The 55,144-nt window shown below is 68.9% G+C and carries 59 protein-coding genes and 1 pseudogene (1 of these 60 cut by a window edge); 28 read left to right on the forward strand and 32 right to left on the reverse strand.

Features of this window, described 5'->3' with window-relative positions; genetic code table 11:
- Positions 1–694 precede the first annotated feature (694 nt).
- The 3 genes from C2865_RS38470 to C2865_RS38480 all read left to right on the forward strand — a co-directional run bounded on the left by C2865_RS38470 (position 695) and on the right by C2865_RS38480 (position 2,576).
- Entirely contained in the window at positions 695–889 is a 195-nt protein-coding gene (locus C2865_RS38470) for a hypothetical protein (RefSeq protein WP_106403727.1), read from the forward strand.
- Positions 890–1,233: 344 nt separating this feature from the next.
- Complete coding sequence (locus C2865_RS39820) at positions 1,234–1,785, forward strand: hypothetical protein (protein WP_157964094.1); 552 nt, start codon at positions 1,234–1,236, stop codon at positions 1,783–1,785.
- Between the two features lie 107 nt (positions 1,786–1,892).
- Entirely contained in the window at positions 1,893–2,576 is a 684-nt protein-coding gene (locus C2865_RS38480) for a helix-turn-helix domain-containing protein (RefSeq protein WP_106403729.1), read from the forward strand.
- Here the strand turns inward: C2865_RS38480 and C2865_RS38485 are convergent.
- Positions 2,573–3,556 (reverse strand): hypothetical protein, encoded by a 984-nt coding sequence (locus C2865_RS38485; protein ID WP_106403730.1) that lies wholly within the window; start codon positions 3,554–3,556, stop codon positions 2,573–2,575. The genes C2865_RS38480 and C2865_RS38485 overlap by 4 nt on opposite strands.
- A gap of 385 nt (positions 3,557–3,941) precedes the next feature.
- Here C2865_RS38485 and C2865_RS39825 point away from each other — a divergent pair, with 385 nt between their 5' ends.
- Positions 3,942–4,166, forward strand: a complete 225-nt coding sequence (locus C2865_RS39825) for a hypothetical protein (protein WP_157964095.1) — start codon at positions 3,942–3,944, stop codon at positions 4,164–4,166.
- Between the two features lie 1,079 nt (positions 4,167–5,245).
- On the opposite strand, the gene C2865_RS38495 is transcribed toward C2865_RS39825, so the two are convergent.
- Together C2865_RS38495 and C2865_RS42020 are read right to left on the reverse strand one after the other, a co-directional pair.
- Positions 5,246–6,352: a ParB/RepB/Spo0J family partition protein gene (locus C2865_RS38495; RefSeq protein WP_106403732.1), complete on the reverse strand. Its 1,107-nt coding sequence runs from the start codon at positions 6,350–6,352 to the stop codon at positions 5,246–5,248.
- Positions 6,352–7,020 carry a ParA family protein gene (locus tag C2865_RS42020; RefSeq protein ID WP_110554907.1) on the reverse strand — a complete coding sequence of 223 codons (669 nt, stop codon included), beginning with the start codon at positions 7,018–7,020 and terminating at the stop codon, positions 6,352–6,354. Before C2865_RS42020 ends, C2865_RS38495 begins: the two co-directional genes overlap by 1 nt.
- Before the next feature lie 291 nt (positions 7,021–7,311).
- Here C2865_RS42020 and aroA point away from each other — a divergent pair, with 291 nt between their 5' ends.
- A complete protein-coding gene (aroA, locus tag C2865_RS38505; protein WP_106403783.1) occupies positions 7,312–8,634 on the forward strand; it encodes a 3-phosphoshikimate 1-carboxyvinyltransferase in 1,323 nt (440 codons plus the stop codon).
- Between the two features lie 62 nt (positions 8,635–8,696).
- Here aroA and C2865_RS38510 read toward each other — a convergent pair whose 3' ends face one another.
- The 5 genes from C2865_RS38510 to C2865_RS38525 form a co-directional block, all read right to left on the reverse strand.
- Positions 8,697–9,374, reverse strand: a complete 678-nt coding sequence (locus tag C2865_RS38510; protein WP_106403733.1) for a sulfotransferase family protein — start codon at positions 9,372–9,374, stop codon at positions 8,697–8,699.
- A 10-nt stretch (positions 9,375–9,384) separates the two neighbouring features.
- Entirely contained in the window at positions 9,385–10,413 is a 1,029-nt protein-coding gene (locus C2865_RS38515; protein WP_106403734.1) for an oxidoreductase, read from the reverse strand.
- Positions 10,414–10,483: 70 nt separating this feature from the next.
- A complete protein-coding gene (locus tag C2865_RS38520; protein ID WP_157964096.1) occupies positions 10,484–11,737 on the reverse strand; it encodes a DegT/DnrJ/EryC1/StrS family aminotransferase in 1,254 nt (417 codons plus the stop codon).
- Between the two features lie 133 nt (positions 11,738–11,870).
- Entirely contained in the window at positions 11,871–12,206 is a 336-nt protein-coding gene (locus tag C2865_RS39830) for a hypothetical protein (protein ID WP_157964097.1), read from the reverse strand.
- Complete coding sequence (locus C2865_RS38525; RefSeq protein ID WP_106403736.1) at positions 12,206–12,463, reverse strand: hypothetical protein; 258 nt, start codon at positions 12,461–12,463, stop codon at positions 12,206–12,208. Before C2865_RS38525 ends, C2865_RS39830 begins: the two co-directional genes overlap by 1 nt.
- Before the next feature lie 222 nt (positions 12,464–12,685).
- Here C2865_RS38525 and C2865_RS38530 point away from each other — a divergent pair, with 222 nt between their 5' ends.
- The 5 genes from C2865_RS38530 (at position 12,686) to C2865_RS38550 (ending at position 16,152) form a co-directional block, all read left to right on the forward strand.
- Entirely contained in the window at positions 12,686–14,077 is a 1,392-nt protein-coding gene (locus C2865_RS38530; protein ID WP_106403737.1) for a helix-turn-helix domain-containing protein, read from the forward strand.
- A 12-nt stretch (positions 14,078–14,089) separates the two neighbouring features.
- On the forward strand, positions 14,090–14,386 hold the full coding sequence (locus tag C2865_RS38535; RefSeq protein ID WP_106403738.1) for a 4a-hydroxytetrahydrobiopterin dehydratase: 297 nt from the start codon (positions 14,090–14,092) through the stop codon (positions 14,384–14,386).
- 186 nt (positions 14,387–14,572) lie between these two features.
- A complete protein-coding gene (locus C2865_RS38540; protein WP_106403739.1) occupies positions 14,573–14,950 on the forward strand; it encodes a hypothetical protein in 378 nt (125 codons plus the stop codon).
- A 217-nt stretch (positions 14,951–15,167) separates the two neighbouring features.
- Positions 15,168–15,518, forward strand: coding sequence for a hypothetical protein (locus C2865_RS38545; RefSeq protein WP_157964098.1), 351 nt, complete (start codon positions 15,168–15,170; stop codon positions 15,516–15,518).
- Between the two features lie 55 nt (positions 15,519–15,573).
- The gene (locus tag C2865_RS38550) at positions 15,574–16,152 is read left to right on the forward strand and encodes a P-loop nucleotide/nucleoside kinase family protein (protein ID WP_198653897.1); all 579 of its coding nucleotides are present in this window, start codon (positions 15,574–15,576) and stop codon (positions 16,150–16,152) included.
- A 431-nt stretch (positions 16,153–16,583) separates the two neighbouring features.
- Here the strand turns inward: C2865_RS38550 and C2865_RS38555 are convergent, their stop codons facing one another.
- Positions 16,584–17,807, reverse strand: coding sequence for a recombinase family protein (locus C2865_RS38555; RefSeq protein ID WP_157964099.1), 1,224 nt, complete (start codon positions 17,805–17,807; stop codon positions 16,584–16,586).
- Positions 17,808–18,047: 240 nt separating this feature from the next.
- Here C2865_RS38555 and C2865_RS41770 point away from each other — a divergent pair.
- Positions 18,048–18,248, forward strand: a pseudogene (locus tag C2865_RS41770) (IS110 family transposase); the annotation flags it as partial.
- Positions 18,249–18,262: 14 nt separating this feature from the next.
- On the opposite strand, the gene C2865_RS41235 reads toward C2865_RS41770, so the two are convergent.
- Positions 18,263–18,727: a hypothetical protein gene (locus C2865_RS41235; protein ID WP_232836054.1), complete on the reverse strand. Its 465-nt coding sequence runs from the start codon at positions 18,725–18,727 to the stop codon at positions 18,263–18,265.
- Here C2865_RS41235 and C2865_RS40400 point away from each other — a divergent pair.
- The 13 genes from C2865_RS40400 (at position 18,675) to C2865_RS38625 (ending at position 30,505) form a co-directional block, all read left to right on the forward strand.
- Positions 18,675–19,121 carry a transposase gene (locus C2865_RS40400; RefSeq protein WP_198653899.1) on the forward strand — a complete coding sequence of 149 codons (447 nt, stop codon included), beginning with the start codon at positions 18,675–18,677 and terminating at the stop codon, positions 19,119–19,121. The two genes, C2865_RS41235 and C2865_RS40400, sit on opposite strands and share 53 nt — an antisense overlap.
- A 304-nt stretch (positions 19,122–19,425) precedes the next feature.
- Positions 19,426–20,094: a hypothetical protein gene (locus C2865_RS38565; RefSeq protein WP_157964100.1), complete on the forward strand. Its 669-nt coding sequence runs from the start codon at positions 19,426–19,428 to the stop codon at positions 20,092–20,094.
- A 45-nt stretch (positions 20,095–20,139) separates the two neighbouring features.
- Complete coding sequence (locus tag C2865_RS38570) at positions 20,140–20,430, forward strand: hypothetical protein (RefSeq protein WP_157964101.1); 291 nt, start codon at positions 20,140–20,142, stop codon at positions 20,428–20,430.
- 52 nt (positions 20,431–20,482) lie between these two features.
- Complete coding sequence (locus C2865_RS38575) at positions 20,483–20,689, forward strand: hypothetical protein (protein ID WP_106403744.1); 207 nt, start codon at positions 20,483–20,485, stop codon at positions 20,687–20,689.
- A gap of 46 nt (positions 20,690–20,735) precedes the next feature.
- The gene (locus tag C2865_RS38580; RefSeq protein WP_106403745.1) at positions 20,736–22,616 is read left to right on the forward strand and encodes a S8 family peptidase; all 1,881 of its coding nucleotides are present in this window, start codon (positions 20,736–20,738) and stop codon (positions 22,614–22,616) included.
- 142 nt (positions 22,617–22,758) lie between these two features.
- The gene (locus tag C2865_RS38585) at positions 22,759–23,847 is read left to right on the forward strand and encodes a phage tail tip lysozyme (RefSeq protein WP_198653900.1); all 1,089 of its coding nucleotides are present in this window, start codon (positions 22,759–22,761) and stop codon (positions 23,845–23,847) included.
- A gap of 360 nt (positions 23,848–24,207) precedes the next feature.
- The gene (locus tag C2865_RS41240) at positions 24,208–25,503 is read left to right on the forward strand and encodes a pentapeptide repeat-containing protein (protein ID WP_232836055.1); all 1,296 of its coding nucleotides are present in this window, start codon (positions 24,208–24,210) and stop codon (positions 25,501–25,503) included.
- A gap of 791 nt (positions 25,504–26,294) precedes the next feature.
- Positions 26,295–26,846 (forward strand): hypothetical protein, encoded by a 552-nt coding sequence (locus tag C2865_RS38600; RefSeq protein ID WP_106403748.1) that lies wholly within the window; start codon positions 26,295–26,297, stop codon positions 26,844–26,846.
- Positions 26,847–27,042: 196 nt separating this feature from the next.
- Positions 27,043–27,462: a hypothetical protein gene (locus C2865_RS38605; protein WP_106403749.1), complete on the forward strand. Its 420-nt coding sequence runs from the start codon at positions 27,043–27,045 to the stop codon at positions 27,460–27,462.
- A 551-nt stretch (positions 27,463–28,013) separates the two neighbouring features.
- Positions 28,014–28,223, forward strand: coding sequence for a hypothetical protein (locus C2865_RS38610; protein ID WP_157964102.1), 210 nt, complete (start codon positions 28,014–28,016; stop codon positions 28,221–28,223).
- Positions 28,224–28,267: 44 nt separating this feature from the next.
- Entirely contained in the window at positions 28,268–28,750 is a 483-nt protein-coding gene (locus C2865_RS38615; protein WP_157964103.1) for an RNA polymerase sigma factor, read from the forward strand.
- A 173-nt stretch (positions 28,751–28,923) separates the two neighbouring features.
- The gene (locus tag C2865_RS41245) at positions 28,924–29,106 is read left to right on the forward strand and encodes a helix-turn-helix domain-containing protein (protein WP_456297950.1); all 183 of its coding nucleotides are present in this window, start codon (positions 28,924–28,926) and stop codon (positions 29,104–29,106) included.
- Between the two features lie 367 nt (positions 29,107–29,473).
- Positions 29,474–30,505: a pentapeptide repeat-containing protein gene (locus tag C2865_RS38625; RefSeq protein WP_157964104.1), complete on the forward strand. Its 1,032-nt coding sequence runs from the start codon at positions 29,474–29,476 to the stop codon at positions 30,503–30,505.
- Between the two features lie 42 nt (positions 30,506–30,547).
- On the opposite strand, the gene C2865_RS40405 is transcribed toward C2865_RS38625, so the two are convergent.
- Entirely contained in the window at positions 30,548–30,781 is a 234-nt protein-coding gene (locus C2865_RS40405) for a pentapeptide repeat-containing protein (protein WP_198653901.1), read from the reverse strand.
- Between the two features lie 240 nt (positions 30,782–31,021).
- Positions 31,022–31,537 carry a GNAT family N-acetyltransferase gene (locus C2865_RS38635; RefSeq protein ID WP_106403754.1) on the reverse strand — a complete coding sequence of 172 codons (516 nt, stop codon included), beginning with the start codon at positions 31,535–31,537 and terminating at the stop codon, positions 31,022–31,024.
- Between the two features lie 181 nt (positions 31,538–31,718).
- Between C2865_RS38635 and C2865_RS38640 the strand changes: the two genes are divergently transcribed.
- Together C2865_RS38640 and C2865_RS39835 are read left to right on the forward strand one after the other, a co-directional pair.
- Positions 31,719–31,901 (forward strand): hypothetical protein, encoded by a 183-nt coding sequence (locus tag C2865_RS38640; protein ID WP_106403755.1) that lies wholly within the window; start codon positions 31,719–31,721, stop codon positions 31,899–31,901.
- 84 nt (positions 31,902–31,985) lie between these two features.
- On the forward strand, positions 31,986–32,150 hold the full coding sequence (locus tag C2865_RS39835) for a hypothetical protein (protein WP_157964105.1): 165 nt from the start codon (positions 31,986–31,988) through the stop codon (positions 32,148–32,150).
- A gap of 124 nt (positions 32,151–32,274) precedes the next feature.
- On the opposite strand, the gene C2865_RS38645 is transcribed toward C2865_RS39835, so the two are convergent.
- The 16 genes from C2865_RS38645 to C2865_RS38720 form a co-directional block, all read right to left on the reverse strand.
- Positions 32,275–34,428 carry a MarR family transcriptional regulator gene (locus C2865_RS38645; protein WP_198653902.1) on the reverse strand — a complete coding sequence of 718 codons (2,154 nt, stop codon included), beginning with the start codon at positions 34,426–34,428 and terminating at the stop codon, positions 32,275–32,277.
- A gap of 1,261 nt (positions 34,429–35,689) precedes the next feature.
- Positions 35,690–36,037 (reverse strand): MazG-like family protein, encoded by a 348-nt coding sequence (locus tag C2865_RS38650; protein WP_106403757.1) that lies wholly within the window; start codon positions 36,035–36,037, stop codon positions 35,690–35,692.
- Positions 36,038–36,180: 143 nt separating this feature from the next.
- Entirely contained in the window at positions 36,181–37,638 is a 1,458-nt protein-coding gene (locus tag C2865_RS38655; protein ID WP_106403758.1) for a transfer protein, read from the reverse strand.
- 14 nt (positions 37,639–37,652) lie between these two features.
- The gene (locus C2865_RS38660; RefSeq protein WP_106403759.1) at positions 37,653–38,552 is read right to left on the reverse strand and encodes a hypothetical protein; all 900 of its coding nucleotides are present in this window, start codon (positions 38,550–38,552) and stop codon (positions 37,653–37,655) included.
- Between the two features lie 26 nt (positions 38,553–38,578).
- Positions 38,579–39,013: a hypothetical protein gene (locus tag C2865_RS38665; RefSeq protein ID WP_106403760.1), complete on the reverse strand. Its 435-nt coding sequence runs from the start codon at positions 39,011–39,013 to the stop codon at positions 38,579–38,581.
- Between the two features lie 9 nt (positions 39,014–39,022).
- Positions 39,023–40,831 carry a hypothetical protein gene (locus tag C2865_RS38670; RefSeq protein WP_106403761.1) on the reverse strand — a complete coding sequence of 603 codons (1,809 nt, stop codon included), beginning with the start codon at positions 40,829–40,831 and terminating at the stop codon, positions 39,023–39,025.
- Positions 40,828–41,085: a hypothetical protein gene (locus tag C2865_RS38675; RefSeq protein WP_157964106.1), complete on the reverse strand. Its 258-nt coding sequence runs from the start codon at positions 41,083–41,085 to the stop codon at positions 40,828–40,830. The genes C2865_RS38670 and C2865_RS38675 overlap by 4 nt, the downstream gene beginning before the upstream one ends.
- Complete coding sequence (locus C2865_RS38680; protein ID WP_106403763.1) at positions 41,082–41,558, reverse strand: hypothetical protein; 477 nt, start codon at positions 41,556–41,558, stop codon at positions 41,082–41,084. Before C2865_RS38680 ends, C2865_RS38675 begins: the two co-directional genes overlap by 4 nt.
- Before the next feature lie 142 nt (positions 41,559–41,700).
- Positions 41,701–42,072 (reverse strand): hypothetical protein, encoded by a 372-nt coding sequence (locus C2865_RS38685; protein WP_157964107.1) that lies wholly within the window; start codon positions 42,070–42,072, stop codon positions 41,701–41,703.
- Between the two features lie 5 nt (positions 42,073–42,077).
- The gene (locus tag C2865_RS38690; RefSeq protein ID WP_106403765.1) at positions 42,078–42,944 is read right to left on the reverse strand and encodes a hypothetical protein; all 867 of its coding nucleotides are present in this window, start codon (positions 42,942–42,944) and stop codon (positions 42,078–42,080) included.
- On the reverse strand, positions 42,941–43,240 hold the full coding sequence (locus tag C2865_RS38695; RefSeq protein WP_106403766.1) for a DUF4031 domain-containing protein: 300 nt from the start codon (positions 43,238–43,240) through the stop codon (positions 42,941–42,943). Before C2865_RS38695 ends, C2865_RS38690 begins: the two co-directional genes overlap by 4 nt.
- Positions 43,237–43,695, reverse strand: coding sequence for an ATP-binding protein (locus C2865_RS38700; RefSeq protein WP_106403767.1), 459 nt, complete (start codon positions 43,693–43,695; stop codon positions 43,237–43,239). Before C2865_RS38700 ends, C2865_RS38695 begins: the two co-directional genes overlap by 4 nt.
- On the reverse strand, positions 43,692–44,282 hold the full coding sequence (locus C2865_RS38705; RefSeq protein WP_106403768.1) for a Pycsar system effector family protein: 591 nt from the start codon (positions 44,280–44,282) through the stop codon (positions 43,692–43,694). The genes C2865_RS38700 and C2865_RS38705 overlap by 4 nt, the downstream gene beginning before the upstream one ends.
- Entirely contained in the window at positions 44,279–44,707 is a 429-nt protein-coding gene (locus C2865_RS38710; RefSeq protein ID WP_106403769.1) for a hypothetical protein, read from the reverse strand. Before C2865_RS38710 ends, C2865_RS38705 begins: the two co-directional genes overlap by 4 nt.
- Positions 44,704–45,570 (reverse strand): hypothetical protein, encoded by an 867-nt coding sequence (locus C2865_RS38715; protein WP_106403770.1) that lies wholly within the window; start codon positions 45,568–45,570, stop codon positions 44,704–44,706. Before C2865_RS38715 ends, C2865_RS38710 begins: the two co-directional genes overlap by 4 nt.
- Positions 45,567–45,788, reverse strand: a complete 222-nt coding sequence (locus C2865_RS38720; RefSeq protein ID WP_269802776.1) for a BldC family transcriptional regulator — start codon at positions 45,786–45,788, stop codon at positions 45,567–45,569. Before C2865_RS38720 ends, C2865_RS38715 begins: the two co-directional genes overlap by 4 nt.
- A 313-nt stretch (positions 45,789–46,101) precedes the next feature.
- On the opposite strand from C2865_RS38720, the gene C2865_RS38725 reads away from it, so the two are divergent.
- Positions 46,102–46,866 carry a GntR family transcriptional regulator gene (locus C2865_RS38725; RefSeq protein ID WP_106403771.1) on the forward strand — a complete coding sequence of 255 codons (765 nt, stop codon included), beginning with the start codon at positions 46,102–46,104 and terminating at the stop codon, positions 46,864–46,866.
- A gap of 3 nt (positions 46,867–46,869) precedes the next feature.
- On the forward strand, positions 46,870–47,658 hold the full coding sequence (locus tag C2865_RS38730) for a hypothetical protein (RefSeq protein WP_106403772.1): 789 nt from the start codon (positions 46,870–46,872) through the stop codon (positions 47,656–47,658).
- 140 nt (positions 47,659–47,798) lie between these two features.
- Here the strand turns inward: C2865_RS38730 and C2865_RS38735 are convergent, their stop codons facing one another.
- The 4 genes from C2865_RS38735 to C2865_RS38750 form a co-directional block, all read right to left on the reverse strand.
- Positions 47,799–48,647 carry a helix-turn-helix domain-containing protein gene (locus C2865_RS38735; protein ID WP_106403773.1) on the reverse strand — a complete coding sequence of 283 codons (849 nt, stop codon included), beginning with the start codon at positions 48,645–48,647 and terminating at the stop codon, positions 47,799–47,801.
- Entirely contained in the window at positions 48,644–49,180 is a 537-nt protein-coding gene (locus C2865_RS38740; protein WP_106403774.1) for a DUF6879 family protein, read from the reverse strand. Before C2865_RS38740 ends, C2865_RS38735 begins: the two co-directional genes overlap by 4 nt.
- A complete protein-coding gene (locus C2865_RS38745) occupies positions 49,180–49,395 on the reverse strand; it encodes a hypothetical protein (protein ID WP_106403775.1) in 216 nt (71 codons plus the stop codon). Before C2865_RS38745 ends, C2865_RS38740 begins: the two co-directional genes overlap by 1 nt.
- 1,689 nt (positions 49,396–51,084) lie before the next feature.
- Positions 51,085–55,144, reverse strand: partial view of an AAA family ATPase gene (locus C2865_RS38750; protein ID WP_198653903.1) — the 3' portion only. The gene runs 83 nt beyond the window's last position; 4,060 of the gene's 4,143 nt are visible here — the last part of the coding sequence; its start codon lies beyond the right edge, outside the window; its stop codon occupies positions 51,085–51,087.

Here is a 55,144-nt window from a genome sequence, read left to right on the forward strand (position 1 = left end):
CGCCGCGTTCCTCACCCTCGCCGCCGCCCTGATCTGCTACAAGAGACTCTCCCGAATCACCACATAAGACGTGCTCTTATGTGAAACCCAGGGGGGCTCGCAGCAGCGCCTCGGGACGCCGACACCAGCACTGCTCAACCTTGCGGAAGGCTGCTCAAAGATTACGGAAGACGGGCGGCCCGGGTCGGAGGACGTGCGACGCGCGCACGCCATCCCGGCCCGGGCCGGCGTCAGGCGACCGGATACCGGCTGCAACCAGCTGGCCGCCCTCTTCGTGTCCTGGCTCTTCGATCCGGGTTCCCAACCGAGTGAAGGAGTTGGACACGATCCCGATGCTCTTTCCATCGGTGTACGACTCACCATCGGATTTTTTAATCCCGAAAGCAAGCCCAACGGACACCATCAGACAGCATCTGACGCGATTTTACAGCACCTGACAGACCGCAACGGCATTTAACAATGGCCAACAATGGTTCGCGCTTCGCGGCCGGTCGCCATGTTTCCGCTGTTCACAAGGTCCTCCTGTCCAGTGCCGTCAAAGGCCTGCGAACCGGTGGACAGGTCTCGGAACGTAATACACAATTAGCTCTCGGCGAATCTTCTCGTGCCTGCCCGGACTGCAAACCGGGACCGCCGGGACGAGAAGGGACGCACAAAAGAATACGGGTTCCCAACCGAGTGAAGGAGAGGCGCTATGAAGCGTCTGCTGCACCTCGGGGACGACTGGCCTGCGTCGGTCGTCCTCATCGTCTTCATGTCCGTGCTCGTGCTGCTGGGCGTGGGCGCCGACGCCGAGCAGGTCAACGTCGTCCTGAACGCCGGGACGCTCATGGTCACCGTCCTGGTCGCCCGCGACGTCCGTGGGCCCGGCCACGGCCTCCTGGCCTGAGGCGGGCGAGCACCATGGCCGCTTTCGAGATCAATGACGATTTCCTCGGAGACTTCCGCGCAGTGACGCGGAGGGTCCTGGGCCGCTACACGTTCGACCAGATCAGCCGCATGAGCGCGGGCCACCTCAGCCCTGACGAAGCTCGCCAGTTTCTAGCTGGAACTCTCTTCCCGTCCAAGGTCAAACTCGAGCTTCTCAGCGCGCAGCTCCCGCACGTGGACGCTGTGGATCTCCTGACCGCTCGCGAGGCTATCCAACAGTTTGTCGACTCAACGAGAAAGGAACCCAGCAAGTCTCTCCGTCCCGTTGCTGGTGCCCGGCCCGGCACCGTCCGTCCGGCTGGGATGAAGGTGGCGGGGGACCTCAACATCAGCGGCGCCACCCCCGAAGTCCTGCGCGCCTTTACCGGCGCGGAGGTCACCGGCAACTTCAACGTGAGCGCCGCCGACGGTGAGGAGACGACTCGACCGAGACCGTCCGGTGCCACCGCGCCGCCGCTGAACGCTGGCCCGGCGAGACACACGGCCGTCATGCCCGACCCCTTCACCGCGCACACGGAAGAGGAGTTCATGGCGGTGCTGCGGGACCTGTGGAGGTACACCGACCGCCCCTCCAGCCGTGACCTGGCCAAGTGGTCCGAAGACCCCCATACGAAGGCCCCCGCGTTCTCGCACACCCTCGCCGCAGGGCTGGTGTCCGAGAACCCATCGAAGTGGCCGACGGTCCGGCTCCGCTACATCCAGGGCTTCGTCCGCGCCTGCGGTGGTGACACTGCCCTCATCGCCCGCTGGACCGCGGCCTGGCGGCACGTCTTCGAGGGCTTCCCCCTCCCCGCCCCCACCGAGTCGGCCCTGCCCCCCGGCGTGACCCCCATCAACCGGAACTCCATCCACTAGTTGTAATGATCATGAACGTTGTTGACACGGGTTGAGGGTGCTTGATCAACAGTGAAGACCTCCGAGGTGGTGGAGCTGTCTAGGTCCACACCACCTCGGAGGTCTTCGTGTCCCACCGTAACGCCAGGTTGACGGTCCACGGGCGGCGTCTGCTCATCGAGCGTGTCGCCTCGGGCCGCCCGGTGGCCCATGTGGCCGCGGAGATGGGCATCTCCCGCCAGACCGCCCACAAATGGGTGGCCCGCTGGCGCGCCGAGGGACCGGCAGGCCTGCACGACCGCCCCAGCCGGCCCCACGCCACCCCGCACCGCACCCCGGCCGAGGTGGAAGAGCAGGTCTGCCGTCTGCGCACCGGCCGCAAGCTCGGCTCGGCCCGCATCGGCCCGATCCTGGGCCTGCCCGCCTCGACCGTCCACCGGATCCTGTGCCGGCACGGCCTCAACCGGCTGTCCTTCATGGACCGTCCCACCGGCCAGGTGATCCGCCGCTACCCCGGAGAACTGGTGCACGTGGACGTCAAGAAACTCGGCCGCATCCCCGACGGCGGAGGATGGCACGGTCACGGCCGCGACAGCGGCTGCCGTGACCGGCGCCGCGTCATCAGATTCGACTACGTCCACTCGGCCGTCGACGACCACACCCGCATCGCCTACAGCGAGATCCACGCGGACGAGAAAGCCACCACCTGCGCCGCCTTCCTGCACACCTACAACCACCACCGGTGCCACACTGCCCTCGGCGGCGCGGCACCCATCACCCGCGTCAACAACCCTGCAAGTCAATACAACTAGTCGTCTTCTGGCTCGTTGAGGAGGGCGTGGTGCAGCCGTTCCCACCGGGGGAGTGCCTCGGGGTAGGAGGCATGGGCGGCGATGCGAAGCCAGCGCAGTGCTTCCTGAGGTTCGCCCTGTGCTTCTTTCAGCAGCCCCAGCCGGTAGGCGGCGCCAGCGTGCCCTGCGGTGGCTGCAGCTTGGTAATAGACGGCGGGAGCTCTGCTGGTCGTTCCTGTGGGGGCCAGTGGGTCTTCCTCGAGGGTGCCTACGGGGAGCGCGAGTTCGTAGGCGTAGGCAGAGGCCAGTTCGCGTCGCTGTTCGGAGTCGGCATCGCGAAGGGACAGGGCCATCGCGTCTTCGCTGATGGCTGCCAGTTCCACCCAGATCAAGGCGGTCTCCACCTGGCCGATGCACAGCAGCAGGATGCCCAAGCGGCAGGCGGCCTCGGCATCTTCGTGTGTGGCGGCACGGAACAGCTCCTCCCCATGGTCTCCGAACCATTCCTGGTAGGGGTGAGCGGCCTCATCAGCAAAGAGGGAACTCGCCTCGGATGAGCCCGTCGCCATCCTCGACTGCTTCTCGGCGTCTGTTCCGGTACCGGAAGATGCGGAGTCAGTGATCTTGTACTCGGCCTGGCGTGTGGCCGCAGTGGATGCGGTCTCGGCGATGGGTGCCGTCAGGGGCTGCTCGTCGCAGCTTCCGTCTTTGAGGCTGCGTTTGGTGGCCTGGTAGCGCAGACTCCACATCTCGATCGTCCCGACCGTCTTGTCCGGGTCCAGATGCGTTTCCTTGGCCGTGATCCTCAGCGCGGCAATGAAGGTGGCAACCCAGTCCCATGCCGGCAGCGTCAGCCGCCGACCGCTGAGGTTGTCATGCAGCGTGCTTCTCGCCAGGTGGATGTCCCCGGGCAGGGTTTTGGAGATCTTCAGCAGACGACTGGGCCGCGGTGGTCCTACCGCCGCGTGGGCACGCTGAAGCTGCCGCGTGAAGGCGGCCACAGCAGGAGGCGGATCCCGTCGTGATGCTTGATGCATGGCTTGCCCGTTTTCTGTGGGTTGTCCAGCAGGACAGGTCGATCCCCATCAGCATCACAGGGCCCAGAGCCCGGCAACACCGCATCTGCTCACCCTGGCCCCGTAAACGTGTTAAACGCATTTCACCTAATTGACTCCCACTTGTCACCATTACTCGCCGGTACCGGACTCACTCGGACGCATCCGAACCTACCCGGACGCACCCGGACGGATCCGGACCACAAACCGGCTCCTCTATAAGCACCGCCCATCAGTCCGAAACTGTCCGGGTGGGTTCGCTGTCGTCCGGATGCGTACGAAATCAGCCGTGCTCCTGACACGCCGCCGCCCCTGCACGACAGTGATCAGCATGACGACAACGCTCTCAACTGCCCCCTGCCGGGCAGCTCCCCCCTGGGGCATCGAGCCCACCTCTCGCATCGATGCCAGCAACGAGGAAGGCCTGCTGTTGCTTCTCTTGATCACCCGATGGGAAATGCTCACTCAACGCCGCCACCCCGACCACGACGAGATCGAGGCGCTCATCGATTTTTGGGCAGATCCGCAGATGGAGCCTGCTTCAGGCGATGACTGACCCGCGCTCGGACGTCCCGGCCAGAAACCGCACCCAGCCTCGCCATGCTCCCTAACAGGCCCTACGGCACCAGAAGAGTCATTCAGTGTGTCGCTTGACACTGAGTCTCACACAAACGGACTCCTTCCGGTCGGTTCATGTATCTGGCGGAATATCCGCAGCTAGATAGCCCGACACAACGGAAATGACGCATTCAGCCGCCTCCCGCTCCGGCGTGATCCTGGTAGCGTCGACTGTTAAGTCTCTAACGGCTTGTTCACGGGCGTTGAGAGGTCTTCACGTGGGTCGCTCAACGCGATCCCGGCGAAAGCCCCCGGCTTCCGCCGGCCGACCTCGCCCTCTGGGCGAACGTGAACACCAGGGAGACCAGATGGCCTTGCCAAGCTCTGCCCCGCAGGAACAGCCCCCCAAGGAAAGGACTGATCCGCCAGCGGACCAAGAGCCGCCATCGGCACCGAAGCGCCGCTACACCCAGTGGCTGGCAAAGCTCGTCCTCGCCCTCTTGTGCGCCGTCACCGGCGGCATCGCAAAGGCCGTGGCCGAAGAACTCCTTCGGAGCTGGCAGGAGTAAGGCCCCAGGACGGAACCCGATGACGGGACCAGCCTGAGGCCTTCCAGCGGAAGCCTCGCACCTACATGGCCTGAGAAACCGGGTGCGGGGCTCTCCGTTTCCCTCACACGATCCATACCCGCCGCCAAGAGGCGACAAGGGACGAAATGTGTCAAGCAAACGACACTTATCTAACCCAACTATGCCTCGACCGTAGGGTCGAGGGCCCCCTACTGTCAAAGCCCCTCACGGCCCAGCTACCGCTCCGCAAGCAAGGGAACCCCTGCTCAGCGCGGTTTTAAAGCCTTGTTCCATCCACGGAAGTAACCTTCTCGCTACAGGGCCAGACCTAACCAGCCCTGGCAACACCAGGCGCACCACGAAAATCCATCTGCTTCTGACTTTCCGGACAAGGCAGATGGAGTGATCCAGGGCTGGCCGTGGACTGGTCAGCCGAGCCACCGAGTGCTGAACGCGACGCCCGCCCGCAAACGATGCGATGCGGACGGGCGGTAGAGGTGAGGTCTGCTCAGACGGCAGGCGTGGTGAGGTGGTGAACGAGCACAGCCACGTCATCCGGACTGAGCCGGTCCCGGATCAGCGCAGCAAGCGCAGAAGGTGACTCCCACGGCACAACTGTGTCTGCAGACGGAAGTACAGGACTTGTGGTTTCGCGTCGAGTGGTCGCAGACCGGTTTACCGCGGTAAACCGATCGTCCTCCAGCTTCGAAGCGGTAGCGTCCGTCGGCTGGTTTACCGCGGTAATCTGGCCGCCGCCCGGCTCTGGCTCCGTGATACCGACAGCTTCGTTTGGCCGGTTCACCTCAGTAGTCCGGTCGGATTGCGGCTGAGTGGTCATCGGCACGCTGGTGGGACTGCCGGTAGGGCGTTGACTCGCCGCCTCGACCGAGGAAGCAGCCACAGCTGCTCGTTCTTCTTGACGGCGTGCGCTTCGTTCTTGTGCTTCGGCTGCTTCTCGTTCACGCGTGGTCTTCCAAGCCATCTCTTGGTCCTCGGGAGGATGGCTGGCAATGGAGCGCGCGATCCGGACGGGCAGGTCGCCGACGCGGACCTTCTCCTGCAGCTCTGAGGTGAGGCGCAGGAGAGCTCGACGCTGGGACACCCAGGTCTTGTGGCGGCGGAACCGTTCGGCAGCTTCGTTAGCGCTGCCGCACTCGGCCACCATGGCCTCGACAGCGTGGGCTTCTTCGATGGGATCAAAGTTCCTGCGGTCGAGGTTCTCGCTGACCACAGCGTCGATGAACCTGGCGCGGTTGTCGGCAACGTCTTCGCGGATCAGGACATCTAGGAAGTCCAAGCCGACGTGGCGGGCTGAGCGGTAGCGGCGCTCGCCGTTGGCGAGGACGTAGGTGGCCTCACCAATGATGGGCTCGTGCTCAGGCCAGAGCTTGAGGTAGGCGGTACGGCTGACCGCGACGACCGGCTGGAGCTGGCGGACGCGCAGGCTTTCGCCGAGTTCGGTCAGCTCTTCCTCGGTGCCGAAGTTCTTGCGCGGGTTCAGCGGGGTGGGGACGATCTGGTCTGGCTTCAGGCGGACCAAGGTCGGGGTGCTGTGCCCAGGGACATCTTCGATGGGTTTGCCGGCCAGCGAGGCGAGGCTGGTCCTACGGCCCATCAGGCGGCACCTCCGTAGCCGAGTTCGAGCGCGAGGCGGAAGAAGTCTTCGCGTGCCTCCATGGCGACGCGGTTCTTCGAGTACTGGGTGACCACGATCCCTTCGGCGCTGGCTCGGGTGTGGACTTTGTAGCGGCGAATGACGGCCTGGGTGCGGGGCCAGCCCTGCGCGTCGATATAGGCGAGGGTCTCTTCCAGGTCGGCGCGGCCGTCTCGCGGATCCCAGGCGTTCACCACGACTTTGAACGGCAATCCGCGAGGGGTGAGGACCCGGGAGACGGTACGGGCGGTCGCATCGAACGCCAAAGGCTCAGGCGGCATAGGGACGACGACGTCGTCGGCGACGTCCAGGCAGGCAGCGAGGATGTGCTCGTTCTCCAGGCTGCCAGGGGTGTCGACGAAGACGTGGAGGTAGCCGCCTGGGGCATGGCCAAGTGCGTTCTGGACGACCGCAGCGAGGTTGACGGTGGTAGTGGTCTTGCCTACACCGCCCTTCTGATTGGCCACGACGTGGATGCGCGCGCCGATGTTCTTGAGATTCGCGATGCCATCGATGTCGTCGTGGGCTTGCGTGAAGTCGAAGGGCAGGGCTTCGTCGCCGACTCGGTCGGCCCACCAGACTGCCGACCCTTGAGGGTCTGTGGACACGACAAGGACACGTGATTCCATGAGCTCCGTTTGCTTCCCGTGATGAGCGGTACTTCGGGCAAGGAGCATCATCCCAGCACAACAGTCGCTTCAGAGGCCAGGACACTCAGGGGGCCTAGTGGTTTACCGCGGTAAACCACTACGAGCGATTCCTTCTTCGTCGACGGACGATGTATCTGGTGGCGTTCAGAATCCTCTGAGTCGGAGGCTGTGGGCGGGGTAGGGTCATGTTCAGTGTGATCATTACCGACTGTGCGTCGTTGATCACCCCGTCTCAGGCCAGTGCCCTCCTTCATCTTTGGGGATGCCGACATGACCTATGCAGTTTCTGATCTCGATGCTGTGTCCTGTATCCGGGTGGAAGGGGGCGGTGCGGCCCGGGGCGCCCTGCGGGTGCCGGGCGATAAGTCGATCTCTCATCGGGCGCTACTGCTCGCGGCGCTCGCCCACGGCACCAGCATTCTGGAGGGACTGTCTCGCGGACAGGATGTGACCTGTACCCGTCACGCGGTCGAGCGGTTCGGGGTCGAGGTCGTCGAGGACGGGCAGGGCCGGCTGCTGGTGACCGGTCCGCTGCGTCATGAGCCCGATGACGTCCTGGACCACGGCAACGCCGGGACGGGGATCCGGCTGACCGCGGGGGTGTGCGCCGGGATCGATGGCCTGTCGGTGCTGACGGGGGATGAGTACCTGCGGCGGCGTCCGATGGATCGGATCGCGGTCCCGTTGCGGGAGATGGGCGCTCGCGTCGACGGCCGGGAGGGTGGCCGTCTGGCGCCGCTGGTGGTGCGCGGCGGCGGTTTGCACGCCATCACCTACGCGCCCGCCCAGGCCTCGGCCCAGGTCAAAAGCGCGATCCTCCTCGCCGGCCTGTCGGCTGAAGGTCGCACGGTGGTGGAGGAGGTCCACCCGACGCGCAGGCACACCGAGGAGATGCTGGAGCAGTTCGGCGGCCGCGTCGCCGTGCAGGACACGCGGGTGAGCGTGGAGCGCAGCGACCTGGCCGCCACGACTGTGCACGTTCCCGGAGACCCGTCGCAGGCTGCTTTCTGGGCGGTGGCCGCCGCGATCAGCGACGGTGGCGAGGTCACCGTGCATGACCTGTACCCGGGGTTCGGCCGCTCGGACTTCGTCGGGGTGCTCCAGCGGATGGGCGCCGATGTCGACTTCGACCAGGCCGGCGGGACGTTGACGGTCCGCGCCTCTCGGCTGCAGGCGGTGGAGCTGGGTGCGGAGGACATCCCGGGGATCGTCGATGAGGTGCCGGTGCTGGCGATCGCCGCGGCGCTCGCGCACGGCACCACCGTCATCTCCGGGGCTGCGGAGTTGCGAGCCAAGGAGTCCGACCGTATCTCCTACACGTGCGCGATGCTGCGGGCGTTCGGCGTCAAGGTCAGCGAGCTGGAGGACGGCATGGTCATCGAAGGCGGCGGCCAGCTGCACGCCGCCCGGGTCGACAGCCACGGGGATCACCGTCTGGCGATGGCCGCGGCCGTCGCCGCATCGTGTGCGACCAGCGGCACCACCACCATCAACCGGTGGGAGTCCGTCGCCACCAGCTACCCCGCCTTCGCCGCTGACCTGATGCGCCTGACCGGCGTCTCCGTCACCGCCGATGCGGAGCAGCAAGCCTGACTTCAGTCCGAGCGAAGAGGCGGGCGGGCAGGGACTTCGGTCCCGGCCCGCCCGCTTTGCGTTCACCAGCGGTACTCCAGGAGATCGAATTCCCGGGTGTAGGCCTCTTCGACGGCTTGGCGGGCGGCGGCGTCCAGGACGTCCCGGTAGTGCAGGCCTGGTGGGCGGAAGTGGGCCTTGGCGTGCGGGAGCCGCAGCGGCGGCAGCCCTACCAGCTCGCACAGGTCGGCGAGTTGTTCCTCGAGGTGCTCGTGGCGCAGCAGGTGGTCGACCATCACGCGGCCGTCGTGGTCGGTGTAGAGGGGCCAGTTCAGGGCGTCGGCGAACTCGCCGGTGGCGATGAACTCCTCCATCGAGGGCCGCAGGTGGGGGTTGCGGTGGCGGTGGAAGTAGAGGCTGGCCACCTTCTCGAACGGGTTGCGCTCCACCGCGACGCTCACGTACCGCTCCCAGGGGGCGCCGAGTTCGGCGCGCAGGTGGCGGGCGGGCATGTGGTTGTAGAACCGGACCCGGCCGCACACTCCCGGCGGGGCGGGCGCGGGGCCCGCGTGCAGGCCGGGGTGCAGGTGGTTTTGTGGCGGACGTCCGCCTTCGGTTCGCCGCAGTTCCTCATCTCGCGGGGACAGGGAGGTGATGATGTCGTCGGGTCCGGCTAGGGCGGACAGGGCGATCTCCAGGGAGGTCGAGGCGGTCTTGCGGGTGCGGACCACGATGAGCCCCGGCCCGTCCAGCACGATCACCCGGCGCTCCTCACAGCTCGGGGGCCAGGTGGCCGTCGGCGGTGCCGACGGTGGTCAGCGCCCGCCGGTAGGAGGCGGGCGCCAGGTCGGGGGCGTGGCGGGCTGCCAGCATCGGGTCGGCCAGGAGCTGGCGGCCCATGAGGACGAGGTCGCAGGCTCCCTCGCGGATCAGGGCTGCGCCCTGCCCCAGGTTGGTGATCTTGCCTACGGCGGCGGTGGGCATCCCTCCTCGCCGGCGGATGGTGCGGGCGTAGGCCGCCTGCCAGGCCGGGCCTGCGGGGCGGGGTTCGGGGCGGGTGATGCCGCCGGAGGTGCAGTCGAGCAGGTCGACGCCGTCGGCGGCCAGCAGCGGCGCCAACCGCACTGCTTCCTTCAGCCCCCATCCGCCGGGAAGGTGGTCGGTCGCGGAGATCCGCACGAGCAGCGGCAGGTCCGCGGGCAGGGCGCGGCGCACGGCTCGGGCGGTGCGGCGCAGCAGCCGAACCCGGTTGTCGAAGTCGCCGCCGTAGGCGTCGGTGCGCTGGTTGGCCAGCGGGGAGAGGAAGGAGTGCAGGAGACGGCCGTGCCCGGCGTGCAGCTCCACCGCGCGGAATCCGGCACGGGCGGCGCGGGCGGCCGCGGCGGCGAACTGGTCCACCACGTCGCGGAGCTGCTCGGTGCTCATCTGGCGCGGGGTGCGGTAGCCGTCGGCGAACGCGATCACAGAGGGGCCCAGCGGCTGCCATCCGCCGTCGGCGTCGGCGAGCGGCTGGTCGCCGCCTGGTCCCCAGGGGCGGGTGCGGGAGGCTTTGCGGCCCGCGTGCGACAGCTGCAACGCCGCAGTCGCACCCTGCCCATTGATCGCCTCGGCCACGCGGGCCAGGCCCTGCTCCTGCTCGACGTTCCACAGTCCCAGGTCGTGGGGGGTGGCCAGGGCATCGGGGGAGACGGCGGTCGCTTCCACGATCACCAGGCCCAGCGCGGTGGAGTGCGTGGTGTAGTGCGGCAGGTGCCAAGCCGGGTCGATCAGGTGACCGGGCAGCGCTCGGTAGGTGCTCATGGGAGGCGGCCCAGCCGGTGGCGGATCACGACTCCGCGCAAGGTCAAGGGCACAGCGAGGGCGGAAAGCGTCATCTGTCTCTCCTTCGCTCAATGAGTTCGGCGGCACGTGTCAGAGCCACCTCGTACGGGTCGGGGCCGAAGAGCGGCTCGTACGGGTCGGGGCCGAAGAGCGGCTCGTACAGGTCGCGGGTGTCGACCTCCACCAGAGCGTCCAGCAGCCGGCGCGTCCCGTCGAAGCCATCGGGATCGTGGTGGAGAGCGGCGGGCAGGCCCAGCAACGCGCCGAGGTCGGGGTCGGTGAACAGCGGCAGCTCGTGCAACGGCCGGGCAGGCAGGGCGGCGCGGATACCGCACGCGCGCAGAACGTCCACGAGCACGGTCACGGCGTCGGCAGAACGCGCCCGCCAGTGCATCTTGTACAGGGCTCCGGCGGTGCGGCCGGGCGGGTCGGCCAGCGGGGCCAGGTTGGGCAGCAGCGCGGCCATCAGCGCGTCGACGGCCCGCTCTCGCTCGTTCTTGACGGCCACGATGTCGGGCAAGCTTCGCAGGTGATCGGCGGCCAGGACCGCGGCGACGGGGTGGGGGCGGCGGTTGTGCCCGGCGCCGGTGACGGCCAGCGCCCGCAGCCGGGGATCGGCCAGGCCGTTCAGGGCGCGGCGCTTGGGCTGGGCCAACACCCGCGCCCGCTCCCACACCGCCGGGTCGGCGGCGCTCAGCAGGCCGGCCTTGCCGCCGGAGACCGTCTTCCACGTGCCGCACGACCAGATCGCCGCATCGCCAACGGTTCCGACCGGCTGTTCCTTCCAGCGGGTCCCGTGGGCGTGCGAGCAATCTTCGATCAGGGCCAAGCCGTGGCGGTCGACGAAGGCGCGGGCGGCCTGTAGGGGGACGGGCCGTCCCCAGGTGTGGGTGATGACCAGCGCGGCGGTGCGGCCGGTGACACGGGAGGCCGCGTCCTGCAGGTCGATGCCGCCGGTCGTCGGGTCGGCGTCGCACAGCACCGGGATGAGGCCGGTGGGCAGCATCGCGGTCACCGTGGAGCGGAACGAATGGGAAGCGGCCAGGACGTGCGCACCTTCCTCCAGGCGCAGCGCCTGGTAGGCGGTCTCCAACGCGCTCGTCCCCGAATCACACAACAGCATCGGCCGACCTGGTGCGAGTGTCTGGCCGGCCAGCTGCTCACAGGCGTCGATCTGCGGGTGAGTAGCCGCCGCACCGGCCAGGTCTCCGCTCTCCAGCAGCTGGTGGACTTCCTCTAGTGCGGCCGTGGACCACCAGGGCCACAACCGGGGTGGGGTCGGGAGAGTCTGCGTGTTCTGCATCCGCGTACCTCCTGGGGGTGGATCCGGTGGACCCGTATCAGTGCAGAGCAGGCCCGGCGAACAGAGAAAGGGTGTTGTCCGGAGGCTGGTCGAGCGCGGCGGCCGCCAGGATCGGTCAGGCCGCCGCGCCCGGTCATGAACGCACGGCCAGGACCTGGCGTGCGAGGAAAGGTCCTTGGCCGTCGCCGGGCCGCGCCCCGGCAGGGGCGACGGCCAAGGAGTTCGTGGGGTACAGCGCCTCATCGACGGCGCGCATGCGGTCGGCCAGCTTGTCGGGATCGGTGTCTTCGTCGACGTCCACGGGCGCGCGGTGGAGCGGGAAGGCCGAGAAGCTGCCCCGGTGCGGGCTGTAGAGCACGACCCAGCAGGGGAAGTCGCCGTCCATCCGCGCGGCGATCGCACGGTTGGCCCGGTCCGCCTCCCGCGCATCAACGAGCCGCTGGCTCAGGGTCCTGTCGCGCCGGAGCATCACAGGCCCTCCGCCGCGATCGCTTCGACGACGGCCATCGCCGCCGCCTGCTTCTCCAGCTCGGCTTCCAGGGCCGTGCTGGTCGGTGCGTGCACGTTCGGGTAGACGCCGTAGTAGCCGGCGCCCTTGGCCACTCGCGGCGGGGCTTTCACGCGGGAGGCGTACAGATGCCCCTCGTCAGAGGTCCACAGCCGCCAGTCGCTCCCGTAGACCTCGGCGAGCCGGGCCAGCTCCACCTCTGTGACGCTCGGGGCCATCGCTACCTCGCTGTAAGCCAGACCGATACGGGCAGTGACCGAACAGTGGCTGGGATTCTCACTCGTCGCAATGTCGGCCAGCTGTGACAGACGCCGTCCGTCCAGCGGTTCCATGACGGCCCGCCGCCCTTGTCACAGGAGGCGATGACGAGGCGCGGACAAGCCCTGCTCGGGGCCGAAGTTTCGTGGCTACTGTGGAAAGCAGTCCACTGAGGAGCCGACGTGAAACCCCAGCAGACCGCCCGCAGTCTCCGCGAGCAAGCCGCGCGGGAGTCCTGGAGCCCTGAGGCGCTTGTCGACGCCATCGCTGAGCGCACCGGGGTGAGCCGCCTTCGCGCCTTCCGCCTCGCCGCAGACCTGACCCTGGATGAGGTCGCCCGGCAGATCACCGCGCTGCGCGGCTCCACGGTGAGCAAGCAGCAGCTGTCCCAGTGGGAGACCGGCAGGGCCCAGCCCCGTGAGCATCTGCGTGATGTGCTCTGCCAGTTCTACGGCACCCGTCCCGACCGCCTGGGCTTCGGCAGCGACTACAGCGCCAGCGAGCGGTCCGCGCTCGCAGCTCAGGCCCGCGCCGCCTCCACCCTCACCGGACGTGCCGACGCCCCTGACCAGATCGACGCCGGCACCGCACGCGACCTCGACGAAGTCCGCGCCCGGCTCAGCCGCTTCCTCCAAAGCGAGTTGTCCGAGACGGCGGTGGAGTACCTCGAAGCCCGGGTGCGCAACTACGACGCCGCCTTCATCACCGGGGCCAGCAGCGAAGTCATGGGCGACGTCGCCATGGACCTGCGCTCCGCGGACGAGCTCCTGGAGCGTACCCGTACCCCGGCCACGGCCGCACGGCTGCTCACCGTGATCTCCTACCTGTCGGGGATGCTCGGCATTTTGATGCTTCATCTGGGCAACCAGCGCAAAGCCGATGAGTGGTTCCTCTACAGCCAGCTGTCAGCCGACCAGACCGAGACGCGGGATCTGCGCGCCTGGGCCACCGCCCGCCGCGCCCTCCTGCCGCTGTACTACGGCAACGCCGCCGACGCCGTCCGGCACGCCGACCGCGCCCTGGCCCTCGCGGGCAAGGCGCCTTCCGCGGCGGCCGTGCGGGCGCTCACCGTCCGCGCCCGGGCCAAAGCCGCCCACCCCGGCTCCCGCGCCGCCGTCCTGGCCGACCTCGACAAGGCCGCCGAGATGCACGAGGCTCTGCCGATGGAAGCCACCACCGACGGCATCCTCGGAATCACCCGCCTGCAGCTCAACGCCTACCTGGGCGAGACCTACACCGACGTCGGCGACACCCAGCGCGGCATGCTCCACCACAGCGAAGTCCTCGACCGGTTCGCCGGACACGCCGCCGACGGCTGCCTGCAGCCTGACGGCTGCCTCGACTACGCCCTCGCCTGGTTCTCCCAAGCCAAAGCCCACGCCCTGGACGGCGACCATGACGAGGCCGCGACCGTTATCAGCACCGCGGTGATGACCGTCCCCCTGAAATGCCGCACCACCATGGTCCTCAAGACCGCCAGCGCTGCGGCCAGGGCGATCCCCATGGGCGCGCGCACGACGACCGAGTTCGCCAAGATGCGTGATGTGCTCGCCTTCCACGCATCAACGAGTTGAGGAGCAAACACCATGGCAGCGCTCACCGAAGACCAGATCACCGCCCGCCTCGCCGAACTCCCGCAGTGGAGGCGTGACGGCGACACCATCACTCGGACCGTCCAGGCCCCCACGTTCCTCGCCGGGATCGACATCGTCGCCGCGGCCGCCAAGGCCGCCGAAGACGCCAACCACCACCCCGACATCGACATCCGCTGGCGCAACGTCACCTTCACTCTCACCACCCACGACGCCGGCAACGCCCTGACCGCCCTCGACTTCGACCTCGCCGAACAGATCGACCAAGCTGCGGCCCAACACGGCGCCTGACCAACACGCCAGGCCTCGGGCTAAGACGCTCGATTCACCGCATCCGGCAACCGCTCCACGGCGACCAGTGCACCTCGCCGGCGAAGTACCTGACCCCGGCCGTGTCCTACTGCGGTCGGGGCAAAATCGTCTTTGAGACCTTCTCGGCGATAGCCCGATCGGGCAGGCGCCTCCCAGGATGGGCCGATGATCGATCCCCGGTACGCCTTTCCGTTTCTCATCGCGATCCTCCCGCCGGCAGTGTTCGGCGGCATCTTCATCGGCGCAGTAGAGGCCCAGCACCACAACTGGGTGATGGGGATCCTGGCCGCCCTCTCGACGGGCCTCTTCGTCACCGTCATGCCCGTCCAGCTCGTGATGTTCGACCCCGTCCTGACAGAACGCCCGCGCCGCCTGATCTGGATCGTCCTGGTGCTGGCCACGGGGGCGATGTACCTGGCAGGGACGGTCATGCTCGAGAATGCCGCCTGGCCGGTGCAGTGGGGGCTGCCGCTGGTGTGCCTGCTGCCCCTATATCTCACTCGGGCTGCCGTCCGCGCAGCCCGTACCCGCCAGGAGAGCTAACCGCCCGCCTGCTGCGGGCCAGACGAGCTCACGCCGCTTCGCCTCGGCAGCGCGGACACGGCTCTGATCTCATGTTCGGCTCAAGACTCGGTGATCAGACGAGGTCGGACGCTACGGTGACGCCAAGGCCCTTGCTCCTGCCGGAGGAACCGTGGCGAAGATAAAGATCACTCTGAATTGCTGCCTGTGCGGCCGACGTATCCCGCACTCGTGCGACGTGTACCCCTTGGACGCCGAATGGCAGCGCCGCTACCCAGCCATGACCGGGATGCTGGCCTGCGACTGCGCGCTGCGCATCGACTGGCTGTGTCAGCGTCCCGGTGGCGGGTTCGTCGACGGTCACATCCCCGCCGACTGCCACGGGTCCGACATGGACGCCTGGAGCCATATCGGCGTCCCTCACACCCACACCGCGGCCGTGACCGCTTTCCCCGACTCCGCCCTGGCCCAGGGCGCGGAGGACTACCTGCGCAGCCTCGCGGCGAACCCACGCCTCACCAGCCCGAACGTCATCCAGATCCGGGAGGCCGTGCGCCGCTGGGACGAACACCGACCGACACAGCCGTAGATAACCGGGCATCCCGAACCTGCCTTTCACGACGGACGGACCGACCATGCGTGAAGTGCCACAATGCGCTGGGACCACAAGCTCGCCGACGCTGATCGTGGTCAGCGGCCCGCCCGGAAGCGGCAAGACCACCCTGGCCCGGAAGATTGCCGCGCAGATCGGCTGCCCCCTGATCATCCGCGACGAGATCAAACAGGGCCTCGTCATGGCGAGGCCCGGCTACAAGCCCGGCGGCGACGACCCGCTCAACCTGACCGCACTTTCAACGTTCACCGACGTGCTCACCACGCTCCTGAAGTCCGGGACGACCACCGTCGCCGAGGCTGCCTTCCAAGACCGGCTGTGGCGGCCGCTCCTGGAAGGCCTGGCGCCGATGGCCGACATCCGGATCATCCGCTGCGAGCTGTCCACCGACACCGCCCACGCCCGGGTCGCCGAGCGCGCCGCCACCGACGTCCACCGGGCCGCCCACGGCGACGCCGGTCTGCTGGAAGCCATCGCGTCCGGCAACAGCCCGATCGCGTCCTTCGTACCGATCGCAATGGACCTGCCGACCCTGATCGTGGACACATCCGACGACTACCGGCCTGGCCTCTCCGACATCATCGCGTTCGCCACAAGATCTACACGTTGACGGTTCTGGGCGCGGGGTCCCAGATTTCCCGGGTCGAGGAGGACCGGAACGCGCCGTAGCGACACCACGCATCCGAACCCGCATCGTTTGTGCCAGCAGGGCGCGTCCAGGCGTCCAGTCCAGGCGTCCAGCGTGTCCAGTCCAAGCGTCCGGGCGTCCAGCGTGTCCAGTCCGGGCGTCCAGCGTGTCCGCGGGGTCGTCCAGGCCGTCCACTCTCACGTCCAACAGAACCCCTCTCCTGGACTCTCCTGCAGACTCTCCTCATTCCTCCTGGACTTTCCTCTGGACTCCACTCCTGCTGGTCAGCGGACTCTCCTCGCGCCCTTGGACTGACCGCTGGACTCTCCTGGACTCCTGTCGTCCAGTCATCCAGAGGAGAGTCCAGGAGGGGCGGTTTCAAAAATCCGACCTCGTCCGAGGCGTCCAGGCCTTCAGCGGGACTCGATGGCGATCATGTGCTTGGGGACGCCGCCGATGCTCACGGCTGCGGCGCGGTCGTCCGCGGTGAGCTGCTTCTGGTCGGCTTCGGGTACGAGGTGGACGTAAGGGGTGCGCTCCATGCGCTGCAGCGCCTCGTCGACGGCCTGGCGGTCGGCGCCGTTCAGCAGGGTGCGGATCCGCGTCAGGTAGATCCAGTCCAAGGGTTGGCGGGCCAGCGTCCAGTAGGCGTCGTGGATGCGGCGCTCGATGTCGCCGGCGTCGTCTGGCTGCTGCGCAGTGATGTCGACAACCTGGGCGGCTTCGACGGCCAGGGCGACGTGCTCGGCCTGCGGCGGGGCCTGGACGGGATCGGCCGGTGCGGCGGTCGCAGCGTCGTGGTCGCGCAGCATCCGCATGACGGTGGCGGGGGAGGGGTGCTGGCCGCGCTTCTTTCCCTTGGTGATGACAAGCTGGGCGGCGATCTCGCGCAGGCTCTTGCCCTGGCCGCGCAGGTGCAGCGCCATCGACAGCATCGCCTCATCGCCGACGGCGGCGCCGCCGATGGTCTTGCCGCGGGCGCGTGCGGACTCGTGCCCTTCCAGGGTGCGCTCGCGGATGTACTCGCGCTCCATCCCCGACAGGGCCGCCAGGACGGTGAAGACGATGCCGCCCGGGTCGTGGCTGCCCTGCAGCTCTCCGGTGAGGAACTGCAGGGCGACGCCGTAGGAGCGCAGCTGCTCGGCCAGCTCGGCGAGCTGCAGGCCGCGGCCGAGCCGCTTGTGCTCGTGGACCACGAAGGTGACGTCCAAGCCTGAGGTGCGCAGCTCCCGCGCCCACTCCACAGCCTTGTCGAGTTCGGGCCGCTGGGCGGCGCGGGTGGAGACCTTCTCGGTGAACACCTTGGTGACGCCGGCGGCCTTGAGCGAGTCGAGCTGGGGGTTCAGGGATTGGCGGGCGGTGGAGGCGCGGGCGTAGCCGATCCGCACGTGCCCGGCCGACCGGGTGTCGGCGGCCGCGGGGCGGGGCAGCTCGATCCACAGCGTCCCGGGCTTGCGCACCGGCGGGACCGGAACGTTGAGCGCCTTGGCGAGCGAGGGCACGAGCCGGAACCGCGCGGTGTGGTACTGCGCGGCCACCTTCCCCTTCCCGGTCCGGCAGGGAGAGCCGGCCGGGGCCGCGCACGAGGACATCGGGCAGTCGTTCGCCTCGACCAGGAGGTGGTTGTCGTCGCTCATGCCCCCGATCGTTTCATGTGTGTGTTTCAATCGTCAATCTATTTGAAACGACTCATGAAACGGTTTCGGGGTGCGTTCGCCCTGTTCGCGCTTCACCGTTCGGGGTGTTTCATAGGCGATCGCTTATGAAACATCGCCTGGTCGTTGCTAGACGGGGTAGTCGGGGGTTCCCGCTGGGTCGCGGTCGCCCTTTCGGCCTGTCGTTGTCTCTTTCCGGCTTACGAGGAGGCGGTCTTCGTAATGGTGGTGGGTGCGGTGGCAGCGATCGAGTCCACTCGCGGCCTGCTGGTCGCCTGCCTGCGCGCTACCGGCCGGACCGCCTACGCGATCAACCCGCTCGCAGTCGCTCGCTACCGCGAACGCCACACCGTCGCCCGGTCGGAATCCGACCACGCCGACGCACTGACCTTGGCGAACATCCTGCGAGATGACACCCAGTACCATCGGCCGCTGCCTCAGGACTCCGAACTCGTCCAGGCCATCGCGATCTTGGCCGGTGCCAGCAGGACGCCTCCTGGCACCGGCAGCAGCTCGCCAACCAGTTCCGCTCGCTCCTGCGCGAGTACTTTCCGGCGGCCCTCGCGGCGTTCCAGCTGAAGAACATCGGCCTGACCAGCCGGGAGGCCCGCGCCGTCCTGGCCGTCGCGCCGACCCCGAACCGGGCCGCGAAGCTGACCAAGCAGCGGCTCATCACCGTCCTGCGCTGCTCGGGCCGGGAACGGAACCTCCAAGCCTGGGCCGACCGGCTGCACGAGGTCTTCCGCGAGCCGCAGACGCGGCAACTGCCGATGGTCAAGAACGCCTTCGGCACGCAGGCCCTGGCCCTGGTCCTCCAGCTCGACGCCGCCTGCCAGGCCGTTGACCAGCTTGCCGAGACCACGGCCGAGACCTTCGCCCCAGCATCCCGACGCCGAGATCATCACCAGCTTCCCAGGCCTTGGCGATCTCAACGGCGCCCGCGTCCTGGCCGAGCTCGGCGACGACCGCGACCGATTCACCGACGCACGATCAGTGAAGGCCTACGCTGGCTCCGCGCCCATCACCCTGGCATCGGGCAAGAGCTATGTCGTCCACCACCGCAAGGTCAAAAACCAGCGACTCGCGGCCGCGGGCTTCGTCTGGGCCTTCGCCTCGCTGCGGTCGGCAGGTCCACGCGCCCACTACGACCACCGGCACGCCATCGGCAACCGGCACTCCAGCGCCCTGCGCAACACTTTCAGCCGAACGCTCGGATGCCTCCACCACTGCCTTCAGACCGGGCAGCTCTACGACGAGAACGCCGCGTTCGGCATCCGTCTCCAGGCCGCAGCTTGACGGCTTAGAGAGATCGGATGTCTGGTTGCACAAGTCTTGTCGATACCCCGAAGTGAACAAGCTGCCCCGCGCCGGGTTCGCGGCATTGGCTCATCCCACTGGCCCTCCTCCCGCATCGACATTCTCCCTTACCCCTCGCCGCGAGGTTCACGCTTCGTTGCTTACATAAGATCTATGCGACCTTCGCGAATATACGACAAAGACACGAGAAGGCGGGTTTGTGGGGGTGACCAGGTGGAACTCCCATTATGACGGAACAAAAGCCTCTCTCATAGCGAGAGAGTTGAATTACTCAGGGGAGAATATGGCAAGCGCAACCACGCAAAAAAGCGCACCTTCGTTTTCCGACTACGGATCGCAGATCCATTCCGGCCAAACTGCTCAGCAGATGGATCCGGCCAGTCTCTTCCCGCTCCTGGAGAAACTCTTCAGTCTCTTCCAGCAGCAGGGCCCCTCGGGACAGGTCGGAACGATGGGCACCACCTCCGGCGGGGGCCAGGTAGACCCGGCCGGTCTCCTCCCGCTCCTGGAGAAACTCTTCAGTCTCTTCCAGCAGCAGGGCCCCTCGGGACAGGTCGGAACGATGGGCACCACCTCCGGCGGGGGCCAGGTAGACCCGGCCGGTCTCCTCCCGCTCCTGGAGAAACTCTTCAGTCTCTTCCAGCAGCAGGGCCCCTCGGGACAGGTCGGAACGATGGGCACCACCTCCGGCGGGGGCCAGGTAGACCCGGCCTGGTTCATCCCAGTCCTCACGGGAATCCTCAGTCTCTTCCAGCAGCAGGGCCCCTCGGGACAGGTCAGGCCCATGGGCACCACCTCGGGCGGGGGACAGGTGGACCCGGCTGCCTGGTTCATCCCAATCATCGCGGGAATTCTCAGCCTTCTGCAGCAGCAGGGTCCGTCAGGGCAGGTCGCCCCGTCCTCGCTCTTCGGTCCCAACATGTGGGGATGCCCGCCTTGGGCGCGGGCGTGACGGTGGCGAGGTGTTCGCTGCTGGGATTGTGAGGCGAGGCGGAAGATGACCTCAAAGATGTCCGACCTATATACCATGGCCGGTTCTGTTGGTGACGGTGCGGTGCCCTTCGGCGATCAGTCAAAGGCGCAGAGTCGCATCGTCCTGGAGGGCGTCAACAACTGGCTACAGAGGACGGTTCCGCAGAGGCCGCAGTTCGCCGGACTCGTTCCGGTGGCGCTGGGGGCGGTACGGCTATACCGGGCTCAGAAATATCAGGAGTCGCTCTACCTCGCCCAGAGCATCGCGAAGATACTCGAGTATCTCGGCGAATCGGTCCCCGTTGAAGATGGGTAGTTCATCTGGCTCCGGACCGGCCGCAGGCCGGTCCGGAGGCACTCGATATGTCATGCGTGATGCGGACCACGGTCCTTCCATCCTGCTGGCTCAGGCAGCCGAATCTCTCGCCGCGGACCCCGAGGTCAGGTTCATACGTGCGATCGGTAACCCCGACGCACCGGTCCTGCTGGTTCTGGAGACCTCTCCCGCCCACGCCGAGGTGCTGCGGCGGAGATTCGGGAGAGACCTCGAGATCGAAGAGGACCAGATCATATGAATTCCGATCATGTGACCAGTTGAATTTCTAGCACAAGGGAAATCCCATGACTGACAGGGATAAGAAAGAAAGCAGCAAGCCGACGGGTCGGCCGCGCGGCCGAGCGAAGCCCTCCGAGGCGAACGAAGCGAAGCCTTCCGAGGCGGGCGAGCTGGCCTCCCGCCCTCAGCGCTACATGGTCAAGGCCCTGCCGGCGGCGCAGCTCACGCCGATGGGGGTGAACGTACCTCCCTTGAGCCCGTCCGCCCTGTTCCAGATGCTCGAGTCCGATCCGAACGTCGAGGTGAAGCAGCGTCTGGCACCGTCTCGCATCACCCCTTTCGGTACGGGCGAGATGCCCGGCACGGATCTCCTGGTCTGCGAGATGGAGGTCGACTACGCCAAGACGCTGCGCCAGTCGCTCCCGCAGGTGCGCATCGAGACCGACCGGCTGCTCTCCTACGCCCAGGCGCCCGTCATCTCGGAGAGTCGATCCGCCGGGCCACTGCAGCCGCTCGGCCTGCACCTCACCGTCACTTTTCTGGTCCGTGGCACCAGAGGGGAGCCTCTGCCGGCCGCAACGGTCATCGTCGTGGGGCACCAGGGCTTTTCCCAGGGGGTTACGGGAAATGACGGACGGACATCGATAACTCTCATCGGGGAGACTCCGCAATCAATTAAGTATGTCCAGTTCCTGCCGGCTGAAGGGTACTGGAGCCTCCAGGTGAACCGCCCCTCCCTGGCGGTGGGGCAGGACAATATCGTCTCCCTGAAAAGAAGCATTTCGGATACGTTTCCCGGCTTTCCGGAGCAGCGGATGTTCAGCTGGGGCGCGCAGGCCATGTCGCTGGACCGCATAAGTCCGACCCTGCGCGGCAAAGGCGTCAAGATCGCCATCGTCGACTCGGGGGTGGACGTCCAGCACCCCATTTTGGGCCGTGTCACCGCAGGTGTCGACCTCGTCGATCACGCACCCCGAGGATGGGCCGTGGACATCGTCCGGCACGGCTCCCACTGCGCCGGCGTGATCACCGGCACCGGGGAAGAGGGGATCTACGGCTTCGTCTCGGAGGCGGAGGTCCATGCCTGCAAGATCTTCCCGGGTGGCTACTTCAGTGATCTCGTCGCCGCCGTCTATTACTGCATCGACCAGCAGATCGATGTGATGAACTTCAGCCTCGGCGCCCAGGGGTTCTCCTCCGACGTCGCGGAAGCGATCGCTGCGGCTCGGCAGGCGGGGGTGGCCTGTATAGCCGCAACGGGCAACACCGCCGGCGCGGTCAGCTTCCCTGGGAACTTGCCGGATGTGCTGTCGGTGGCGGCCATCGGCAAGATCGGCACCTACCCCAAGGAGAGCACCCACGCCGGCGAGGTGCTGGGCCAGGCGAATTCCGAGGGCTACTTCGCCGCGAAGTTCTCCTGCCACGGGCCGGAGGTCGATGTCTGCGCACCGGGTGTGGCGGTCCTGTCGTCGGTGCCCGACGGCGGCTACGCCGTCTGGGACGGGACTTCCATGGCAGCCCCCCATGTCACGGGGCTAGCCGCACTCGTGCTCTCGGCTCGCGATGAGTTCCGCAGCGCATACGCCCGCCGCGATGCCCGCCGTGTCGACCGGCTGTTCCAGGTCCTGAAGGAAAGCTGCACCCCGATCGATCTCGGCGACCCGCACCGGACCGGTGCGGGGATGCCCGACGCCCTGCGCGCCCTAGAGCCCGTATCCCCGTCGTTCGCATCGCCGAACGACAATATCCGCCAACTGCTGGAACAACTCCTCAAGGCCCTGTCCTCGGGGGGTTCGGGAGGTGTCGCCCCAGCGTCGACTGCGTCTTCACTTTCCGCCCCTGCCCCCCTCGAAGAGGAGACCGACGTGCGGCGCACACTGAGGCAGCTGAACGAGGAGGTGTACGCCGCAGGCCTCAATGGCTACGGTCCGGACCCGCTCCTCTGACGGCCAGGCAGGACGCTCCCGCCCGGGGAAACCCGGGCCCTGCCCCCGCACTCGCCGGTTCACTCACCCGGAGACTCGCAGTCCGGCCGTCCGGCTCATCGAATTCATCAAGCCTCCGTTTGCATTGATAGATGGAGATTCCATGAGTGACGGGCATGCCTATTTCTTCAAGAAGAACCGCTACCTCCGCTACAACATCGCCAACGACGCTGTAGACGTAGGGCCCACCGAAATCGCCAACTTCTGGCCCGCCCTCCCCGCAGAATTCCAAGCCAACCTAGACGCCACGATCAACTGGGGCGACGGGCATGCCTATTTCTTCAAGAAGAACCGCTACCTCCGCTACAACATCGCCAACGACGCTGTAGACGTAGGGCCCACCGAAATCGCCAACTTCTGGCCCGCCCTCCCCGCAGAATTCCAAGCCAACCTAGACGCCACGATCAACTGGGGCGACGGGCATGCCTATTTCTTCAAGAAGAACCGCTACCTCCGCTACAACATCGCCAACGACGCTGTAGACGTAGGGCCCACCGAAATCGCCAACTTCTGGCCCGCCCTCCCCGCAGAATTCCAAGCCAACCTAGACGCCACGATCAACTGGAGCTGGGTCGACCGCTGGCAACTACTCGACATCGACCGGCGCTTCCTCTACGTCATGGAACGACTCGTCGAACGCTACGGATACACCGTGAACGGAGCAGCCGGGCTCGCCGGGAACCTCGGGGCCGAGTCCGGTGTGGTCCCTTCCCGTGTCGAAGGGAGCCATGCCGATACTCCGATGCGCTCCAAGAACTTCCAGGGCGTGATGACCGACCATGAACCAGATGACATCATGAACCGCAACGCCGCCGCGCACATCGGTCCCGCGCTGCCCGGCATCGGCCTCGCCCAATGGACCTCTGGCAGCCGACGCGCCAAACTCTTCACCCATCCATTCGGCGGAAGCGGTCTCGGCGCCCGCGTGATCTTCAATATGGACGCCCAGCTCGACTACCTCGCCCATGAACTGACATCCGGTTTCTCCGGCGTCCGAGCCGTCCTCATCAACCCCGCGGTGACGGTGAACGCCGCCTGCGACGAGGTCGTTTACAACTTCGAGGTCCCCGGGGCAATCCTGGAGAACGGGACCAAGCTCCCACGATCTGATCCCCGCGTCCAAAATGTCTTCGCCCAGCGCCGCACATGGGCGCAGCATGCTCTGAACGCCTACCATGCCGCTCATCCCTGAGCGGCGGCGTCCAGTAGGTGCCAGGCATCATCCAGGTGCGCAGCGTCTCCCCGGCTCGCAAGAAGCGCTGCGGGTCCATGTCCAGGCAGACGCCGTCGGGAGTGCCGATGAGGGGTCCCGGTAGCAATCGCCGAAAATCCAACGGATCTATCTCTGACCTGCACAGACGGAGCCCTGCCCGAAGGACCGGTGACAGTTCCCCTCGGCGAGTCCGCGCAGGTCAGCGACTACATCGGTGGATTCACGGCCGCTGCTACCGGGACCTCGACCCGAGCGGAGGGCCCACATGGGCCCAAAATCCACAATGGGTGGATCTTGAACAGCGGCATCTTCCCAGGTGTAGGTGTTGTTGGATAAGGAGTGAGCGACTTCCCTGCCACGCCGCCGCCCGCTGACGTTCCCGAGCCCGCCCAGCGGCCGGAACGACCATGGAAGCGGCGGGTGCTGATCGGGCTCGGCATCGCGGCCGCGCTCGCGTTCCTGTTCTTCCTGTTGTGGCCGGCCACAGCCTGGTGGGTTGAGCGCGTCGACGGCGTCGACCTGGACGCCAAGGACTTGGAGACCGGCAAGGACCGCCAGGCCCTCTTGGACAAGGCCCGCGGCCGATTCACCGCACTGGCCACCGGCATCCTCGCGGCCATCGCGATCATCTACACCGCCTCGAACGCCAGGTCCGCCCGTGATACGGCCAAGGCTGCAATCAGTAGCTCTGAGGCGTCCCACCGTGCCGCTGAGGCATCCGAACGCACCACCCAGGCCGCCTTCGACAGCGCCAAGGCTTCCCAAAAGACCGCCCGAGCCGCCATCCGCACCGCAGCCGCCACCGAGCGGGGCCTGGTCACCAGCCGGTTCACCGCCGCCGTCGAACAGCTCGGCAACACCAACCCCGCCATCCAGCTCGGCGGCGTCCACGCCCTAGTCGGCATCGCCGACGACGAACCCACCATGCGCCAGACCTGCATCGACGTCCTGTGCGCCTACCTGCGCCTGCCGTATGACCCCGACCCCGGCAAAGACGGAGACCTTCAGGACCGCAAGGCCTTCCAGTTCCAGCGGGAGGTCCGCCACACCATCCTGCGCCTCATCGGCAACCACCTACGCCTCCCCGATGACCACCCCCACTGCTGGTGCGGCCACGACTTCGACTTCACCGACGTCATCTTCGACGGCGCCGACCTCCACGAAGCCCGCTTCACCACCGGCCGCATCTCCTTCCGCGACGCCCACTTCTCCAGCGGCATGATCGACTTCGGAGGCGCGGAGTTCACCGGCGGCGAGGTCAGCTTCTGGGACGCAGAGTTCACCGGCGGCGAGGTCAACTTCGTGGACGCAGAATTCACCGGCGGCAGGGTCGACTTCTGGCGCGCCCACTTCTCCGGCGGCACGGTCGACTTCGGAGGCGCGGAGTTCACCGGCGGCGAGGTCAGCTTCTGGGGCGCAAAGTTCTCCAGCGGCGAAGTCAGCTTCGTAGTCGCGGAGTTCACCGGCGGCACGGTCGACTTCGTGGACGCAGAGTTCACCGGCGGCACGGTCGACTTCCGAGAAGCGGTCGGTGAACGGCTGAACGAGCTGCCTGGCCCAGGGGAAGAAATCCCTGCCGGGCTGCTGCTGCCGGAGGCATGGTTGTCGGCAGGGGAAGAAGGCCAGCCCACATGAGCCCAGAACCCTCAACGGAATCGGGGTGTCGGTAAGACTCGTGCAATCAAGTACAGGCGTTCGCATCTCTCCAGGTCAGGCAGGGCTTCCTGACCGGACAGAAGCAGCTTGTCTGCAGTCTTCGACGCCTGCGAGCAGTGCCCTCACCTGCATGAACGTCAACGCGTGCACCTCATGACAGCCTCGTTACCGACACCCCTCGTGCGGCGGGAGGTGGCGGCCGTGCCGTCAGACGTCGCCGCAGCGATCGCCGAGGACCAGGCCGTCATCGTCGAGGACGAACTCCTCTTGGCGGCCGAACGCGCCGACTACGAGGCCTGCCTGGTCGAGATGCGCGAGGAGCGCGAGGCATCGACCGGCCGTCCGTCCGGACGCCCGCTGCCGGACCGGCGCTGGCCCCACCCTGACTCCCGACCCGAGTGGAGGGCCGTGATCCGGGACACCGCCGGGACACCTGCCCCTCACCCGCGGGCGCGCCGCCCTCTAGCGTCGGTGTCCTGGACACGTCCCGCCTGCGCGGGCCACAGGTACGGTCGGGAACGGGGGCGGATATGCACGCGATGGGGATCACGGTGCGGTTCCCGGGCACCGGCGACGGGCGGGGCAAGACCGCCCGCGGCAGGGTGGTCGATACCGCCCGCACCCTGACGGCCGTCGTGTCGGCCGGGCTCCTGGCCGCGGGTTGCGCTGGAGCCGCACCATCGGCACCTCCGGGGCGGGCACCGCAGCCCCGGGATACGCCGGCGGCCCGGGATACACCGGCGGCCGGGGATCGGCCGCTTCCGGTCCGGGTGACCTCGGCCCCGGAGACCACCGACCACATCGCGGTGGACGAGTTGCTGCCCAAGCGGCCCACGCGGGGCGGGTTCGCCGCTCGGGCGCTGTGGGAGGTGCGCAAGCAGACCATCATGATGCCGCGGATCTTCGCCCCGACGACGGGAAGCTGCGAGGACGAGGACTTCGCACCGGCCCCCGGACGGACCCTGCGCTGCACCGTCACCTACAGGGGCGTCGAAGTGCCCTGGAAGGTGACCGTGCTGTCCGAGATCGAATGGGATGCGCCGTGGTACCACTCCGGTGAGGAGCACCTGCAGTTCCGGGCCACCCCACTGCGGGCCCTGCTGACCGAGGAGGCCGTTCATGCGGCCGTCCTGGCCTCCTTTCCGCGCGAGCAGCGGCGTTGCACCGAGATCCCCGCGGTGACGCTCGTGGACGTCGGTGCCTCCACTGGATTCCGCTGCCAGTACCGCTATAAGGGGCTCACGGACGACTTGTACCACTGGCAAGGCCTGGACGTCCGCACCGCTGCGGACGGGACCCTGGACCTGCACGCCGAGGGCTGAGCGCAGGGCGGCCACGCCCGTCGCGTGCCGCCTCGGCGGTGACGGATCGTCCTGGCCGGTGTCGGGGTGTCGGTAACGAGGCTGTCATGAGGTGCACGCGTTGACGTTCATGCAGGTGAGGGCACTGCTCGCAGGCGTCGAAGACTGCAGACAAGCTACTTCTGTCCGGTCAGGAAGCCCTGCCTGACCTGGAGAGATGCGAACGCCTGTACTTGATTGCACGAGTCTTACCGACACCCCAACCCTCAGCTGGGACGTCGCCGCGAGCATCCCCAAGCTGGCCGGCGGCCACGACCTGGCCATCACCATCTGCCAGGCCTTCCTATACGAACTCTCCTACTCCAAGGAACTCCGCAACAAAACCGGCGGCGAACTCCCCTGGTACGGGATCGGCACCCCCGTCGCCCAGATGCTCGCCTGGCTGATCCGCCACGACCCGACCACCGCCCGCCTGACCGTCGAGCAGATCATCGGTGAGACCCTGCGCCAGCTGGAGATCTCGCGTGAGGTCACCGAGCGCTCCATCGCGACCGCCCTGTCCCTGGACGGCGACTTCGACAAAGCAGTCCTCAAGGACTTCCTCAACCGCGTCTTCACCCCCAAGACCACCACGTAAGCACAACGAGGCGCCGGGCAGGAACTGCCCGGCGCCTTAACGTTGTACGTCCGGCTCCGGGATCGCACACCAGCCAGATGACGACGTCGCAAAAGGGTGCTGCCGCAGCTGACGAACGCCTCGGGACGGCGACACGTTTCTCAACACCCGCCAGGACGACCTCGCCGTCCCTCCGGCGGCTTGAGGAAGGTCTTCGAGAACCGATCGATTTACAACGCCTACCCGGCAGAGCTGTAGCCGCGACCGGTGAAGTTCGGCCTGAGGCGAGGCCGTAGGCAACTTGAAGATCACCGGCGGATGCGACCGACTACAACGACGACCGCATCGCTGATCGAGATGAGCTGGTCAGGTAACCGCGAGCTCATCGAGACTCCCCCTCGTCGTTCTGCGCGTCCGCCCCTTGCGCGCATCCAAGACCAGCCCGCAGAGCATGCACAATCCCGCAGCAGATTCGGTTTGCACACTTCGCAGGTTTCTCGCCTCTTTGTGGGTGATGGTGGCGGTGAGGCACCGAGGCCCGCCGCGTCGACAATGAGGGGAAGGTGTTCGGGATGCTCTCCTTGGCGCCGGGTGAGTGGGTGGTCGTCTTCGCCGCGCTCACCCAGCTGCTGGTCCCGCTCGTCACCGGGGCGGTGCAGGTTCTGGCGGAGCGAGCTCGCCGGACGACCCTGCTTGCCGTCATCCGGAAGCTTCCGCCGGGCCACATGCTGGTCGAGGAACGGACGGACGGGAGCCGGCTGACGATGCGAGGTCGCCGGTGACCGCCGCCGCGCTCGATCCGGAATCGTCTTCCGACGATGCGGACTTGGAGAGCATCTACGGCAAGCTCATCGAGTCCCAATGGCCGCGGCTGATGGCACTGTGCCTGGTGAACAACCGGTCGGTTCAAGAGGCCGAGGACATCGTCCAGGAGGCGTTCGTCAACCTCTACCTGCGCCATCAGCGGCACGGACCGGTCAAGGCGCCCACCCCCTACCTGCGGGCCATCGTCACCAACCTGCTGAAACGCGGCCACCGCAGGGAGCTGCCCACGCAGGACGCTGGAGCCTCGGAGGTCTCCCGGCTTCCCGGAGAAAGTGAACTCGAAGGGCAAACGCTCATCCGTGCCGCGCTCGACCAGCTCCCCCGCCGGAGCCGCACGGTGTTCACCCTCGACCTGGAGGGCTACACCACGAGGGAGATCGTCTGCCTGCTCGACATGAAGCCGAGCACAGTACGGTCCCACCTGCGCCATGCACGCAACGCGTTGGCCGCATGGTGGGACAAGCAGGGAAAGGAGTTCCGATGAGCGACGAGACCGTTGACGAAGTCCTGCGCGACAACTACGAGACCCTGGTCGTCGGCATCCGCGCTGAGGCCGATCTGGCTGCGGTGAAGTCCTCGATCTTCGCGGCGATGCGCGCCCGAGGGCCGCTCCCCCAAGCCGCGCCGCCCGCGCCTCCTCTCCCCGCCCCCGAACCGCTGCCCGTGTTCCTCACGGTCAACGAGGCCGCCACCATGATGAACGTCAGCAAGATGACGATCTACCGGCTAGTCCACGCAGGCGAACTACCCGCCATCCGCGTCGGCCGCAGCTTCCGCATCCCCGAACCCGCCGTCCGCGACTACCTCCGCCATTCCCACCAAGACAGCCAGGTGTGCTGAAGCAAGCAGCCGACGAACCGACCCCCCAGGCCGTCAGGCGGCCGAACACGGGAAACCGCGCCTGGCCGAGTATGCGGCTGTTGGCGCGGTGTTGAACGCCGGGGTGAGGTCATCGGCCGATGGTCTGGTGAAGGAGGCCGATGGTGCCGCCGAAGGCGGAGCGGCCGCCCGGGCATCGGAGAAATCCTCGTCGGTGGGCGAAATGCCGCCCGGGTGCGTCTGAAGAGGCGTGTGGAGCGAGATATGGAGCTGGATATGGGCAAGAGGCGTGTGGAGCGAGATATGGGCAAGTGGGTGGGTCGGAAGGGCGGCCAAGTGGGTAGCCGTCAGTGTCCTGGGAGCCGGGGCTGTCGCCCTGGTGTTGTGGGTGGCCATCGGGCCGGGCGCGCTCTGGGTGCTGGAGAGCGCTGACGGCGTCAAGGGCCTGACCGGCAAGGACCGGGCCGAGGCACTGGACCGGGTGCGGGGACGGGCGATCGCGATCGGGACCGGGCTGATCGCCCTAATCGCGATCTACTTCACCGCCCGCACCGCCCACGCCGCCCTGGCCAGCAGCGCCGCCGCCCAGCAGACCGCGGCCGCGACTGAGCAGGGCATGGTGACCGGCCGCTACACCGCCGCCATCACCCAGCTCGGTGACAAGGACAGCCTCGACATCCGCCTGGGCGGCATCTACGCCCTGGAGCGCATCGCCACCGACTCGATGCGCGACGACCCGGTCATTGCCGAAGTCCTGGCCACGTTCGTCCGCGGACACCTCGAAGACGACGACGCCCGTCGCTCCCTGCCCGAGGCCGACCCCCAGCGCTACCGGCTGCGCGCCGACCTGCGCGCCGCCCTGGCGGTCCTGGGCCGCCGCTCCCACGACAACAACTTCTTCCACTCCGACCTGTCAGGCCTAGACCTCCACCAACTCGATTTGTCCCGCATCACCTTGGCCCGCACCAATCTAGTCAGCGCGGACTTGAGCGGCGCGGATCTGCACGACGCAAATCTGTACTTCGCGGACCTGCGCGGCGCGGACCTGACTGGCGCGGACCTGCGCGGCGCAAAGCTGGGCGGCACGGACCTGCGCGGCGCAAAGCTGGGCGGCGCAAAGCTGGGCGGTACGGACCTGCGCGGTGTGGACCTGCGCGACGCAGACCTACGCGACGCAGACCTGCGCGGCGCAAAGTTGGACGGCATGGACCTGCGCGGTGTGGACCTGCGCGACGCAGACCTAAGCGACGCAAAGCTGGGCGGCGCAAAGCTGGACGGCATGGACCTGCGCGGTGTGGACCTGCGCGACGCAGACCTACGCGACGCAAACCTGCGCGGCGCGGACCTAGGCGACGCGGACCTAAGCGGCGCGGACCTGCGCGGCGCAAAGCTGGGCGATGCCGATCACGAAGGCACATAAGGACTAACGCCTGGGTGTTGTAAATCGATCGATTTACAACACCTACCCAGGCGACAGCCTTCGCGCACCGGTGAGGTCCACGCTGTGCAGGTCTATGCGGCTCAGGTCGATGCGGCTCAGGTCCGCGTTCCTCAGGTTTGTGCCACTCAGGTTCGCGCCACCTAGGTTCGCGCCGCCTAGGTTCGTGCCGCTCAGGTCCGCGCCGCGCAGGTTCGCGCCGCTCAGGTTCGCGCCGCTCAGGTTCGCGCGGTTCAGCTTCGTGGTCCGTAGGTCCACACCGCTCAGGGGGTCCAGCCCACATACGCCCAGAACCCACAACAGGTGGATCTTGAGCGGCCGACGTACCGGATAACGGGTCCAAGTCGTGCGGTCACCTCGGTGGTGGAAGCACAGGTCAGCAGCAGCCGCCGGGCCCGATTTTCGTGGTAGCAGCCTCTTATCGCGTACATGGAATGGTCGAGCGACCTGTCCGGTGAGGCGCCGGCTCCGCCTGACCGTGCCACCGGGGTGCGGTGATCAGGAAGCTGATGCCTGATCCGGCTGAAGCTCGATCCAGTAGTACCGTGCCGGACCGAGCCCGGTGTTCCGCACTCCCTCAAGGACACCGCGGTTACGCTCGATCGTCGCCGCCGAGGCGAGGTTGTCGTCTGCGCAGACCAGCAGCACCCGATCCAAGCCCAGTGCCCGGGCCTCCTTCAACATCTGGCCCAGCGCCCAGGTGGCCAACCCGCGCCCTCGTGCGGACGGCCGGACGCCATAACCGATGTCCCCGAACGCGCTGCGCTCGTGCCGCAACGCGATCCCGCCGAGCACCCGGTGGTCCTCGACGATCCAGCGGTACGTGCACCCCGCCCGCTCGGCCTGCGCCTGGCCGACCAGTCTCGCCACCCAGTCCGCGAACCCGGAGGCCGACTCGACCTCGTCTCCCGGCTCCAGCCCGAAACCGTCCTCGTGGACGCCGGACCCCCACTCCTCATGCGCCTCCAGCCAAGCGGAGTGCAGACGAGCGGTCGGCTCGATCAACTCGGGCATATTGCGACGATACTGGTCCGGTCGCACACCAGCGCTGCCCATCGTGGAACTCACTCCGTCGGCCAAAGCAGCGAGCTGCGGAAACGTGGTTTCGTTGTGGAAATTGACCTTATGTGGGCTGGATCCCTACTGGCCGTTCCAATCCTCCTCGCGGGCCTGCTGGCACGAGCCGTGCTCGCGGGTGTGGCAGCGCGCCGAGCGCACCGGGCCCGTGCCGCGGTACTGCTCGGACGCCTGCAAGCAGCGCAACCACCGGCTGACGCGGCCGATGTCCAAGACGGCGCGGGCCCGGCACCTGCGCGCGCAGAAGGCCCGACACGAGGAATGGACGGCCTGGGGCGCGCAGGCCTGGCGCCAGGACTAGGAGGAGCAGCGCCGGTGGGAGGACGACTGGTGGCAGCGCTCCGCGGGGGCAGCCTGGTCGGGCGGTGAGGACGCGCGGGCCACGGTGTTCCGGCTCGCCGACCTGGTCGACGACGGGACCGTGCCGCTGACGCGGGCGTTCCGGGCCGCCAGCAAACGCTGCCATCCCGACCTCGGCGGGGACGCGGCCGACCTCGATGCCCTGGTCAAGGCCCGGGAGGTGTTGGAGCGGGCCGGCGCCTGGACCTGACCGCGGCGGTCACCGCCGCTCCTCCTCCTTTCGTCGCGCGTCGGCGGCGAGGCCTCGCCCGATGAAACACCCGGGCCCGCGTCGATATTCGTCGCACGGAACTCGTGGCGGCCGTCGCGACGGATCAGCCGGGGGCGGGCTGCAGCGGGTCGGGTTGCTCGCGCTGCAGCCGCATCTCGGTCAGTCCCGTCTCGTAGTCGTCGCGTTCGGCGGCCAGGAGCTGTTCGTCGGCGAGGGCCTCGGTGTGGTCGGCGGCCGCCAGGGCGCGGGCGTAGGCGATGTCGGTGGCTACGAGTTCCTGCAGCTCGATGGCGGCCTGGGCCAGGATCTCCTCGATCTCGGCGTCCTTGGCCTGCTCCAGCTCGTCCTGGGTGATGGGCCGGATGCGGGCAGGGGCGCTCAGGTGGCGTGGCGCTCGCTTGGCGCCGGGCGGCAGGGGTCGGCCGCGCCGGGCGGGCTGCTCGGTCGGCTCGGCTGTCTGGGCTGCGGCGGCCTTCTGGGCGGCCTGCTCGATGGTGGCGTCCCAGCTGGCGATGAGGGAGCGCCAGATAGCGCGGTCGGCCTGGTGGGCGTCGATGAGCTCCTGGCGGCGAGTGAGGGCGTCGACCTCGACGGCGACCTCGTCCAGGGTGCATCGGCCGCGTCGCCACAGGCCGGGCCCGGCGCGCTCGGCCAGGCCGTGCTCGGCCAGCCGGGTCAGCGCCCGGGTGACGGTGGAGGAGCCCAGGCCGGTGACGCGGGCGAGCTCCGCCGGGGAGAGGGGCGTGGTGCCCAGGGCGTCGTAGACGAGGCTGGCCGGCACCTTCAGCACCAGGAAGACCGGGTGCAGCGCCTCGATCCGGCCCGCTCGCCACGACCTCCAGGCCGCCTCGCTCTCGTACTTCTTGGGGATGACCAGCAGGTACGCGTCGGCCTGCTCGCGCCGCCCGCGACGCACCAGGTCCACGAACGCGTTCGGTCCGCTCGCCAAGGTCTGCAGGAGGCTCGCGACGGTCGTGTAGTGGACTCCGGTCATCAGTGACAGGTTGCGCGCGCCGAACTCGATCGTGGTCGCTCCCGACATCTGCGCCGCGGCGCCCAGGGCCTTGAGCAGGGACAGGATCGAGGCAGCAGCCCCTCCCCACTCGGCCAGCATCTCCGGGTCCTGCTGAGCGATGCGGACCGCGTTGTGCCACTGGCGGATCTGCTGGTACTGGGTCAGCTGCCCGTAGGCGACGGGGTGCCGGACGGGGAGATCACCCAGCAGCTTTACGTTGTCAGGGTCGTCGGTTGTTTCTGCGGGCAGGGAGGGGGGCGGCGTAGGAACAAGCCCACTGGTGTAGGAATCTGGGCCAGCCTCCCCCCTTCGAGTCTCACCGGCGATTTTTTGCCAGAGGTGCTCGGCGGCGCTCTTGCCGCGCCAGCCGCGCTTGCGCTCCCACAGCACCGCCAGGCCGGGCCAGCACCCGCCGGGGGCCATGGACTGCTCCACCTCGTGGAAGCGCCACCCGCGGTAGAACAGGGCGCCGAAGAGGGCCATGCGGGCCTGGTGGCGGGTGGCGTAGCCGTGGGCGGCGTGGTCGCCGGTGCGCGCCAACTCCTCCAGGCGGGGCGGCAGCGGACGGGCGCCGCCCGGGCGGGGGGACCAGTGGTAGCCGCGCCCGTCGACCGGCGCCCAGCTGCCCGCTGAGGGCACCAGCACGTTGCCGCCGCGGGCCGCGGCCGCCAGCTCGGCCTCCAGCTCCTCGTGCAGCGCGTTCCACGCCGCCGCGCCGTTGGGGCGACGGGCGACGTCGACGGCCGCGGCCAGGCTCATCCCGTGCAGGCGCAGGTAGCCGCTCAGACGGCCGTCGCGGACCTTGTGCGCAGCACCGGGGGGACGGATCTGGGAGTCGGGCTGATACATCGGCGCCGGGTCGATGACCGGGAAACGGCGAGAAAGCGCCTCGGCCAGCTCCCGCAGCTCCCGGAACGGCCGCGGCAGGGAGAAGGGGATGTAGAGGTGGAAGCCTCCGCTGGGAGAGCGGTCGAGGATGTAGCGGCAGCCCGCCCGACCCAGCAGGACGGCCACCCGGTCGACCACCTGCACCAGGTGACCGCGCCGATCGGTGATCTGCTCGGGCACCCGACCCATGTCCACATCCAGCACCACCATCCGGCCCGTCCCGGCGTGCACGTCACCGACGGGGATGGTGGCGGGCTGGCTGGGCAACTCGGTGCTCAGCGCCACTTCCAGACGCCTGCGGCCCTCGTCCTTGCAGCGCGGGAAGGTCTTACCGCCATCGGGCGAGCGGCGCATCACCGCACGGCCCGCCAAAAGCGGAGCCAGGGCCGCCCACGTCTGCGCGGCCGCAGCGCGCTCGGCCGACGGCTCGACCGCCGACGCGCCCGTCGTGCGTATCAGCGGCTGACCTGGGAAGACTTCCCCAGGGATCTGGAGATCAGAGGCGGTCTGACCGCCCCTGGTCTCGGGGCGGTCTGGGCCGGCCTCACGAAGCGGTGCTATCGTGGGCTCCATTCGTGGCAAGGGCCAGTGGGCATGCAAAAGCCCTCTGGTGGTGAACCGGCCGCCGGCAAGCGGTCGGAGATCCGTCCCAGATGAGGATTGGCAGTCCTCGGGACGGTGGATTTTGAGTGGGTAGAGGCGTCGTTCCTGGCAGGGGCGGGCGCCTCTTCTGCTTTTAGATCACGATCACTCCCGCGTTCGGCGCAGACGAAGAAGCCCAGCGTCCCAGCAGCGGCGCATATGGACACGCAGGCATGCCGGACAGCCGGGCGGTAAGAGAAAACGAGGGTTTCGGCGCGGGAGGCGCGCTCGAGGTTTGCGCCGTTATCGGCGTGCCGCGTGTTGCGGCTCTTGCAAGGGCAGGTACCCTCATGCTCGTAGCTCCGCTGTTGTAGGTCAAAGCTGCGGTGGAGCTCGGAGCTCGAACCCCGGCCAGGGTTCTTGCTCCAGACAACGACGACGAGTCGCTGTTCACCGGCTGCTACTCCGGTGGGCGACGAGTCGTCGTTGTTGTTTTGTAGGGGATTGTGCCGCGAGTGGATCACGGCAGGTCCCGTGAGGCACGCTACACCCACAGCAACCTCAGCGGCACCTGACACGCCAGTGCCGCCACGTCGAAGTCGCGCGGTGGGCGTGGCTTCGGTCGTCAAGGCCTTCGGCTCACGGCCGTGCGGCCACGCTCCTTCTGCAAAGACGAGAGGGCCATACGGCCTGGTCAGATGCGTCGGCAGGCAGCATGGACCATCGGGTGTGCTTACGTCGCGTGGCACGAACCCGCCCGGCAGGCGAACCGATCGATTCTTCGCGTTCATGCACTTATCGGTCATGACGTGACAGGCGGTGTGGGGAATCGTGACATCGGGGTCCCGGCTTTTATCGGCCGTTTGCGGACCCGCCGGGAGCGCCGACGTGGCCGCCTGCAGGGGGATGCGAGCGGCTCCGGTGACGTCGGCGGCGGGCGGGTGGAGCGGTGGTGTGCTGGTCATCTCGGCTTCCCGGGGCTGGTGTGACTCGTACGGCCGAAGAGAGCCCGGCCGGGCGGCCGGGCCGGGGTTCAGTCGGTGATGCGGTCCAGGACGTCGTCGGCGCGGCCAGCCAAGAGGTTGACGGCGGTGGTGGTGTCGCGGGTAATGCTCAGCAGCGCGACAGCGGCGGCGAGGATGACGTCGCACAGCTCGCCCTGAACGTCGGCGAGGTCGGCGTTCACTCCCTTGCGCGGGTTCTGGCCCTGCAGGCCGATCCAGGCGCTGATGGCCTCGCCGTACTCCTCGCCGATCTTGAGCAGGCGCAGGGTCTGCTGCAGGTCGTCGTCTCCGCTGTGGCGGTCGAGCCAGTCGACGACTTCGGCGGCGCTGTCCCAGACGTAGTCGCCAATCGGCTCGCGGGTCGTGGTGTCGGTCATCAGGTTCTCCTTGGAGTGTCTGAAGAGAGAAAGGTGTGGGGATCGGGCGGATTGTGAGCTCGAGCCGGAATCTTTTTTGCGGAGCTGGTGTGACTCGGCGGGCCGGAGAGAGCCCGATCCGCGGGGTGCGGGCCGGGCCGGGGTCAGGCGGGGGCGTACAGGCCGCGCTCAGGGCGGGTGACGGCTTCGTTGTTGGCCAGGCCGATGAGGGCGTTGCGCACCGAGCCCAGGCGCACGGTCTTGCCGCCGTCGGCGTTGACGGCCTCGAAGATGGCTTCGGCGTCCATGGGGTTCTCGGCCTTGCCGAGGACGGCCAGGACGCGGTCGTCCAGGCGGGTTGCGGCGGGGCTGCCGCCGCTGGGCGGCGTGCCGTCCGTGGCGGCCGCGGCTGCGGTCGGCGGCGGCTGCTCGCCCCGCAGTTCGTCGCACAGCTTCTTTATGGCCTCGCGGTCGTGGCGGGCCTTGTAGGCCTCGCCCGCGGCCTTGTGAGAAGCGGCCTCCAGACGGGGCGGCTCGTCGTCTCCGTAGAGGGCCAGGATCTCGGGGTCCAGGCCCGGGCTGGGGGAGATGGGGCCGATCCGGAAGTGGCGCATCATCGAGGTGGGTCGGGGGCCAGACAGCAGGTAGCCGGTGCCCTGGGTGCCGGGCCCGTCTTCTTCGTCGTCGTCTTCGTCCACGTCGAACTGGCTGGTCAGGTCGCGGGCGCGCAGCGTCTTGGGGATGGGCATGAGCTGCTCGCCGGCGGGCAGCAGCCCGTCGGAGACGAGCTGGCGCATCATCGACGACGACCAGCGCAGCAGGGTGACCTCGCCCTCCTTCAGCATCGCCCGCAGGGTGTCTGAGCCGCCGAGCTCTTCCAGGTGGGAGGCCTGCGCGGCCAGGCCGATACCGACGCCGACGGAGCGGCCGGTGCGGCCGATCTCGCGGATGAGGTAGGTGCCTTCGTCGCGGTAGGCGCTGCCCTTCTCCAGCAGGCGGTTGGCTTCGTCGATGCGGACGTGCAGGAGCGGGTCGGGGTCGTTCAACACGAACGCGGAGCGGCCCATGGCGCTGTAGCGGGCGCGGCGGTCTTCGATGACGGCCACGGCGGCGCGCAGCATGAGGATGGCCTCCTCCAGGCTGTCGCCGGGCCAGTCGACGTTGTCCTTGGCCTCGGGCACGGACTGGCCGCCTTTGAGGTCGGCGAGCCAGACCACGATCCCGTTGATCTTCTCGGCGGCCAGCTCCAGCTGCAGCGTCCTGCTCTTGCCGGCGCCGGTGGTGCCGAACAGCAGGAAGCGCTGCGCGCTTCCGGTGCTGACGTCGAACAGGCGCTTCTTGACCGGGCGGCCGTTGTGGTAGCGGCCGACGGTGATGCGGCCCGCCTTGTCCATCACCAGGTCCTCGCGGGCGACGGGACGGACTTCGGCGAGGGGGTTGGAGGGGTAGATGGTGATGAGGCCGCGCCGCACGCCGTCGGTCTCCACGGCGATCCTGGTCGGGTCCGCGATGTCCAGGGCGGAGCACAGGGCGGTGAGGTCGTAGCGGATCACCTGGCCCTGGGGGACCTCGATGCGCAGCTCCACGATCTCTTCAGCGTTGGCCAGCAGCATCATGCTCATGACGGGGCTTCTCCTTAAACGAGGGCGGTGGTGTCGGAGTTCTTGACGAGAGAGGGCCGCTCGGCCTCGGCCGCAGCGGTGGTGGGGCGGCCGACGCGGATGCCGGTGATGACGGCGCCGGGCATCGCGGCCGGGGCGATCTGCTGCGCCCAGATCTCGGCGGGGTCGTCGCTTGCTTCCTCGGCGGTCTGGCCGATGCTCAGCCGCCGCACCCCGGCGCCCCGGCCGGGCACGGGGGTGACCTTGATGAGGTCCTCGGGGACGTCCATCAACGCACTGAGGCGCTTGATGGAGATGTCCGGGACGGGCTCGCCAGGCAAGGTGGCGCGGATGACGGCCTGCATCGTCTGTTCGCCGGTCTGCTCGATGGCCTCCAGGCGGGTGCCGGGGGCGGCGCCGCCGGTGGTGGCGACGCGCTGCGCCCACCAGGCGGCGGCCGGGTGGTCGTAGACCTCCTGCAGCACCACGTCCGCTGAGACGACGGCCGCAGGCGGCGGAGGCGGGGAGACCATGCGGCGGGCGGTGCGGGCCGGGCGCAACAGCCACGTGCCGACCGTCCAGGCGGCCAGGGCCAGGGCCTCGCCCCAGTGCACGCCGGTGATGAGACGCTCGGCGACCAGAAGGGCGGAGAGGCTGATGCCCGGCATCAGGTACAGCACCGAGGTGGTGGCCTTCTGGTGGCCGGAAGGCTGGCCGAACCGCAGGCCGAGCAGTCCGGCGCCGGTGACGGCCGCGGTGCCCAGCAGCACGGGCCCGAAGTTCTCCGGGGCGATCATGACGACGCCGGCGGCGGTTGTCCCGGCAAGGGTGGTGATGCGCCCCGTGGCGTCCCGGACGACGTCGATGCGGCGGCGGGCGTCCTGCAGGTGGGGGGTGTCGGGGATCTCGATGGTCAGCGAGCGCGGCGCGGACATGACTGTTGGTCTCCTTCCAGGAGGGGTCAGCGGTTGCTGTAGAACTGGGCGTCGGCCATGGGAACGGGCATGCCGTTGGCCGCCCCGGCCACCGAGCCGTAGTCGGCCCGGTGGGCGGCGGCGGTGGCTTCGAAGAGCACCGAGAGGTCTTCCAGACTCGTGGCCATCGCCTCGGCCTCCTCCAGCACGCTGCGCATCACGGCCGCGGCGTCGCGGTGCTCGGCGACGGTGTCGACGTCGACGACCAGTGCGGCCATCTGGTCGGCCAGGCGGTCCACCGACTCCGAGCAGCCCTCGACGTAGCGGTAGGTGGAGCGGACCTGCTCCGACAGGCCGCGCAGCTTCATCCCGGCGGCGGCCAGCTGGACGAGGAGGACGCCGTAGCGCACCGCATCGCCGGCCACCGCGACCGCAGTGGCCACCAGCCCGCCGCCGCTGTCGCTGCGTTCGATCTCGGTCATGACCGGCTCCTATTCGTTGTGGTAGTCGCGCTCGGCGGGGCGGGCGTGGCCCGCATCCCGCACAGCGTCGGCCAGGCCCTGGTGGCGGGCGGCGGCGTTGGTGCCGGCGGTGGAGATCGACTCGGACGCGGCGGGCAGCTTCTCGGCGATGGCCTGAGCGCGGGCCTTGACCGTGACGACCTTGTCCATCAAGGCCAGGACCATCCCCTCCAGCACACCGGGGACCTTGAGGTCGACGATCTCGGCGTGCAGGACCTCCAGCTTGGAAAACAGCCGGTCACAGGCCTCTGCGGAATGCAGGGCCTCGGTGACGCCGTCGGTGATCTCAGCGGCCATGTCGGCATCGGCGTCGATGACGTCGTAGATGGTCAGCTCGGCATCGGCGTACTGGGTGTTCAGACGGCCCATCTGCATCGCGGTCATGGTCTCTCCTTCACTAGGGCCCTCAGACGCGGGCACGAACGGGACTTCACCGGCCGCATCGGGGCGCTGTGGCTGGTCCTGGTCGAGCCGCTCAACGGTGGTCTGCACCGTCGTGTCGGCCCGCTGCGGCGGACGCATGTCCTGCCAGGTCGGCAGACCCGGCACAGAAGGCGCCTGCCTCTCACCGCGCTCCCGCGGCTTCTCTCGCTCGGCCTCCTCCCAGACGGCCTCCACCACTTCCTCTTCCGGCCCCTTGACCTCCGGCACCCGCTCCGCGGCCTTCGCGCCGTCAGCCTTGGTGCCGGGTGCCTCGCCGTCGGTCTTCGCGTCGCCGGTCTTCGTGCCGTCGGTCTTCGCGCCATCGGCCTTCTTGCCGTCCGTCTTCGCGTCCGCGGTCTTCGTGCCGTCGGTCTTCTTGTTGTCCGTCTTCGCGCCGTCGACCTTCGCGCCGTCGACCTTCTTGCCATCGGTCTTCGCGCCGTCGGTCTTCGCGTCCGCGGTCTTCGTGCCGTCGGTCTTCTTGTTGTCCGTCTTCGCGTCGCCGGTCTTCTTGCCATCGGTCTTCGCGTCGCCGGTCTTCGCGCCATCGGCCTTCTTGCCATCGGCCTTCTTGCCATCGGTCTTTTTGCCGGAGGTATTGCCGTCGGCGTTCTTCTTCTGTTGCTTGGAGTTGCCGTCTTGAGCGTCCTGGTCCTTCTTCCAGAACCGGCGCTTGCTGGTCTGCTTGCCGTTCGGGGAGCTGGTGGAGGATGCGTCCGTCCCGCCCTTGCGGCCTGCCTTGGGGTTAGAGACGCTGCCCGTCCGGCCGTCGCTACCGGTCTTGCGCTTGGTGGCGGCCGGGGAGCCCAGCAGGCCCTTGGAACCACCGCCACCCTTGGAGCCGCCGCCGTTGGTGCCCTTCGCCGCGGTCCCGTTCGAGCGTGTGGCGGTAGCGGTCGGTGCGGGTTTGGCGGCGGCGCGGGCCTTGTCGGCCTCGGCCTGGGCCTTTTCTGCCAAGGCCCGCTTGTGGGCGGCGCGGGCCCGCCAGCTCGCCCCGGCCTGCCACATGCCGCGGGCACCGGCGATGCCCAGTGCGGTCATCATCGCCAGGCCGACCGCGACGGTGTCGCGTGCGGTGGGGTGGTCGGGATCGTAAGCCGGCGGCTCGAATTCGCCCTCGTCGTCCTCGACATCTCCGTCGCCGGGCAGGGAGATCGCGGGCATGGTCAGGTGCAGGGGCGGGGCCATGTCCCGCGCGTCGGGCATCCGGGGAGCAGGGGGCACCGGAACATCCCCGCCGCCATCGCCGTCGGCCGGGGCGGGCTCGGGGGCGGGGTCGTTGCGCAGGAACGCCGGCAGGCCGACGCGCGGGAAGGTCAGCACATCGGCGCCCGTGGTCTCGTCGCGGCCGGTCATGACACCCGCCTCTTGGCCTCGGCCTGCTCGCACTGCTCGGCCCAGGTGGCCAGCAGACGCGCCAGGTCCTTGAGGGCCTCGTCGCTGCCGGTGGTGCGCTTGATGCGCATGGCGGCGGCCTTGGCGCGGTCGACACCGACCGCGACGTAGTCCTCGGCGCTCTGGCAGGCGGCGTACTTGCCCTGCCAGTGCTCGGCGATGTTCTGCAGCCGGCGGATCTCCGGCGACAGCTTGCGGGGGGCTCGCCTGCTCATGCCGACCACCGCTCATCCCGGACCATGTCCATGAAGCCGCGACGCGAGCCCTCAGAGCTCTGGTCGGCCGACGGCAGGGGCGGGGCGCTGCCGGGCCGCGGCTGCACCGCGGGCCGGCTGCGGCCGCCCAGCGGCGGAGCCTGCTTGACCTGGCGGGCGGCCTGGCGCAGCGCGGGCAGCTCGTGGCGGCCCTTGCGGTAGCGGGCCTCCAGCTGGTGGGTGAGCTGCGCAGCCTCTTCCAGGTGCTCCTGGATGCGGCCGAACGGGCTCTTGACCCAGCGGTGCCGCCACCAGGCTTCGAAGCTGCCGTAGCCCTCCGGCGGGTTGGCCTTCCACATCGCCTCCGCGTCGCGCCGGATACGGGAGACGTAGTCGGCCTGGCCCTCCAGAATCTTGCGCAGCTGGGCGCTGAACGCCTTCATCATCTCCGGGTCATCGAGCATGTCCCCGGACCACTCGGACTCGTTGGTCATTCGGTCGTCCCCTTTCGAAGAAGTTGCGGGAGTAGAGAGGTACGGGCCTCGTCCATCCGGCCGGAGCAGGTGTCCGGCGGGCTGGGCTGGGTCCGTGCCGGGGCCCGGCCGGGGGGCGCAACCCCTCGGCCGGGCTCGCGGGTCAGTCCGTCTCGCCTCGCATCACCGCCTCAGCGGTGGAGGTCAGGAACCAGAAGAGGACCGTCATCACCACGCTCAGGACGGTCAGGCCGAAGGCGACCTTCCAAGGCCAGGACGTCGCCAGGAACAGCACGACGGCCGGTGCCAGCAGCACCACGCGCAAGCGGCCCGGCATCTCCCGCCACAGCGGAGCGACGCGCACCGCCACGTCGCGGCGGACCAGGACGGCGGCGGCGATGCCGACGATCAGGACGTTGGCCAGCATCCGGCCGTTACCGGCGACCAGCTGAACGGCCAGGCCGACCAAGGCGGTGGCCAGCAGGACGCGCTCGGCGCGGGACGCGGCCGCCAGGGAGCGGATCTTCGTCTTCATGGCGGTCACCGGCCCAGCCGCTCGTGGGCGCCGAACCGCAGAGCGGCCGCCAGCGCCATCCCGACCAAGGCCACCAGCCACCACCGCGGCCCGTCGCCGTGGAAGGCGTAGACGGCCACCGTGGCGATGACCGTGGCCAGCACCGCGCGCTCGCTCAGCCGCACCCGCCGGTCCTCGATCTCGGCGGCCACCAGGTCCGGGTGGCGCGGTGTGTCCGGGGACAGGTGGTGCTCCTGCAGGGCCAGGGCCTCCAGCAGGTGCCGGGTCTCGTCCCGCTGGGCGTAGCGGGGCAGGGCGGCCAGCTCCCGGTAGAGGACCGCGCGGCCGGTGCGGTTGGGCAGGCAGGTCAGCGCCTCCCACAGCACCACCTCGGCCGGGCCGGCGCCCTCGCGCTCGGCCAGGATCGCCGGGTCGCTGCCCATCTGGCCGGTGGGCACGAGTTCGTCGATCTCGAACGCCTCGCCTTCGACGCCCAGGGGGCCGTCCCACTTGATGCACACCGCCAGCGGGTCGCCCTGGGGGCGCTCCATGGCGGTGATGACGCGCTGGTCGCCCAGCCGCCAGATCAGGTCGCCTTCGGACAGGTCGCCGGCCCGCGTCCACTCCGCCTTGCCCAGCGCCCGCTCGGCCAGCGCGGCGTAGCGCAGCAGCCGGGACGTGCTCGCGAAGTCCGGGGCGGGCTGCGGCGCGTACATCTGCACCGCGAGGGTGTGCAGCTCGCCCTCGGCGACGGCGGCCAGGTCCAGCAGCTCGGCGCGGGAGGCGGGGTCGGTGGCCTCGGCCGCCATCGTGAGGAGGTCGATGACCTCGGTGGCGGTCTTCTTGATGCGCCGGTAGCGCTGGTAGCTGGTGATCAGGGTCTTGGCGTTCATCGCGTGCCCTCCCGGTGGGCCTCGAACAGGTCGATCTGGTCGTCGGGCCCCGCGGTGGGGCGGTGGGTGGTCTCGGTGATGGCGGGCTGGGCGCCCAGGGAGAGCGCTGCGGTCCGCTGGGCGGGGCTGAGGAGGAAGTAGGCGGGCTGGGTGGCGGTGGCGTAGAACCGGAAGCCGGGCTGCAGCTCCAGTCGGGCGGCCATCACGTCCAGCTCGGCCTCGGTGTCAGCGGTCAGGCGCGCCCACTTCAAGGCGCCCTTGCCGGAGCGGCGAGCGGGGGTGACGTAGGCGGTCATCGGCCTGCCTCCTTGCTGGTCAGGGGGAAGTGGACGGCGATCTGCCAGCCGGTGGACGGCGCGCCGGTGATGCGCAGCTCGCCCAGCCGTGCGCAGATCCCCAGGCCGCGGCCGCCCTCGTCCCGCTTGCCCGGGTTGATCCGGGGAGCGCGGCCGGTCTCGTTGCCCTGGTCGGCGACGGTCACGACCACCTCGGTGGAGGTGACCTCGACAGCCAGGATCGGCTTGCCGCGGCTGTAGCGGACGGCGTTGGTGGCCAACTCCGAGGCCACCACCCGCACGTCCTCCACCAGCAGCGCGTCCAGGTTCGCCACCGTCCGCGCGGCCAGGGTGCGCGCCACTCGGGGCGCGTCCAGGTCCGCAGGCAGCCTCCAGGAGGCCACCCCGGTGCCGGCCGCGGCCGTCAGCAGCGCCGCCATCGTCGGCGTGCCCGTCTGCGTGATCGCGGTGGTCATGCGATCACCCCCGCAAGCGTCGCGGCGGCCAGCACGACCACCCCAGCGGCCAGCAGCACGACGGCCTGGCGCAGCGCGGTGTACTTGCGGACCGCGATCCGCGACAGCACCGCCAACTCCTCGGCGGCGTAGAGGTCCTCGGTGAGCTGCTGGTCGACCTCGGCGAGGATCCGGTGGTGCGTCATGCCGGACCAGCGGCAAAAACCGCTGCTGCCCAGCGCCGGGCGCAGCACGCCGACCAGAAGCAGCAGCGCCGCTGCGGTCCAGCACAGCGCGGCGGCCGCCAGCAGCACCCGCACCACCAGGTCCGCGCGCTGGGCGCTGGCCTGCAGGAGGAACGCCAGCCCGGCACCGGCCAGGGCCGTGAGCGTCGCGCACTTGGCGTCGACGCGCACCAGCTCGCCGCGCACGGCGGCCAGCTCGGCCAGCAGGATCCGGCCGTTCTCGCTGGTCACCCTCGCCTGGGGCTGGGCGGCAGCGGTCCGAACGGCCTCGGTCAGGCTCTCCAGCCGCTCGCCGATCGCCCTGGTCGCACGGATGCTGTTCTCGGCGTGGAGGTTGGAGCCCATCCCCGTCGGCGACGTCATCGCGCACCTCCCGCGAACGGGAAGGTGATGACGTCGGCCAGGTCCGCGCCCTCGGGGGCGGACTCGACTTCGACCGGCGCGTCCTGCGCGTCGGCGGTCAGGGACAGGGCCTGGGAGGCGGCGTCGTCGAACGAGGAGGTGGCAGCCTTGCGGCGGCCGGGCCGCCACGACAGCAGGGCCTTCCACCACGGCGTGCGCCGGGTGGCGGTGACCGCGTCGGCCAGGTCCTCCACGAGCTCGGCCAGCGCGTCGACGGTCTCGGTCAGGCTGGCCAGCTGGTGGGCGACCGCCAGAGTGGCGTAGCCGCCGGCGATGGCCGTCAGGTCCTGGACGCTGTCCTTGGCCCTGATCAGCTGGGCCTCGGCCAGCAGCAGGTCGGCGGTGTCCGCGGCGACCTCGTTCTGAGGAGCGTAGAAGTGGGTCATGACTCGACCTCCATGTCCGCGTCGCGGTCCTGCACGGGGCGGGCCTTGATGCGGTCCCGCAGGGCGCGGGCCTTGCGCAGACCGATCTGCATCTCCTTCGCCAGCAGGTCAGCGGAGGCGCGGCGGCCGGTCTTGTCGTAGTGATCGGCGTCGATCAGCAGTGCCTGGTCCAGTTCCTCCGCCGAGTAGTTCGCCTCGGCGACCGGCTTGACCGGCTCGACAGCAGCGGGGGCGGGGGTGGGCTCGGCGGCCGGCTCAGCGACGACGGGGACGGTGGAGATGGCGGGGGCGGCCTCGATGACCGGCTCGGGCTCCCCGGCGGTCACCGGAGCGGCCTCGACGAAGGTGTCCTCGGCACGCGGGGCCGGGAAGACGAACGCCGCGGGGGCGGGCTCGGCCGGGGCCTCGACGGCCGGCTCGGTCTCGGTGCTGCTCTGGAGCTTGTCGAGCACCTTGGCGGCCTTGTCCGGGTGGATGACGACCTCCAGCGCCACGATCGTGGCGACGTCGCCGACGATCGGGTAGATCAGCGCGATCGCCTGGTTGCCCAGGTAGTCGATGAGGACGTCGTACTGCGCGACCACCGACAGGCTGATCGTGCCGAGCACCACCGCCCAGATCAGCGACTTGAGGAACTTGCCGAACTGCGTCTGGACCGCGAGCACGGACATGCCACCCGCCAGCACCACCGGAATGGTGCCGAACGCGACCGCCAACTCGGTCGGCAGCGGCTCACCGTTGGCGGTCTCCAGGTGCAGGGCGTGGTGCAGGTTGAACAGCAGACCGTTCGCACCCGCGATGAGCAGGACAGAGACACCGATGCTGCGGGTACGGCGGATGCTCTCCTGGCTCGGGGCACTCATGCGGCCGCCCCAACCACCAGGGCACGGACCTCGGACTCGCGGTAGCGGCGCTGCCCGCCGGGGGTGCGCAGCGAGGACAGGCGGCCCGACCGCGCCCAGCGGCCGACCGTCTGGGCGTCCACGCGGAACAGAGCGGCGACCTCACGGCCGGTCAAGAGCCGGTCGTCGAGGTCGTCGTCCTTCCGGGCGGCGCCGTTGTGGGGGATGATGTCGATCACGGGCTGTGCTCCTTGGCTAGAGGGGACAGACGGCTCGTGCTAGGCCCCGGTGTTTGCCCACCGGGGCCGTCTTGCTTTTGGAGTGGATCTCCGAATCGGACATCCAGATCCTTCAGGTTGTAGCTACTGTCATCTCTGTAGGTACAAAGCCAACTTTGACAAGCACACATGCTTACGTCAAGGGGCTTCTGTAACTTCTGTAGGTACAAAGCTCGAGCTACATGGGCCTTGCCGAAGAAAACCCAAGGTCAGAGAGTGAACTTCGTCGGTACAGATAGATTTGTTGGTACAGAAGACCGGCAGGGGAGCAGTGATGGCGGAAGCTGGCCAGCGGACCAAGTGGAGGGGCGTCTACAACGACCTGCACAGGCAGATCGAGCGGGGAGAGCTCAGCCCTGGCGATCAGATCCCCGGAGAGTTCGAACTGGCTGACACGCACAAGGTCAGCCGCAGCACAGTACGAACCGCATTGATCCACCTTCAGCAAGAGGGTTTGATCACCAGCGGACGCGGAAGCCTGGGACGTCAGGTGCGCGAACGGCGCCCCATGTGGTGGAACCTGGCATCGTTTGAAAACGGCGACCGTCGGGACGACCCGCAGACCGGGATGGACGAGTGGGCCGCCGGCGTCCTTGAGCAAGGGCGCGTCCCCAAGCAAGAGGTGGCAGTCAGCATCCAAGCCGCCCCGCCCGAGATCGCCAGCCGATTGGACATAGAACCTGAAGGCCTGGCGGTGAGGCGGCAACGCGTCCGCTTCGTCGACGATGTTCCCTATCAACTGTCGACATCGTGGTTTCCCGAGCACATTGCCCGAGGCACCGCATTGATGGAGCAACGTGACCTGGCCATGCCCGGCGGGGTTCTGCGCAGCATCGGCCACCCGCAGGTCAGGGTGCGAGACGAGATCTCGGTGAGGATGCCGACCCCTGCAGAAGTCGACCAGCTGGACTTGGGGATGGGCATGCCTGTCGGGCAGCACATCCGAACCGGATACGACGCCAAAGGTCACGCCCTGCGCGTGATGGTCACCGTCTTTCCCGGAGATCGACAGTTCCTCGTCTACGACCTGGAGGTCTGAGCGTTGTTGCGCCACCTGGGCTACGGGCTGGACCCGCTCAGCTCTCCCCTCGATTACCCCGGTCGCATCCCCGCCGAGCCAGCGGTCCTGCTGCTGGAGACAGCCGTGCTTCCCATCATCCCCGCCGCCCAGGACATCGAGCACTGGCCGACCACCGACATCCACGGCGAACACCAGCCGCTCGGCAAAGTCCTGCAGAACGTCGAAGCTGCGCCGATCGAAAGCCGTGTTCCCGTCGCGGCCGTCGGCTCCAACGCTTCGCCCTCGCAGGTAGCTCGCAAGTTCGCCAGCGCGGGCCTGACTCCCGTCGTCCCCATCACCGCGGTGACGATCAAAGGCATTGCCGCTGGTCTGTCCGCCCACATCAGCAAACCGGGCTACGTCCCCGCCGCCCCCGTCTCGGCGCCTGGAATCGACTCGGCAATGCATCTGACCTGGTTGGATGACGCCGAGGTGGCCGTAATGGACGCCACCGAACCCAACTACCGACGCACCCGGCTCCCCGCAGAGCACTGCGTAACCTTGCCGAACGGCCAGACCGTCAATGACGTCTGGATCTACGTCTCCCGTCACGGGTACATCGCGGACCCGGACGGCACTCCCCGCAAGCTCACTAACCAACGTGCAGTGCTGACTTACATGATCTCCCGACTTCCGAACGTCGGCGTCTCTACTCCCGAGGAGTGGATCAACGCAGCTAAGGATCCGGCGTGGCGTGATGACATCCGTGAGCGCTTCTTCGCTTCCGGCCTTGGGCATCACCAGCCAGACCTTGCGCTCTGGGGCACATGAGAGAGAACCACTTTGCTGACCGCAATGCTCTAGCTGATGCGCACCAACTACTGAACGCCGTCTCTTAGCAGGGGCCATCAAGAGAACATCCTTAGTCTCGGACTGTGTATGAAGTAGCGACTAGCCTTGGCCATGGCTTTTCAGCTGGTGGTGTTCGCGATGATCTCCAAGAGCCACGAGATCAGGGCATCGCCTTCGATGGCGCCCTGGCGCAGCTCGTTGAAGTGGGTGACGTAGTCGGCGACCTCTTCGGGATCGCGTAGGCGCAGACCGCGGGTGACGGTCTGGGCGAGGACCAGGGACTCGGCATCGACTTGGGGGTCGCCGATGATGGCGAAGGCGTGCTGGGTGTGGACGGCCTCGGGGCCGGCGAACGGGATGACGCCCATGGTGATGTTCGGTCGCCGAGCAAGGTCGATCAGGTGGCGGATCTGCTCGGTCATCTGCTCGGGGGTGACGAGTCGGCGGCGTAGCGCGGTCTCAGTCGTCAGCAGGTAGAACGTCTTGGCCTCATCGTCCAGGACGACGGCGCGAGCGGTGCGGGCCTGCACGAGCTCGGCGAGGTCTGTGCCGTCGTCGCGGACGATGTGCATCCCGAGGCGGAACATGGCCTCGGCGTAGGCGGGGGTCTGGGCCAGGCCGTTGATGACGTCGTGGCTGAACTCGCGGTTGATGGTGGCGGCGGCTTCCAGCCGTTGGATGTCGTGTTGGAGGCGGATGCGGCCGGGCGCCATCTCGCGCCGCCACTCGGTGGTCTGCCCGGCGATGCGCTCTGCGATGGTGACCAGCTCCCTCGTCTCATCGATGGTGGCTCCGCAGGTCTGGCACCACTGCTCCACGACCTGAGGGGACGGCGCGGTGGCACCGCGCTCGGACTTGGAGACCAGGGACTGGGACTTGCCCAGCATCCGGCCGAGTTCGGTCGTGGACACGCCGCGGCGGGCCCGCAGATCGCGCAGGCCCGCAGCGAGGTCGTCCCGATCACTCATGCGGCGTTGATCCTCGGCCGCTTCCGGGTCAGGTAGGCCTCCAGCGGCTCGGCGTGGGCCAGGGCGATGTCGCGCATCCGGCGGCAGACCTCCACCTCGCCGCCGGTGGCGAGGACGGGCTGAAGGAAGCGGCCGTCGGCGTCGTAGTCCATCCACACGGCGGTGGCGTCGTCGACCAGCCAAAAGTCGCGGCGCAGCAGCTCCAGGTCGGGGTGGGCATCGCGTTCGGCGATACCGATGTCTTCGCCGGCGGCCGCGTTGGCCTGGTAGCCCCACAGCTCGTAGCGGGTGTAGGGGGTCAGCGGCAGGTCCACGACGTGGACGCGGCCCCAGGAGAAGCCGCGGGCTGTGGTGTCGCGCAGTTCGGCCAGCCACGCGGACGTCTCGGGCGTCTGCAGCTTGGGCGCGCGCCCGGCCCGCCAGGCGGCGAACTCCTCTTCCTCCTGGGGGACGGTGTAGACCGGCAGCGTCTCCAGCCGCCAGGCCGACCGCTTGGCGCCCTGGATGAGTGCGGCGAGGTCCTGCAGCTCCATCAGACCTCCGCGTCCCTGAGCACCTGGCGGCGCACCTTCAGCACGATCTCGCCCTCGCCCACCAGGACGCCGGGGATCGCCGCCGGGTCGACGGGCTCACCCACGACCACCGCGTAGTCAACCATCTCGGGGTCATCGTCGTCGGTCCACACGCTCGGACACGTGTAGAGCTCCTTGCACTTCTGGTCATCGACCGACTGCCGTTCCCACGCCATACGGGCCTCCAGATGGGGCGTGCTAGTCCAGACCTCAGTATGTGGACAGGACTAGGGATCGGGCAAGCTCCACTCCGATCAGACCCGTTCAGCGGTCGATCGAACCAGCCCACTGGTTACTCTCCGTGGCTTCCAGTCGAATCGGGTCAGGTGCCGGACGGGTGGGCGGGATCGGATCCGGTCGCCTTACCGGACCCGATCGGATCTTGGAAATCCGATCCGATCCGGCTGGATCGGATCGGGTCGGTCGGGTCGGATCGGGTATCCGATCGGATCGGGTCGGGTCGGCTGGATTGGATCGGGGCCGATCGGGTCGGCTGGATCCGATCGGGTCGGGTCGGGAGATCCGATCGGGTCGGGTCAGGTGCGGTTGTGGTCGGGTGGGATCGGGTCGGGTGGCGGCGACTGGTTCCGGACGTGCCCTCAGGCTGCTGCGCATCGTCGTCGGCCCGGATCACCGGACGCCGCTCGGCGTCTTGCCGCGCTCTCTGATGCGACGGCGGGGAGGTCGGGCCGGCGTGCTCCTGGCGCTCGCGTCCATGCCTCTCGCCGGGAGGCTCGGAGCTTCTCGGCCGCTGCGGCCGCGACCACTGCGGTGCCGCCAGGAGGTTGTCGTGCATCGCGCGCCGGGTGACCGCGCGGCCGTTGCGTGGGAAGGCCTACGATCGCGCGCTCGAACGTCTCGCGTCGGGTCGTGTACGGGTTTCTGGCGCCTTCTGACGGACTCGCCAGGGGTTGGGACTGCCTTTGCCGTTCGAGGGCGGCTCTGAAGCGATTTGAGAGCCTCGGTATCGGTGCGGGGTCGCGGAGCGTGAGTACATGTTCATGTTCATGTGCCCGCTGCGGGGGGTCGGCGGGGCTCCGAGGCGCGCGCATGTCGCGCGTCGCGCGAGTATCCGGATTCGGTGACCGTCTGTCAACCCTTGGGGAGGCGCCGGCCGCGCCGCTGCGACGGCCTGCCACTCCTCCCAGGAGGCCTTCCCCGTCCTCCTGCAGCGCCCTGGTCCTGGTCCAGGGCGCGTCCTCGCCTTCCTGCCTGCCGACGGACCCTTCAGCGAGTTCCTCACACCGGGATCCGGGTGCCGTCCGGGTGCCTGTCGGTGCGGCGCACGGATCCGTCGGGCGGGTGGGTGCGCTGTTCGGTCCGGTCTGGATGCGTCGGGAATCTGTCGGGGGATCCGTCGGCAAGGCTGGGCGTCCGTCGGCGCTCCGACGGGTTTCGCCCCGCGCCGGCGCTGGCGGCCGCCGCGACGATTCCCCCCGGACGGGAATGGCCCGGGGTGGGTTTTGGTCCGGCTTCTTCACCCAGTCGGCGGGGCCTGCGGCCCGGGGCAGACGGCCGGGATCCGATCGGGTCCGGTCGATCGGGTGCGCATCATCCGGTCGGGTCGCACCCGGCTGGGTGCCGATCGGGTCCGGGCTGCATCCGATCGGGTCGGGTGCGGCGACCCGATCGGCTCGGGTGGTCGGCATCGGGTCCGGCCCGATCGGATCCGATCCGGTCCAGCCGATCGGGTCGGACCGGGCACGGTCAGCGGTCCGGTCGGGACGGGTCGCGAGTCGGGTCGGGCGGACCAGTCCGAGTCCGCTGTCTCATCACAGAACGTGATCCGGTCGGGATCGGTTGGGCCGCTCACGTCAGGCTGTTTCGTCGCCTGGTTCCGGTGGCGGCCGCCGTGACGGATCGGGTTACCGGCCGATGCCGCGACTGGGTCCGCCGTGGGTCGGGCCGGGCCGGTAGGGCGCAGCGGACGGCCCGTGAAGCTGCGGGCGGCGCTGGGCCGCCGTTTGGGCGCGGGCAGCCTGGTGCTCGGTGCGGGCGGCCTCTTCCCGGTCGGCACGTTCGGGGGCGTGCTCGTGCAGGAGTTGGCGGGCGGCGAGTTCTTCTCGGGTGGCCGTGAGGCGGCGGCGGGCTTCGGTGAGGGTTTGCGGGTCGTTCTGGCGCAGGTGGGCCGCCCAGGCGCGGTGGCCGCTGCCGTGGCGGGCGGCGCCCAAGTCGGCCTGGATGGCGGCGGCGTGCAGCTGCTCCCACTGGCCGGTGAGCGCGGTCACGGCGCGGCGGGCGTCTCCTGGCCGCCAGGCGGGCGCGTGGCGGTCTTCGGCCGCGGCGGCGTAGGTGCGCAAGGCCTCCGTGCGCAGCGTGGTGGCCCGGGCGCGCAGCTCGCTCGTCTCCTGGATGGTCTGGCGCAAGTCGTTCTGCAGGGCGGTGATCTGGTGGGTGAGCTGGGTGCGGCTGGTGCCCGCCAGGCGCAGCGCGATCGGGTTGCGGCGGGTCTGCTCGCGCAGCTGCTCGATCTGCTCGCGCAGGTCCTGGGAGCGGCGGACGGCTCGGGTGAGGGCGTCTTCGGCCGCGGCGAGGTGGTCTTCCAGGCTGGTGGCGTGGGTGAGCTGTTCGTGCCGTTCGGTCAGGCGTCGGGCTTGTGGGCCGTCGCCGGCGGCCGCTGCGGCGGTCAGGCGGCGGACGTCGTCTTCGACGGCCTGCAGGAGGCCGATGAGTTGTTCCATGCGTGTCTGGTGGCGGTGCAGGCCGTCGTGGCTCCATGCCCCGTAGGGGCGCTGGGTCCAGTCCGGAACGTCCGCGGCCGGGTCGAGGTCCTCCGCGATGGGGGCGGGGACGGCGTTCCATTCCTCCAGGACCAGGCCGTCTTCGAAGGCGGCGAGGGTGCGCCGGTAGGCGTCCAGGGTTCGCTGCAGGGCTTGGGCGTCGCTGACGGGCTCGCCCAGGGCGATGCGGTCGGCGTCGCTCTCCACCAGGTGGCGGGGCAGGTACAAGACGCTGCGGGCGCGGTCACGCGACATGGCGGCATACAGGGTGTTGGCGTCCAGGCCCATCCCGTAGACGAGCGCCTGCTGGCAGGTGAGGCCTTGGGCGGCAGCGACGGTCAAAGCGGTGCCGTGGACCAGGCCGCCGCAGGCGATGTAGGCCGGCGGCAGCCACAGCGTCCGGGTGAGGCGGCCGTCGAGCTTGAACTGCACGCCCACACCGCGCAGGGGATCAACGCCCGTCACGACACCGCGGAACCCGTTGAGGATGTCAATCGTGCCGGGCGGGGCGTCGTCGCGGCGGGAGCGGTAGTCGTTGGCCCGGGTGCGCACATGGTCGCCGACCGCGAACGGCAGCACCGCGCCGTCGCCCACCGCGAACCACGCATCAGGGCCGGACAGGTCGCCTCGCTGGCGGCGGATCGCCCGGATCGCCATGTTCAGCTCGTTGACGTCGGTGTTGGTTCCGGCCAGGACCAGGACGTCGCGCAGCTCGTCGAAGGCGTCGCCCTCGACGAGGCTGCTGGCGGCCTCCCAGTGCGAGAGCAGGGCCAGCAGCGTGCCGGTGCGGTCCTCGCCCGCGTGGACGTGGCCACCGGAGGCCCACTGGGCGAGGGCGGCTTCGCGGTCGCCGGTGCGCCAGGTGGCCAGTGCTGAGCGCTCCAGCTCGCTGGTCTGCCGCCGGTTCTCGCTCAACGTCAGTCCGCCGACCTGCCGGTGGACCTCCTGGAAGCCGCCGCCGACACCGACGGCGCGCAGCTGCAGCGGATCCCCGACCATCACGACCTTGACGTCCTGGGCGCGGGCTTCTGCGACGATGACGGCCAGGGCCCGGTCGTCGACCATCGCCGCCTCGTCGACGACCAGGACGTCGACGCCGGCCAGGCCTTCGCCATCGGGATGGGTGATCCGCCGGACCCAGGACGCAACGGTGGCCGAGGGAATCCCGGCCTCGGCAGTGAGGTTCGCTGCGGCGACCGCCGCGGTGGCGGCGCCGGCGACGATGAGGCCCTGGGACTCCCACGCCGACCGCGCCGCCGACATGATCGTGGTCTTGCCCGCACCCGCCACCCCGATCACCGCGTCGACGCCGTGCCCCGCGGTCACCAGCCGCGTCACGACGGCGCGCTGCTCGGCCGACAGGGAGAAGCCGCGGCCGACCTCGAAGGCGCTGATCGCCATCGCGGCCGCCTCGACCGGGACCATCGCCAGGCCGGGCTCGCCGTCCATCGTCCTGCCCGTGCCCGGGTGCACGTATCCGGCGCGGCAGTCGGCCAGGATCTCGCCCTCGGCCTCCAGGATCGGCGTGGAGGTGAACCGCTCGCGGTTGGTCTGATACAGCGGGCCTGCCTGCGGCAGCAGCACCGCCGGGCCGTCCTGCAGGGCCAGGACGGCATCGGTCAGCGCGTCGGCTTCGGCCAGGGTGGTCAGGCCGGCGGGGAGCTGGTCGACCACCTTGGCGAGGACCTGGGCGCGGTGGGCGACCTTGCCGTGGGCGTTGACGCCGTGCTCGCGGTCGAACACCGCCGCGGCGATCTGCGCCACCGGCGGCACCGGCGGCAAGCCCGGCCCGCCACCGCGGCCCGTCATCGGCGCAGGACCATCCCCACCGCGGCGGGCGGCCGCCACGATCGCGTCAGGATCCAGACCTTCCCGCACGGTCTGCGCCCGCCAGGAGGCCCGCCAGTCGGCGTGGTCACGCGGCGGCCCTGCGGACTCGGCCGATTCTCCCGAGAGGCTCAGGACGGTCTGCGTGGCAGCCTGCGCGGCGCGGGCGCGGGCCTCGCGGGTCTTCGCCGCAGCCACCCGGGTGAGGCCCGGCGGCATCGGCGGCAGCGCCTCGCCGTCGGTCAGGCCGCGCAGCGCCCGCAGATCCTTGGCGGCCTGGGCGAGCGTCGCGGTGTTCCTTTTGGAGAACAGGTGGCGGGCCTCGTTCGGGACGCCGACCATCTCCCACCCGCCGTTGGTGCCGGTGCGCTCCCACCGGTAGCCGGCCTCGGTCGTGTAGGAGCGGAAGCGGGCCTGGGCCATGGCGCCGGTCGCGGCGATGTGCCGGTGGAACTCGCGGCCGCCGTTGCCCGGCGTCCCCCACGTCCCGACCTTCACCACCTCGCCGCGCTCGTTGAGCACATCTTTCTCGCGGGCCAGGTGCGCCACCACGGCGTGGGCGTGCAGGTGCGGGTCGGGAGCCGCTCCGTCGACCGGGCGGGCGACGTCGTGCCACATCACCCACCCCAGCAAGCCGCTGGTCTCGACGCGGGTGGCGGTCTTGCCGTTACCGTGCTCGCCGCGCATCCCGTAGGAGCACCACGCCTCCACATCGGCCAGGGTCTCCATGACCGACCGGCGGAAGAGTTCCTGCAGCTGCGCGGCGACCTGAGCGTCCCCCAGCGCCCACACCACGCCGGGGCTCTTGGGGATGTCGATCGTGATGTCCCATCCGCGGTCCCCGACGCGCACCTGGCGGTCGCGGAACCGCTGCGCCTGCGCCAGGTCGACGTCGTCGCGGCCGCCGTAGACCGCCGCGAGGTCGACGCCGGTCTCGGCCGCCAGTCGCTCCAGATCCTTCAGGGACGCGCGGTGCTCGACGTCGCCCGGCACCTTCCGCTTCGGGTCGCCGTCGACCATCCGCTGCAGCCGCGCCCACCGGCGCGTACCCCACTTGGTGTGCGCCAGCTTCGACGGCTCGACCCCTTGCCGGGCGGCGGCCTCGCGGATCGCCGCGAGCAGGTCGATCCCGGGCAGCGTCCCGCGCGGATCGGTCACGGTCTTCGGCTTCACCAGCACCACGCCGGTCGCCGGGTGAAGGCCCTCCATCAGCGCCCGCGCGTGGTCCTTGGCGGCCTCACCGGTCAGCTGCTCCCCGGCCTTGATCGACGGCACGCCCAGGTCGGCCAAACCGCCGCCGAACCACGTCAGCGTCTCCCGCATCCGGTAGTCGACCGCCGCGTCCACAGCGGAATCCGAAGGGGTGAGGCCGCAGCCG

This window comes from Actinocorallia populi (genome assembly GCF_002995495.1).
GTDB lineage: Bacteria > Actinomycetota > Actinomycetes > Streptosporangiales > Streptosporangiaceae > Actinocorallia > Actinocorallia populi.

Excerpts from the sequence above, each read along its gene's own strand:
- C2865_RS38470 (WP_106403727.1), top strand. The coding sequence starts at position 695 with ATGAAGCGTCTGCTGCACCTCGGGGACGACTGGCCTGCGTCGGTCGTC.
- C2865_RS39820 (WP_157964094.1), top strand. The coding sequence starts at position 1,234 with ATGAAGGTGGCGGGGGACCTCAACATCAGCGGCGCCACCCCCGAAGTC.
- C2865_RS39825 (WP_157964095.1), top strand. The coding sequence starts at position 3,942 with ATGACGACAACGCTCTCAACTGCCCCCTGCCGGGCAGCTCCCCCCTGG.
- C2865_RS38495 (WP_106403732.1), bottom strand. The coding sequence starts at position 6,352 with ATGGGCCGTAGGACCAGCCTCGCCTCGCTGGCCGGCAAACCCATCGAA.
- C2865_RS42020 (WP_110554907.1), bottom strand. The coding sequence starts at position 7,020 with ATGGAATCACGTGTCCTTGTCGTGTCCACAGACCCTCAAGGGTCGGCA.
- aroA (WP_106403783.1), top strand. The coding sequence starts at position 7,312 with ATGACCTATGCAGTTTCTGATCTCGATGCTGTGTCCTGTATCCGGGTG.
- C2865_RS38515 (WP_106403734.1), bottom strand. The coding sequence starts at position 10,413 with ATGAGCACCTACCGAGCGCTGCCCGGTCACCTGATCGACCCGGCTTGG.
- C2865_RS38520 (WP_157964096.1), bottom strand. The coding sequence starts at position 11,737 with ATGCAGAACACGCAGACTCTCCCGACCCCACCCCGGTTGTGGCCCTGG.
- C2865_RS39830 (WP_157964097.1), bottom strand. The coding sequence starts at position 12,206 with ATGCTCCGGCGCGACAGGACCCTGAGCCAGCGGCTCGTTGATGCGCGG.
- C2865_RS38525 (WP_106403736.1), bottom strand. The coding sequence starts at position 12,463 with ATGGCCCCGAGCGTCACAGAGGTGGAGCTGGCCCGGCTCGCCGAGGTC.
- C2865_RS38535 (WP_106403738.1), top strand. The coding sequence starts at position 14,090 with ATGGCAGCGCTCACCGAAGACCAGATCACCGCCCGCCTCGCCGAACTC.
- C2865_RS38540 (WP_106403739.1), top strand. The coding sequence starts at position 14,573 with ATGATCGATCCCCGGTACGCCTTTCCGTTTCTCATCGCGATCCTCCCG.
- C2865_RS38555 (WP_157964099.1), bottom strand. The coding sequence starts at position 17,807 with ATGAGCGACGACAACCACCTCCTGGTCGAGGCGAACGACTGCCCGATG.
- C2865_RS41235 (WP_232836054.1), bottom strand. The coding sequence starts at position 18,727 with ATGATCTCGGCGTCGGGATGCTGGGGCGAAGGTCTCGGCCGTGGTCTC.
- C2865_RS38565 (WP_157964100.1), top strand. The coding sequence starts at position 19,426 with ATGGCAAGCGCAACCACGCAAAAAAGCGCACCTTCGTTTTCCGACTAC.
- C2865_RS38570 (WP_157964101.1), top strand. The coding sequence starts at position 20,140 with ATGACCTCAAAGATGTCCGACCTATATACCATGGCCGGTTCTGTTGGT.
- C2865_RS38575 (WP_106403744.1), top strand. The coding sequence starts at position 20,483 with ATGCGTGATGCGGACCACGGTCCTTCCATCCTGCTGGCTCAGGCAGCC.
- C2865_RS38580 (WP_106403745.1), top strand. The coding sequence starts at position 20,736 with ATGACTGACAGGGATAAGAAAGAAAGCAGCAAGCCGACGGGTCGGCCG.
- C2865_RS38585 (WP_198653900.1), top strand. The coding sequence starts at position 22,759 with ATGAGTGACGGGCATGCCTATTTCTTCAAGAAGAACCGCTACCTCCGC.
- C2865_RS38605 (WP_106403749.1), top strand. The coding sequence starts at position 27,043 with ATGCGAACGCCTGTACTTGATTGCACGAGTCTTACCGACACCCCAACC.
- C2865_RS38610 (WP_157964102.1), top strand. The coding sequence starts at position 28,014 with ATGCTCTCCTTGGCGCCGGGTGAGTGGGTGGTCGTCTTCGCCGCGCTC.
- C2865_RS38635 (WP_106403754.1), bottom strand. The coding sequence starts at position 31,537 with ATGCCCGAGTTGATCGAGCCGACCGCTCGTCTGCACTCCGCTTGGCTG.
- C2865_RS38645 (WP_198653902.1), bottom strand. The coding sequence starts at position 34,428 with ATGCGCCGCTCGCCCGATGGCGGTAAGACCTTCCCGCGCTGCAAGGAC.
- C2865_RS38650 (WP_106403757.1), bottom strand. The coding sequence starts at position 36,037 with ATGACCGACACCACGACCCGCGAGCCGATTGGCGACTACGTCTGGGAC.
- C2865_RS38655 (WP_106403758.1), bottom strand. The coding sequence starts at position 37,638 with ATGAGCATGATGCTGCTGGCCAACGCTGAAGAGATCGTGGAGCTGCGC.
- C2865_RS38660 (WP_106403759.1), bottom strand. The coding sequence starts at position 38,552 with ATGTCCGCGCCGCGCTCGCTGACCATCGAGATCCCCGACACCCCCCAC.
- C2865_RS38665 (WP_106403760.1), bottom strand. The coding sequence starts at position 39,013 with ATGACCGAGATCGAACGCAGCGACAGCGGCGGCGGGCTGGTGGCCACT.
- C2865_RS38670 (WP_106403761.1), bottom strand. The coding sequence starts at position 40,831 with ATGACCGGCCGCGACGAGACCACGGGCGCCGATGTGCTGACCTTCCCG.
- C2865_RS38675 (WP_157964106.1), bottom strand. The coding sequence starts at position 41,085 with ATGAGCAGGCGAGCCCCCCGCAAGCTGTCGCCGGAGATCCGCCGGCTG.
- C2865_RS38680 (WP_106403763.1), bottom strand. The coding sequence starts at position 41,558 with ATGACCAACGAGTCCGAGTGGTCCGGGGACATGCTCGATGACCCGGAG.
- C2865_RS38685 (WP_157964107.1), bottom strand. The coding sequence starts at position 42,072 with ATGAAGACGAAGATCCGCTCCCTGGCGGCCGCGTCCCGCGCCGAGCGC.
- C2865_RS38690 (WP_106403765.1), bottom strand. The coding sequence starts at position 42,944 with ATGAACGCCAAGACCCTGATCACCAGCTACCAGCGCTACCGGCGCATC.
- C2865_RS38695 (WP_106403766.1), bottom strand. The coding sequence starts at position 43,240 with ATGACCGCCTACGTCACCCCCGCTCGCCGCTCCGGCAAGGGCGCCTTG.
- C2865_RS38700 (WP_106403767.1), bottom strand. The coding sequence starts at position 43,695 with ATGACCACCGCGATCACGCAGACGGGCACGCCGACGATGGCGGCGCTG.
- C2865_RS38705 (WP_106403768.1), bottom strand. The coding sequence starts at position 44,282 with ATGACGTCGCCGACGGGGATGGGCTCCAACCTCCACGCCGAGAACAGC.
- C2865_RS38710 (WP_106403769.1), bottom strand. The coding sequence starts at position 44,707 with ATGACCCACTTCTACGCTCCTCAGAACGAGGTCGCCGCGGACACCGCC.
- C2865_RS38715 (WP_106403770.1), bottom strand. The coding sequence starts at position 45,570 with ATGAGTGCCCCGAGCCAGGAGAGCATCCGCCGTACCCGCAGCATCGGT.
- C2865_RS38725 (WP_106403771.1), top strand. The coding sequence starts at position 46,102 with ATGGCGGAAGCTGGCCAGCGGACCAAGTGGAGGGGCGTCTACAACGAC.
- C2865_RS38735 (WP_106403773.1), bottom strand. The coding sequence starts at position 48,647 with ATGAGTGATCGGGACGACCTCGCTGCGGGCCTGCGCGATCTGCGGGCC.
- C2865_RS38740 (WP_106403774.1), bottom strand. The coding sequence starts at position 49,180 with ATGGAGCTGCAGGACCTCGCCGCACTCATCCAGGGCGCCAAGCGGTCG.
- C2865_RS38745 (WP_106403775.1), bottom strand. The coding sequence starts at position 49,395 with ATGGCGTGGGAACGGCAGTCGGTCGATGACCAGAAGTGCAAGGAGCTC.